A 50127-nucleotide genomic window follows, 5' to 3' on the forward strand; every position below is an offset into this window, starting at 1 on the left:
GGCGTCGTGCCGGTCGCTTCCTTAAACTTATGAATAAACCGGAAGAGGCGGGCAGGGTCATTTACGGCAGCGAGAGCGGCTCCGGCTTGGAAGCTTGGCTCGCCGTCAGGGACAACGACGCGATGAGCGCCCAGTTCATCTGGACCGGCATCGATTATTTAGGCGAGGCGAGGGGATGGCCCGTGCGCGTCGCGCAGGCCGGCTTCCTGGACCTTGCCGGCTTCAAGAAGACGAGCTACCACTACCGCCGGAGCTTATGGAGCGAGGAGCCGGCCGTCTTCCTCGCGGCGATGAAGCAGGACGAACCCGAGCTTGGCGCAAGGGGCAGATGGAGCGGCGGCGTCCCGCATTGGAACTGGGAAGCCGGCGAGCGGCTGAGAGTCGCCTGCCATACCAACTGCGAGGAGGCGGAGCTCTTCCTTAACGGACGATCTTTGGGAACGAGGAAGCTTGCGGACGCGCCGCGGCTGTACCTAACATGGGAAGTCCCATTCGAGGAAGGGACGTTGGAAGCCGCCGCCAAAGGCAAAGACGGCAAGCTGCATTCGTATGCGCTTCATACGGCCTCCAAGCCGACGAAGCTTGCGCTTAGCGTCGATGATGCGGAGCTGAAAGCCGACGGCCAGGATATCGCCCACGTCGAGATCCAGGTGGCTGACCGCGACGGCAATCCCGTCTATCTGGCGGATCATCCGATTACGCTGTCCGTTGAAGGCCCCGGCGAAATCATCGGGATGGAGAACGGGGACGTTCAGGATTTGGAGCCTTACAGCTCCAGGACGAGAAAAGCTTATCGCGGCAGGCTTCTCGCTTATGTCCGCGCGACGACTTCGGCGGGCCGGATCGTCGTGACGGCCGAGTCGCCGGGGCTCGAGCCGGCCCGGGCGGCGATTACGGCCGGATAGCCGTTAACGAAACGAGACCGCTCCATGCGCAAGGCTTGCGCGCGGAGCGGTCTCGTTCTCTTTTTTCAACCTGCTTGACCGAAAAAATAAAAGAAGCCCAGCAATAGCAGCGTCAGGAGTATCCCAAAAAACAGCGTCCTTCCTTTGGGCGCGGGACCCTCTCGAAGAACCTGCACGCCTAAGGGCAGGAACGCGGCGCACAGCCCCGCCGCCGCAAGGAACGAGAACCCATAGCGCCCAGCCCGGCCTTGTCGCGCTTATCTTCTTCGACAGCAGAATAACGGCCGGCAGCAGAAGGATATTCCCCGCCGCGAACGCGCTGTAGGACGCGGTCATTAACGCGGGATGTTCTTGATAGGCCAAAAGCTGGTCGGGGAAGAAAAAATGAAACTTGTACCGGAGCGCTACGCCAATCATAAGCAATAGCGGACCTAGAAGGCATGCCACCCCGCCCAGCCACCGCCCGGGGAAGCCGCGGAACGGATCCGGTTTATCTACTTGAATAGCATTGCGCATGCTTACGACGCCACGTCCCTGCGGGTGAACACGAGCCAGGAGACGAGATTGAACACGATGAAATAGGCGGCCAATACGGCGATCGAGAAGGCGAGCGTCATCCCTTCCTGATAAGGACGGCCGACCAAATACGCCGATAAGTCGATGTTGGCGAACAGGACGTATTTGCTCCATTCGTAGCGCCGGATAAACTCCGTCAGCAGCGTGCCGGCGAATAAGGCGAAGATCGAGAAGCCGATCGCCATGGCGCTGCTGCGGAACGCGGCGGAAATCATGAAGGCCATCGTGACGAACATGATCGTGGACACGCCGTTCAGCAAATACGACTGCCACAGATTGGCGAACATGTTCCGTTCGACGATCTGCCCTTGCCCGTCAACGGTCACGAGCTGCAGGCCCATATGCTGGAACTGATAGAGCAGGCCGTTCACCATGACGGATACGACGAACAGGATGACAAGCAGCAGCAAGCCGAACATGAGCATCGAAATATATTTGGACAACAAAATTTTGAGCCTGCTCGCGGGGCGGATGAGCAGCAGCTTGATCGTGCCGGACGTGAATTCCCCGGCCAGGCTGTCCCCGGCCACGATGACGGTGAACAGCGTGATCAGGACGACCAGCTCGGCCGAGCCGTTAATGCCGTCCCACATCGTGCCGGACTCCGGCCGGATGTCATGCGCGAGCCGGTAGTCGTTGACCGTCATTTGCCTCTGGATGTACGTCTTGTTCTCCTCTTCCGTGTCCGGATCGTTCAGGTTCGCCGCATACTGCCGGTTTTCCTCCGTCAATTGCTCCTGCCACGTGCCTTCCGGCGCTTCCTTCGTGTCGTAATACCATTCCACGATGCTGCCGAGCAGAACGGCCCCGATCATGAGGCCCACCATGATCCAGGTGCGCCAGCGGCGATACAGCTTCATATTTTCGTTCAAAATCAAATTAACCAATTTGCTCGCCTCCCGTCATTTCGAGGAACCGGTCTTCCAGCGACTGCTGCCGCGCGCGGACGCCGTATATGCGTATGTCGTTCCGGACGAGCCGCTCCACGATCTCGGGTATGCGATCCCGCTCGGCCGTCACCTCGAGTCCTTCCGGAGCGCGATGAACCGCCCCCACGCCCTCCATGTCAGACAATGCGGCGAGAGCCCGTTCGGAAGGCAATGCTTCGATCAGGAAGGTTTGCGACGCATCGCCGGCGCCGATGAAATCGCCGATCAGCTTCACGTCGACGAGCTTCCCTTTGTTCAAAATCGCCACCCGGTCGCACATCAGCTCCATCTCGGAGAGCAGGTGGCTCGATACGATGACGGTGATTCCTTCTCTCCGGGTCAGCTGGCGCAAATAGTCGCGCAGCTCGCGAATGCCCGCCGGATCGAGACCGTTCGTCGGCTCGTCGAGAATGAGCAGGGACGGCTTGTGCAGCAGCGCCTGCGCGACGCCGAGCCGCTGGCGCATGCCAAGGGAATATTTGCCCACTTTGTCGTGTATGCGGTTCTCCAGCTTCACGAGCGAGACAACCTCGTCGATTCTTTGCTTCGAGATGCCCGGTATCATCCGCGCGAAATGGATCAGGTTATGATAGCCGCTCAAAAATTTATACATTTCCGGATTTTCCACGATCGCGCCGACGTGGCGGATCGCCTGCTCGAACTCGCTCTTCACGTTTTTCCCTTTAATCCGGATTTCGCCCTCGCCGATCGACATCAAGCCGACCATCATGCGGATCGTCGTCGTCTTGCCGGCTCCGTTCGGGCCGAGAAAGCCGAAAATTTCCCCCTGCGGCACGTCGAACGACAAGTTGTCGATGATCGTGGCCCGCCCGATTTTTTTGGTCACGCCTCGCAAGCTTACGATTGGTTCTTGGCTCATATGGGAACCTCCTTATTTATGATCTGCCTGTTGTAAAGACGGCTTGGCATGAAGGATGATATCGGCCGAAACCGCCTGCACGTCGATGCTCCACCGTCCCGTTCCGATTACGCCTTCCAGCAACGATTTGCCGCTGTCGTCTGCGGCCGGCTCGACCGGGAACGGAAGCGACGTGCGGATCGCGCCGTTTTGCGCGGACGCGCTTAAAGCATAGCCTTCGGCTTCGGGTAAAATGAACGTCGCGTCGCCCGAATCGGTCGATACGTCGATGTCGCCTTGGATTTGCTCCAGTTGGAGCGCCGTTCCCCTCCCAACGATGCGTACCGGTCCGGTCGTATCGCGCAGATGCAGGGAACCCGACTCCGCGTCCGCCGCGATGCTGCCGGCAATGCCGGTCAGATGGGTATAGCCGGTTCTGCTCATGAGCGCGATCGCGCCCTCGACATCCTCGATCGTCGCTTCGCCGTATCGGTTCTTATAGTCAAGGCCTCCCTTGATGCCCGACAAATAAAGACTTCCGTACGAGGCATCGACCGCGACATAGCCCGAAACGCCGGTGAGCTCCAGAATGTCGCTGTAAGAAGCGATTTCGACATCCCCCTGAACGCCGTCCACCGTGACGAACCCGTTCTCGCTCTCGAGCGACAGCTTCATGCCGCCGGGGATATGAAGCACATAGCCAAGCTTGACGGAACCGTCGTCGACCGGCTTGCCATTCGCCGTTGCGGCCAGCGACAGCCGCCCGTCGGCCGTCCGCTCCTCCACCTTGACGGCTTCCAGCTTGCGTTCCGCCGTCTCCTTATCCTTCGCCGAAGCCGCGACCGTATAGTGCAGGCGGATCGTATCGTCCGGCGAGCGCTTTACGGCGATCCTCCCTCTCGCGCTTGTCAGCTTCACATCGCCGAGGTCCTGCCGCTTCCACTCGAGCTGCCGCTCGGCCGTCGCTTCCGCCTCTTGATGCGCTTTGACGTACGCCTCCGTCCGCGGATTGTTTAAAAATTGATCGCCGAACGCTTCGAACAGCTCTTCTTTCCTGAACGCGACGTCGAGAATCGAGAGCAGGAGCAGGACGGCGACCGATGCGAGAAGAATCGTTCTTTTTTTCCTGAAAACCATCGCTACACCTCCACCTCCTTCTCGAAAATATAGCCGCTCAGCCAAATGAATCCGATGCTGATCAGAAACAGGACGACAAACGGGCCCGCATGTAAAAACTCGGCATCGGCGTCGCTCGCGCCCCCGTAAAAAATATCCGGCATCCACCCCAGCAGCTGGGACAGCAAAGGGGTCACGCGAAGAACGAGCCACAGCGCGCCGAGAAAAGCGGCAAGCACGACGACGCCCTTGAACCTCGCGACGAGCTGCCCGCACAAGAACGCGAACTGGACGACCGCCAGGAGAAACAGAACGGCAAGGGCGTACATCCAGAAGGTGTGCAGCGCCAAATTGAGCATGGCGGGCACCAGCTCCGTCATATCCTCGGCGGCGCTCACCTCGTCCCATTTTGACCGCAGCAAAATAAGGGCGAAGCTGATCGCGATCCACAGCACGCTGCAGACGAACATCGTAAGAACGGCCGCCAGCTTGGCGGTCATCACCTTCCAGCCGCGAATCGGCAGGGCGAGCAGGAGGTAGATCGAGTTCGTCTTCCACTCGATATGGAGCTGGTAGTAGCCGGCGCCGACCGCGAGAACCGCCGTGAGCAAGAAAGGCAGGAACAGCGACATGACCATAATGAAATCGTCATCCCAGACCGGGCTTTTGTACAAAACAAAAAAATGCAGCAGAACGATGGCGACCGCAAAAACGACCGCCAGCGGGAGAACGCTCCTCAATTCCTTCGCGAATAATTTCCGGAAGCCCATCTACGCGTACACCTTCTCCCATAGGTTCTCGAGCGAGCAGCCGTAGGCCGCGCGCAAGTTCTCCGCCGAATCGAACTTCTTGATCCAGCCGTTCTGCAGGAAGACGACGTCGTCGAACATCGGCTCCGACTCCTTGACGGAATGCGTCGACAGCACGATCGTCTGCTCGTCGGATTGAAATTCGGAAAGGATCGAACGGATGATTTTGGCCCGCGAAGACGGGTCAATGCCCGAGAAGGGCTCGTCGAGCAGCACGAGCGGCACTTTGCGGGACAGCGCCGCGATCAATTTCAGCCGCGCCCGCATCCCTTTCGATAAGCTCCGAACCTTCTGCTTCCCTTCCAATTCCATCGTCTGCAGCATCTCGGCCGCTTTGTCCGCTTGCCAGTCGGCATAGAAGCCGGATATAAAATTTAGCGTTTCCGTCACCGTCATCCAACCGTACAAGTTGTCGATCTCGGGCAAATAGGCGATTTGACTCTTATTGCGTACGTCGGGCTCCCTCCCGTTCACGCGAATACTGCCCGACGTGGGATAGATCATCCCCGCGATCAGCTTCAGCAGCGTCGACTTGCCGCTGCCGTTCGGCCCCAGCAGGCCGACGATGCTGCCTCTTCTGATCCTAAGATCGATTCCGGTCAAGGCCTGCTTCAGCAAATACCGTTTATGAATACCCTTCAGTTCAATGATAATGTCTTGATCCTCCGTGGACACGGGCTACTCCCCCTCCATCCCTTTATGTAGTTCGTTGCGCAGCATGCGCTCGGTTTCCTCCGGCTCGATGCCGAGTCCGCGCATCTCTTCGATAAATTGCCGCACCGCCGCTTGCGCCATCTCCGAACGAATGCGCTGCAGCAGGCTCGGATCGTTCCGGATGAACGTGCCCTGCCCCCGCAGCGTCTCCGTCAGCCCTTCCCGCTCCATCTCCTGGTACGCCCGCTGCACCGTATTCGGATTGACTTGCGACATTTGCGCCCTCTCCTTGTGCGAAGGTATTTTATCGCCCGGCGAGAGCTCTCCTCTGGCCAGCGCCTTTTTCACTTCGTTCACCATCTGCAAATAAATCGGCATGGAACTGTTAAAATCCAGCTGCAATGTCCGGCACCCCCTTGCATCAATAAACCAGTGCACTATTTGACTAGTGCACCTAAAACAATAGAAGCTTCGGGCGCTTTTGTCAATTGCTTTTTTTGTCGCAGACAAAAAGCCGCCTTCCGTCGGTCGGAAGGCGGCTTCGCAACGATTCGTACGCTTTGCCTCTTTATGTCGCGCAGCTCTTCATGAGCGCTTTGGCCGATTTCGCTACGGCCGTTTTTGCATCGGCCGCATAGGCTGCCGCGATGTTACTTATTTCGGGCCTTAGCCCGGGGGCGGAAGCCGATACGTGGACGAGCCCCTTCAGCACCAAGCCGCGATGCCGACCCTCCCACACCGTTAACGCTTCTTGCAGCAAGGGGAACACGGTCCGCGCTTCATCCTCCCCCGCCTTCGCGGCGCATGCGATCATCTCGATCGTATAATCGCGGACGACGATGCTGGCATCGGAGCTCAGCATTTGCCGAAGGACTGGCAGCGCGCCGATGACGGCCGCCGGTACGAGAGGCGCGATCAGCGCGAGCGCGTGCGCCGCTTCCCAGCGGACCTTCGCCGCTCGATGATTCAGCTTCGCCAGCAGCTCATCCGCATACGGTACGACCAGCTGCGGTTGACGCTCCGCCACCTTGGTCATCACCTCCGCGCAGTCGCCCGCCAGCTTCGGCTTCTTCGCCTGCTTCAACCCTTCCGCGATTTCCGTCAGCGCGCCGGGGTTCTCCAGGCACATCGCCGCAACCCGCTCGTTCGACTCCTGCGTCCTGTCTCCCGCCTCAGACGACAACAGAGATAAAAGTTTCAATGCTTCTCCAGCCTCCCGCCGATTCGTTTGCGTTCTATGCAAAGGATAACATGTTCCGCTTTGTACATAAAATGGAATGCGATATAATCATCATGACAAGTATGATTCTCAACAGACAGGAGACTTGGACATATCCCGACCGGAGGTTTCTATGAGCTCCATCCTCATTATCGAAGATCAGGAAGACGTCAATCTCATGCTTGCGGAAGCCTTGACCGACGCAGGCTATCGCGTCACCTCGTCCTATAGCGGCGTTGACGGCATGCGCGAAATCAAAAACCGCTCGTACGACTTGATTCTGCTGGACATTATGCTTCCCTACAAAAGCGGGGATGAAATATTGAAAGAAACGCGGGCCTTCTCCGATACCCCGGTCATCGTCATTTCCGCCAAGGACATGGTCGGCACGAAGATCGACCTTCTGAAGCTCGGCGCGGACGACTATATCACAAAACCCTTTGATCTTGGCGAGGTGACGGCGCGGGTCGAATCCAATCTCCGGCGGTTCCGCAAGCAGGCGCAGCCAAGCCGGGTTTACCGCTACAAGGATGTCACGTTGGACGACCGTGCCAAGCGCGTTACCGCAGGCGGCGCGGAGCTCGAGCTGACGGCCAAGGAATATGCCATTCTGGAGCTGCTCCTGAAGCACGAAGGGAAAGTGTTCACGAAGGCGAATCTCTACGAATCGATCTGGAACGAGGAATACTTAGGGGACGATAACGCGGTGAAGACGCATATGAGCAATTTGCGCAATAAGCTTAAGAAAGCAAACCCGGACGAGGAGTACATTGAGACGTTGTGGGGCCTCGGTTATCGGCTGCGCAAGCCGTAACTTATCGAATTCTTAACCTTTCGATCGCTTCCCTTAACCTTTTCTAAACCGGTGGCCGTTACACTAAGCGTTAGAAAGGACAGGTGAGCGATATGACATCCCATGTGTTGAAAACGAACGGCCTGACGAAGCGCTACCGCGGCTTCGTCGCGCTGCGCGACGTATCGATCGCGATGGAGCCCGGCAAAATATACGGCTTGATCGGGCAGAACGGCGCGGGCAAGACGACGCTTATGCGGCTGCTGGCCGGGCTTTCCTTCCCGACGGAGGGCAGCATACTGCTGTTCGGCCACGGCGGCGAACGCGCCTTGCGTGAAGAGAGGAAGCGTCTTGGCTGCATGATCGAACATCCGGGCTTCGTCCCCCATATGACGGCGCAGGAAAATCTTACGCTTTACCGTACGATGAGGGGCATTCCGAATAAAGAAATCGAGCATGAATTGCTCGAATTGGTAGGGCTGGCCGGCACGGGGAACAAGAAAGCCCGCAACTTCTCGCTCGGCATGAAGCAGCGGCTCGGCATCGCGATCGCGCTGCTCGGCAATCCGGAGCTGCTGATCCTGGACGAGCCGATCAACGGGCTCGACCCGCTCGGCGTCATCGAAATCCGCAATCTGCTGAAGAAGCTGTGCGAGGAGCGGCATATGGCGATACTGATCTCCAGCCACAACTTGCCGGAGCTCTACCAGACAGCGACGGATTACATCATCATCCACCAAGGCGAAATCAAGCAGACCCTTACCCAGGAGCAGCTGGACGAGAACTGCAAGCATCATATTCTTATCGGCTGCGACCAGCCTGAGAAGCTGGCGGGCGTGCTCGAGACGCAGCTGAACACGACGAAGTTCCAGGTAATGCCGGACAAGACCGTGAAGCTGTACGATTACTTGAATCGGAAGGATGCCGTAGCCCGGACGTTGTTCGAGAACGGCATCGTCGCGACGAAATTTTCAATCGAAGGCGATACGTTGGAAAATTACTTCATTTCCGTCATAGGGGGCGAGCGACATGCTTAATTTGATCCAGGCCGATTTGTATAAGCTGCGCAAGTCCCGGGCGATCAAAGTACTGCTCGCCATGACGACCGTCAGCGCAACCGTCATGGCCGTCATGGCTTACCTGATCCCGCAGGGCCAAATCGATGCGAGCATGACGGGCATCGGGTTCATGTTCTCCGATATGAACATGATCAGCATTCTCGGAGGCGTCATCGCGGGCATTCTCATTTGCGGGGATTTCGATAACAAAACGATTCAGGACGCCATCGCGAGCGGCTTCGGGAGGGCCGCGATCGTCATCGGCAAAGCGGCCGTGCTCGGCGTCGCCGTGGCGCTCGTCCTGCTGCCGTATGCCGTCGTCACGGCAGTGGCGCTTGGCACTGGCCACCCGTTCGGCATGGAGAACGTCGCTCTGGGCTTCCTTCATCTTCTGACGGCGGAGGGCGGCTCCGCATTTGCCGCGGCGGACATTTGGAAAACCGTATTTATCATACTGACGTTGCTCCTTGTCTATGCGGCGCAGCTCAGTATTTGCGTACCGCTTGCCTTTCTGCTTCGAAAGCCGATCTTCGTGGTCGCGATCTATTACGGCTTCTCCATCCTATGCGCGCAGCTCATGAGGCTCGGCGACGGCTCCCACTGGTTCGGCTCCCTCTTCTCCTCGACGCCGTACGGCGGGCGCCATGCTTTCATGAGTCTGGAGACGGGAGCTGGAGACATGCTCGCAACCGCCGTCGTCAGCTTCATGTTTATGATCGTCACGACGGCTGTCACGTACGCCGCGTTCAGGAGAGCGGAATTGAAGTAACGGAAAGGTGGGGAAGGCGTTGACGATCTTGGCTTGCGCTTTGGCTGCGGTTATTTTTATGCTCCTGCTGTACGTCGCCTTTATTCGCCGGCAGTTGCGCAGCATCAACCGCCAGCTCGATAAGCGGCTGTCCGAGCATACGAGGCAGCCGATTCGGCTGGAGCTGCAGAGCGGGGAGCTCAACGCACTCGCCGTCAATATGAACAAATGCCTGAAGGCGGAGGAGACCCTCCGCCTTAAAGGCATTCGCGAGGAAAAAAGCTTCAAGGAGCTGATCGCGAACATCTCCCACGATTTGCGGACGCCGCTTACGGCCATCAAAGGCTATCAGCAGCTGGCGATGAACGGCGAATTGACCGCCGATCAGCGGAAGAAGCTACTCGTCGCCCAGAAGCACGCCGATGAATTGGAACGGTTGATCGAGCAATTTTTCGAATATTCCTATCTGCTGAACGCAAATGCCGAGCTTCGGACGGAACGGATCAACCTGACCAATCTGGTTGCGGAATGCCTGGCCGCGTCCGTTCCGGCATTGGAAGAGCGGCGTCTGGCCGTGCAGCTCGAGGATGCGCCGCCCGTCTGGATCCATGCCGATAAGGAGATGGCGACGAGGATCGTTCAAAATTTACTTCGCAACTGCTTGCAGCACGCTGCCGGCGATATCGACATACGGCTGCATGCTGCCGGCAAAGCCGTCCTGTCGATCCGGAATCTTGTCGATCCGTCCACCGCCCTTGACGCCGACAGGCTGTTCGATCGTTTCTATACCGGCGACAAAGCCAGGAGCGGAAGCAGCACCGGGCTGGGCTTGTCGATCGTTCGGCTGTTGACGGACAAAATGGGCGGCGCTGCGCGCGCCGCCCTGGATGACGGAATGCTCGAAATTCGCGTTGAGCTTCCGTTAGAACTGCCTTAAGCTTCGCCGAGGAAGCCTTTCTTGAAGATGTCCAGCAAGTAATCGAGCGTGATCGGATCGCTGTAGGTCGACGCCTCCGTGTCGATCTCAATGACTTGGCCCGCCTTGACGGCCGGAACGTTCTTCCAAAGCTCGGTGTCCATGAACGAATTGTCGCCGCCTTTGGCGCGGCTGATCACGATAAAGTCGCCCGAATAGTCGGGAATGACTTCTTGCGACAGCGTGTAGTAACCCGCTTCCAGCGCGTCCGCCGTCACTTTCTCGGGCATGCCGAGTCCCATCGCCTGATACAGAATCTCGGTGCCGCGCGCCCATTTGTCGCCGAACACGTAGAAGTTCTTCGAATCGGTCTCGAATACCGTTACGGTGACGTCTTCGCCGTGCTTCGCCTTGATTTCCTTGCCGACCGCTTCGGCGCGTTGCTTGAAGTCGTCGACCCATGCCTGCGCCTCTTCCTCTTTGTTCAGGAGCTTCCCGATCTCGACCTGCTGCGTCAAGTAGTCCAGCTTGCCCCATGTGTATACGACCGTCGGCGCGATTTTCTTCAGCTCTTCGATGGTCTGCATATGCGAGCCGGCGATGATGAGGTCGGGTTCGAGCGCGGAGATTTTCTCCAGATCCGCTTCCCCTACGATTTCAACCCCCGCCACCTTCTCGGTGAAGAGAGGATTCTTCCCCGTCCATTCGTCTACCCCGATCAGCGATACGCCCAGCGACAGCACGTTCGGCGCATTCGTCAACGCGACGATCCGCGTCGGGTTCGCCGGAATCTCGATCGGGCCGTTCTCGGAATCGTAAGTGACCGTTCCGGAAGGCTCTTCCGACTGCGCCGGCGCGCTCGCCTCCGGCGAAGGCGACGACGCGTTGCCGCCCGCGCTGTTATTGTTCGCGGCGTTGCCGCCGCACGCGCTGACGACGACCATCAGCAGCAAGGAAATGACGACGAATAATTTGTTCTTCATGATAGCTCTCCCTTTTGTATAGACGATAATGATTCTCAATATCATACGACAAATAATATATAGCTTCTGTTGGCGGTTGTCAACTGTAGATTTAAAAGGGGACCGCATTCTTCGAACCGACGGTGCATTTTCGTTGCTCGCTCCTAAGTTTGAGACAGCTACTTATAAATTTCAAAAACTGAAACGAAATGCGAAAGAAGGGAACTTTGTGGGCGTTTAGTTTCAAATTTTGAAACTCAGGCGGTTATTATTGAAAGGTTATGAACGAATGGAACGGTTTAAATTCAAATATTGAAACGAAATAAGGGATGTGCGGGGTTTAGAACGATTCAGTTTCATTTTTTGAAATTAGCATCGCCGTCTCCTGGTCATCGAAGCCAAGCAGGGCTGTCTCTCAGGCCGGTTCATGGCCTATTGAGACAGCCCTATCGCTGCGTATACGTTAAGCCTACTCCTGCAGCTTCCCTTTCCGCTGCGACAGAATTTGCGGAATATGCAGCTCCCGAAGGACGGGCACGATTTCCTGCACGCTGCTCTTGTCGAATTTTTTCAAGATGCTGTTGATTTGCGATTTGAGCGTGGACGGCTCCACATCAGGCTGTCTTCCGTCGTTTTGAATAAATTATCGGCCCGGTTTGGTTGCACAAAAGACAACGCAGGCTCGTGGAGACAAGCCCATAGAGGAGAATAGCGGTACGGGAGCAGCTTCCCGCGCCGCTATTTTTAGTTTGGGACGATGGCGCCGGCGTGCTTGTCCTTTTACGGACGGCCCCATTGCGGCGGTTTCGTCGCTTTGCGGAGTCCCGCCATCGATTTTTGCCGCGTTCAAAATATTCCTTGACAGGAATATTCCTAATGGAGTATATTGAGTTCAAGAGATCGAAATTAACCAAATTGGAGGAATGAATAATGAAAAAAGTAAACGTCTTGTACTGGGTAAGCACGGTTCTGTTGTCGGTATTTCTAGGCATGGGCGCCGTCTCGGATGCGATGAAAGCGCCGGACGCGGTCGCGCTGTTCGGCCAGCTGGGCTATCCGGAATATCTGCTGCCTTTCCTGGGGATCGCGAAATTGCTGGGCGTCGCGGCGATCCTGATTCCCGGCTTCCCGCGGATCAAAGAATGGGCCTACGCCGGCCTGACTTTCGACTTGGCGGGCGCGATGTACTCCACCTTGGCGGCGGGAGGCCCAGTTAGCGGAGCGCTGTTCTTCGTCGCCGTGTTCGCCGTGCTCTTCGGATCTTATGCGCTCTACCACAAGAGACGGAATGCGGCCTCCCGCAGCCTGGCCGATCAATCGGGAGAGCTTGCCGGCAGCAAGGCTCAACCGAGAGCGACCGCTTAGCCGATCAACCGGGAGGACATTTCGGTTCGGGAAGTAAACGGCTGACGCTACGCACGAACCGCTAGCTGCATCTTGCGCAGCTCGGTTCTGTGCCGTCCTTTGGCGGCATAAGCTCGTTTCACGATTTGAACAAAAAGGGGCGTCCCTGAAGTCATCGCCGGATGACGGAAGGACGCCCCTTTCCCATTTGTAAAAACGGCTTGCCAAGCGAAAAGCCTGCGATTGTGCAGCCTTTACACCGTCGATGAAGCGGCCGGACGAAATACCTGCATATGCGCAGGCATTTCGGGACGCGGGTCCCCTTTTGTGCTTACCAAACGACAAAAGATGCACTTTCGCACGCAATTCTTCGCAGCACGCATAAGAGCGAGCAAAAGCCTGCACTTTTGCCACTTTTGCAGGCTTCGGCATAAGACGCGCTGCCTGGAGGCAGGTTATGCAGCGGCTTAGGCACGAGTCGCATCGGCCGCTTAAGAAGGCGGCAGCCAGCCGAAAAATTGGCGGTGCAGGGATAATCCCCTGGCACCGCCAAGTAAGCAAACTTCAATGGCGCCGTTCCTGGCGCCAACGAAGCGGAAACGGGCGAGCCGCGGAACGAGCCGCCTTCTCTAGAAGCGCATCCTCATAAAACCCGAGCAGCTGCTCGGAAGGCTCGTGCCAGCCCACGCGTCCCGCCGCCGCGTAAGCGTTGGCCGAAATCGTCTCCCTCAGGCCGGGTTCGGACAAGGAGGCTATCGCTTCCGTCAGCGCTTCGGGGCGATCCCCGTCGAACAGCACGCCCGTTACGCCGTCCTCGATCTGCTCGCAGGTAGGGCCGCTACGGCCCGCGACGACCGGCAGTCCGGAAGCCATCGCCTCCAGAATGACAAGGCCCAGCGTCTCGGTCGTGGACGGGAACACGAACAGGTCGGCGGAAGCGTATGCCTCGGCCAGCGATTCGCCGTGAAGAAAGCCGGTGAACACCGTGTTCGTGCCGCGGAAATAGCGCTCCAACGAAGGTCTGTGCGGACCGTCGCCGACAAGCGCGAGGCACAGCTCCGGAGAAGCTTCCAGCGCTTCCCGAATTTGCTCGATCCCTTTCTCGGCGGCAAGCCTCCCGACATAGAGCAGCACGGTTCGGTCCGGACGGCCGCCGGACAGCAGGCCGCGCATTTCCGCATGCCGATGCCCCGGTCCGAAGCGCTCTACGTCGACTCCCCGCTTCCACAGATGAACGCTGCGGAACTTGCGGCCCTTCAGTTCGTCCAGCACCGATTGCGACGTGCACAGGTTCACATCCGCCCTGTTGTGCAGCAGCCGGAACCACCACCACAAAATCGGCTTCAGAAACGGAAGACGATAGTAATCGGCGTATTTCGGAATTTGGGTATGGTAGGAAGCGATCATGGGCAGCTTCAGCTTGCGGCCGTAATAGATGCCCGCCACGCCTAGTACCGCAGGGTTGACGACATGAACAAGATCCGGACGAAGCCTCTCCAGCAGGGCGCCGACTTTCGGGCTCGGCAGCGCCAGCCGCTTGCTCGGGTACAGGAAGAACGGGCGCGCAGGTATGCCTTCGATCTTGACGCCGTCGTATTCATAGACGCCGAGGTCGGGCGCGATGACGGTCACGTGATGGCCTTGCTCTCGCAGCCAGCGAACGGTAGCGCACAGCCTGGTGACGATTCCGTCCGTTGAAGGCAGGAACGTTTCGGTTACGATGGCAATCTTCATCCGAGCGGCCCCGTTCTACTTCCAGGTGACTTGCGGCAGGACGTTCTGAAGAATGATGCGGTCCTTATGCCGTCCGGCGGTCAGCAAAATGTCCAGCAGCACTTCGTCCGTCAGAAGATGCGGCTCCAGGCCGAGCGCCTTCAGCTTCGTATTTTTCGCATTATAGTAATGCTGTTCCTTCTCGACGCGCGGATTGTCCAGGCGGGCGATGTCCACTTGCAAGCCTTCCCGCCGCGCGACCGCGCGCACCTTCTCGGCCAGCTCCATCACCGAGAACTCCTCCGTGAATTGGTTGAATACCCGGAACTCCCCGAAATCGGCCGGATGCTCGGCGGCAATCTCGATGCAGCGGATCGTATCGCGAATGTTCAGAAACCCGCGCGTCTGGCCGCCTTCCCCGTATACCGTCAAATCGTGGCCGATCGCGGCTTGGACGAGGAACCGGTTGAGCGCCGTACCGAACACGCCGTCGTAGTCGAGCCGGTTGACGAGCACCGGATCCGTCAGCGTCTCGTCCGTATGCAGGCCGTAGACGACGCCTTGGTTCAAATCGGTCGCGCGCAGCCCCCAAACCTTGCAGGCGAACATCAGGTTATGGCTGTCGTGAACCTTCGAGAGGTGGTACATCGAGCCGGGCTGCTTCGGATAGGGAAGCACGTCCTCCCGGCCGTTATGGACGATTCGGATATACCCCTCTTCGATATCGATATTGGGGGTCCCGTACTCTCCCATCGTGCCGAGCTTGATCAGATGGCAGTCGGGAACGATTTCTTTGATGCCGTATATGACGTTAAGCGTGCCGACGACGTTGTTGACCTGGGTGAACACGGCGTGCTCCCTGTCGATCATCGAATACGGGGCGGAGCGCTGCTCCGCGAAGTGCACGAACGCTTCGGGGCGGGTTTGTTCGAGCGCGGTTCTCAGAAAATCATAATGGTTCAGGTCGCCTTCGTAGAGCCCTATCTCCCGCCCGGTCCTCTCCCGCCAAGCGGCGATCCGATCCTTCAGCGAAGCGATCGGCGTAAGCGAATTCGAGCGCAGCTCCTCATCCCACTTGCGGCGAATCAGATTGTCGATAATGGTGACTTCATGTCCTTTTTTCGATAAATACAAAGCCGTCGGCCAACCGCAAAATCCGTCTCCACCAGCGATCGCGATTCTCATGCTTGAACCTCCTCGAATAGTTCCGTTATCGAAATCCGCCTTGTGCCGTCCATTCGAAAATAAAATAACACAGCTTTGTTAATTTAAAATAAAACCGATCCGCCTTGACTTCGTACTTGCAGCCTTACTCATTCCTATTGCGACGCGCAATTCAATTATTCTCGCGGCGGCATAAAGATAATGTTAAGAGATTGTCGGCCGGGAATGTTTTCCGCTTGACACCTGTCGTTTACAGACGTAAACTTTAATCATCGTTTACATATGTAAACATAAAGAGCGAAGAAGGTGAAGCCATTGAACCCATCCCCCCGCATCACCGAAGCGGAGAGCGAAGTCATGAAGCTGCTCTGGCAGAAGGAGCCGCTGTCCGCGAGCGAGATTATCGAGAAGCTGACCGAGCAGATGAGCTGGTCGGACCAGACGGTCAAGACGTTCCTGAACCGGCTGCACAAGAAGAACGCGATCCGGTTCGAGAAGTCCGGCCGCACCTACCTGTATTACCCGCTCGTGTCGCACGACGACTACTTGAAGGCGGAGAACAAATCGTTCCTGAACCGGTTCTATGACGGGGCCGTCGGCATGCTGTGCGCGAAATTTCTCGAGGAAGAGAAGCTCTCCGATCGCGATATCGAGCAGCTTCAACGGCTGCTGGACCAAAGGAAGAAGGACGGTTCGGGCGCATGAGGCTCCTCGAATCGGCGTTCTCCCTTCTGCTTGCCGCATCTCTTGCCGCGAGCTTCGCCATCCTGCTGCTGCTTCTGATCCGGAAGCCGCTGAACAACCGCTTCGGCCCCGGCATCGTCCCCGTGCTGTGGCTGCTCGTGCTCGTTAAGCTGCTTGTTCCCCTCGCCCCGGAAAGCCCCGTCAGCCTGTATAATCTGCTGCCGCAGGCGGTGCAAGAGAACGGGATCGCTTATTCGGGGTACGGCGGCCGGGATGCTGCACCGGAACCGGTGCGCGGGCCTGCGGCATCGCCGCTGCGGAACGAGGAAGGAAGCGCCGCTGCCACTTCAGCCGGACCGAGTCGGACGGAAGAGGCGCAATCGCCCGTCTCGGATACTTCTCCTCGGCCTGATGCCGGAGACAGCGATCGAGACGGGCAGGGCCGCCTGCTGACAATCGCCTCGCTCGTCTGGCTTGGCGGTCTGCTGGCGCTTAGTGCGGGCTACCTGTTCGCGGCGCTGCGATTCCGCAAGCGGATCATAGCTTCGCGCAAAGCCGTGGACGCGGAAATTCTCGCCATTCTGGAAGCGTGCAAAGCGAGGCTGGGCATCAAGACGGACATTCCCGTCTATGAGACAAGCCTGCTCCGAAGCCCGTGCGCCTACGGCTTGACGAAGCCGGGCATCTACTTGCCGGAGGATATCGTCGCGATCGCGGACAGCGCTCAGCTTGCGCATATCCTGCTGCACGAGCTGACCCATTTGAAACGGAAAGACCTGCTGGCGAACTTCCTGTGGACGCTGGCGGTCATGCTTCACTGGTACAATCCGCTCGCCTGGCTCGCCGTCAAACGAATGAAAGCCGACCAGGAGGTCGCCTGCGACGCGCGTACGCTGGAAGCGCTGGACGAGCGGGAAGCTTCGTCCTACGGCATGACGCTCCTGATGCTGTCGCGCTTATTCGCCGGGAACGCCTCAATTAAGGCCAACCTCGCGCATTTCTTAGCGAACGACAATGATATGAAACGGAGAATCACGATGATCGCCAAATTTAAAAAAGGGTCGTACAAGCTGTCCGCCGTTGCCATCGTTCTGATCGCTTCGTTCGGCGCCGTCATGCTTACGACTGCAACGGTCGCCAAAACGGACGCGAATTCGCACGCTGCGGAAGCCGAGGAGCAGAACGCTTCTTCGTTCCGAATCGTCAGGCTGATCGACTCGTTCAAATGGTTCAACCGCCTGGATCGGGCGCTCGATTTCGCCAATTTCGACTTTAAAGTGCCCGACTACGCGCCCGAAGGCTTCCGGCTTGAAAACGTGGATTTGAACACGTATTTCACTCAAGCCGAACAAGCCGACCTTATCGAGGCGGCCTCCATGACCTTCGTATCCCGATACGGAACCGACGACGAGCAAATTTTCGAGGCGGTCGCAGCCATTGGGAATGGCAGCCTGCAGGAGCATGGCTTGCTGAAGGGAACCCCGAATACCGGGCGGCCCGAGGTGGATGCGCAATCGTTCCGGCAGGAAGCGATGACGATCGGCCCGATTCATGGCACCTTGTTCACCAAAACGAAGACGGATAACGCCAAAAGCTTCGTCTGAGAAGAGGACGGCGTATCGTACGCCGTCAATTACGACGGCAAAAATTATCGGTTGAAAAAAGAGCCCAAGCTGCAAGACGATCTTCCGAGGGAAGAGCTGGAGAAAATCGTGCTTTCCTTTACCGACCCGCGGCAAGTCCGGAACGTCCGCTATGACGGCGAGGGCAATTCGTTCCCGCTGTACGACGAGACGGACTTGCGGGACGCGAAGGCGATTCTGGGCGTCGACGTCAAGTTCCCGCTCGTCCTGCCCGATACCGAGCTGAAGATAAGCAATTCCGTTCTGCTTCGGGAAGGCGACCGGAACACCGGCTTCGCGTTCCGTCACGGCGCGGACGCCCTCTGGAACTCGTACCGCGCGCCTTACGACTCGGCCGTCTATGACATGAACGACGAGCTCTGGCTCTACCAAAGCAAGGAACCGCTGTTCGACGCGGCCAAGCTCTCTTATGTTCGGACGCTGTACGCGGACGGAGTCGAGATCAAAGCTTACGCCGACCCCGATCACGTCTACGTCGGCCCTTCCTACCTCGGCAACGGCCATGACAAGACGAAGATCAGAAGCCAGACGTATTATTTCTGGAAGCAGAACGGTATTTATTACGCAGCCTGCTTCCACGGCCTGGACGCCGATCAGGAAGAGAACGTCAGACGTCTGGCGGCCGTTCCCGCAGAATAAAATCGCTATCGCGCTCATTGGCGGAGGATACGACGGTATCCTCCTTTTTTGCGCTTCCGCGGCCGGCTATCCGTTACCCCCCGCTCCCATCGTCTTCGCCGCCCGGGTTTTCGCATAAACAGGCAAAAATTATACACAATAGTATAAAAACGAAATCGGGAGAATAGAGCGATGTTATATTTGATTAATTTAGGCATTATTACGCTTTGGTTAATCGTCGTGCTATGCAAACGGAAGCTCTCGACGCATGCCGTCGTAACCGCATACGTAATCGGAGTGGGATGCGCGGATCTTTTCGAAGGATTGTTTAACCTCTTTCTTGGGCTTTACAAGTTTCCGACCCAATTAAGAGCGGATCCTTATTACGCCAACGAGCTTGGCGTTATTTTCGCCGACTTTCTCATCCTTCCCTTTACGCTCATTGTTTTTGTGTATTACGCTTCGAGATCGAACCATCCTTGGCGTATATCGCTTCCTTTCGCAATCGCCCATATCGTCATGGAGCTCGTTTACTTGCAATTGGGGTATATGACGTACGTGCATTGGCATATTTGGTTGTCGGCCTTCTTCTACGTCGCCGGTTTTCGCTTCGGGGCCTACCTCGCCCCCCGCATCGCAACCTACGATCCGCCCGTTCCGTACCGCGTCCGGCTGCTCTGTTTCTCGCATATGATCCTCATGTGGACGAGCGCCGTCTTCGCCCTGCCCATACTCAAATTGTATCGATTCAAGCCCGGCCTGTTCCAGGATTTCATGGCCGACTGCCGGTTCGCGGAGCTCGTCTCCGGCGATATTTTGTCCGTGCTTTGCACGATCTTCGTTCCCATGACGCCGCGGAAGCGAAAGCCGCTGGTCTTTGCCGCAATCGCTTTGGTAGGGGCGGCCGTAGCCGTCTTCTCCGACTACATGGGCTGGTTGGTCTACTACCGCTGGAATTTGTTTTTGACCATATTGCGATACGTCGTGCCCGTCGGCATCATTATGCTTTACGATCGCTGGGAAGCGAATTACAAAGCCAGAGCAATCGCCGACGCTGCCTGACGCAACCCTGAGCCTTTGCTGCGCAAAGTCCCAATAGGACCCGTCCCTTGACTTAAGTCAATGAACCGCCGTTGCCTGCCCGTTACAATAAAGGGGATTTCACGGAAAATGGGGAGGGAAAATGGAATGGTTGCCTCGGGGAAGGAACGGAACGAGCTGCGAAACGCCGCCCTGGCTGCCGGCATCGCGCTGATCATTATGACGCTCGCCGCCTTTTTTTCATACGGCTATGTCCATGGAAGTCTTGTAGCGGAAGGGGATGCCGCTGCAACCGTTCGCAACATCGCGTCATCCGGGATGCTGTTCCATGCGGAAATTCTGGGTTGGCTCGTCATCCTGATCTGCGACATCATCGTCGCTTGGGCGTTTTCTATTTATCTGAAGCCGGTTCATCGAAGTCTTTCCCTGCTCTGCGCGTGGCTTCGCCTAATCTACACGGCCATTCTGGCGATCGCCGTCTCGCATTTGCTTCTGGCGTCGCTCCTCGCGAACGGTACGGACGCGTTATCGTTAATGGAGACCGATCGTCTTGCAGCCCAAGTGATGCTGGAACTCGCGGCATTCGATTTGATCTGGTCCGTCGGTTTGATCGTTTTCGGAGCACATCTGCTGCTTGCGGGCTGGCTCGCTCTCCGATCAGGCGAGATTCCGAAGCTCCTCGGCGTCTTATTGTTGATTGCCTCGATCGGCTATATGATCATTCACCTAGGTTCCGCCTTTCTTCCGCAATATGGCAGGTTCGTTACGGTGTTTGAATACGCGCTTGCCGTACCGATGACGGCGGGGGAACTCGGCTTCGGATTGTGGCTGCTGTTCAAGGGAGGGAAAGCGTCCGCGAAGGCGTAGCCTCCGCTTACGCATTCCCTTGCCGAGTCCGCTTCTTGATCCGGCTTAACGACTCGGCGGTAATGCCGAGATAGCTCGCCAGTTGATGCTGGGGCACGCGATCGATTAACTGAGGCCGATTCCGCAGCAGCGCCTTGAACCGCTCCTCCGGCGTAGACGCCATGAACGAAGCGAATTCATCCTGGACCTGGCCGAAGCTTTCTTCGATCATCCTGCGCGTCATCGCTTCCAGCTCCGTATATTTGTGATACATGTCCGCTTCGGCGCTCAGTTCGCCCACGACCAGCACGGAGTCTTCCAGACAGGCAAAGGCGTACTCGGACGACTTATCCGATCGATGGCGATTGAACATCCCGATGGCTTGCTCCTCCGTATAAAAATTGGACGTGCGCTCCCTACCCGATTCATCGACCGAGTACTGCCTCACGCACCCCTTCAGCACGAAATAACATCGGGTAGGCGTATCCCCTTGCCGGAGGAGGACCGTTCCCCTCCCGTATTTCTCAATCTGGATCTCATCGACGATCGCTTGCTGTTCTTCTGCGCTAAGCGACGTAAATTTGGCCATATACTTGAGCAACGCTTCCTTCATCGGATTCTCCTTTCTTGCGGCCTTTGAGTCAAAAATACCACATCCGGCCGACTCGCGGCGAAAAAAATGTCCCCGCACGTCCCCGCCTTGCTCAAAGTTGACAAACTGTTGTCAACAACGCCTCCTTATACTACAACTATGTTCGATCAATTCAAGGAGGCATACCATTATGACGAATACCAATACCCAAGCAGCTGCCGACACGGCGATCAGGCCGTTCCGCATCGACATCCCGCAAGCCGATCTCGACGATTTGAAGGATCGCCTGGCCCGTACCCGCTGGTCCGGCGAGCTGCCCGGCGTCGGCTGGAGCCGGGGCGTTCCCGCCGATTATTTGAAGGAGCTCGCCGAATACTGGCGCAGCGGGTACGACTGGCGCAAGCACGAGGCCAGGATCAACGAATATCCGCAATTTACGACGACGATCGACGGCCAGAACATTCACTTCCTGCATATTCAATCGCCGGAGCCGGACGCGACCCCGCTCATGCTCCTGCACGGCTGGCCCGGGTCGTTCGTCGAGTTCATGGACGTCATCGGACCACTGTCGAACCCGCGCGCCCATGGCGGCGATCCCGCCGAAGCGTTCCATCTGGTCATTCCGTCCATTCCCGGCTTCGGATTCTCGGCCCCGCTTAGCGAGCCGGGCTGGACCGTCGGCCGGATCGCGGGCGCGTTCATTCAGCTGATGGCGAGGCTCGGCTATGACCGGTACGGGGTTCAAGGCGGCGATACGGGCTCGTTCGTGGCGCCGGAGATGGGCCAGCAAGCGCCTGACCGCATCATCGGCATCCACGTGAACGCCATGCTCACCTTCCCGATCGGCGAAGAGGGCGAGATGGACGCCTTGTCCGAGGAGGACCGCGAGCGCTACGCCAGGATGGAGAGCTTCAATGACGGGTACCTGCAGGTCCAGTCGCTCCGCCCGCAGACGCTGGCCTACGGCCTGCACGATTCGCCGGCCGGGCAGCTCGCCTGGATCGTCGAGAAATTCAAGGAATTGACCGAGCCGGAGGAAGGCCTGCCGGAGGATTCGGTCGACCGGGACCGGATGCTGACGAACATCAGCTTGTACTGGTTCGGAGGAACGGCCGGTTCCTCCGCCCAAATCTACTATGAATCGAAGCACGACTACTCGGCTTGGGAGCCGAAGGAGCGCGGCACGGTGCCGACGGGCGTGCTGCTCTCCCTCGCCCATGACGTCACGATCCGCCGTTTCGCCGAGCGGGACCACCATATCGTGCATTGGACGGAGTTCGATCGGGGCGGCCATTTCTTCGCCATGGAGCAGCCCTCGCTTCTCGTACAAGACGTCCGTGAGTTTTTCCGTAAGGTACGGGCATAAGCAACGCCGGTCAGGGATTGCTTTCATGAAATAATCGGACGGCGTGACTCACCTGGCGAAATCGTCTATCATGAGGCTAAGCGGAGGTGATGATCGTGAAGCTCGAGCGTCTGATGGCGATCACTATATTGCTGCTGAACCGCAAGCGGGTGCAGGCCCAGGAGCTGGCGAACCGGCTGGAGGTCTCCTTGCGTACCGTTTACCGCGATTTGGAGACGCTGAGCATGTCCGGCATTCCGATCGTGTCCTATTCGGGCAACGAAGGCGGGTTTGAAATTATGGAAAGCTTCCGGCTCGACCGCCAGATGCTCTCGTTCGACGAGCTGCACGCGCTGTTCACCGCGCTGCGGGGCTTGCAATCGACGCAGGCGATGAAGCGGCATAACATGGACCGGCTGCTGGAGAAGGTCGGGGCCTTGGTTTCGAAGGCGGAACGGGAGCACATGGCGGATACCGATCAAGTCGCGATCGATTTGACGCCATGGACGAGCGGCGCGGCTTCGGGCGCGCTGTACGAGGCGCTGCATAGCGCCGTTCAGGACAAGAAGCTGATCCGGTTCGCGTATACCGACGGCAACGGAGAGGAAACGGAGCGCCGCGTCGAACCGCAAATGCTGGTGCTGAAGGGATATACGTGGTATTTACACGGCTATTGTTTGAAGCGCGACGATTACCGGCTGTTCCGCTTCTCGCGCATACGGGACCTGGCCATATTGCCGGATACCTTCCGTCGCCGTTCCTTGCCGCTCGCGGAAGTGAACGAACGATGGGAGGCGGCTTGGCGGCAGGAATCGGTCGACCTGGTTCTCCGGTTCACGGGCAAGGCCGTCGTCGCCGCGATGGACCAGTTCGATCCGGCCGACATGGAGCGGCAGCCCGACGGGTCGCTTATCGTGCGGACGCGGCATTATTATAAGGATTTCGAGTCGATGATCGGGTTCTTGCTCAGCTTCCAAACGAACCTGACGATCATCGGGCCGGCCCGCATCGCGGAAGCCGTTCGGCAAAGCGCGCTGGATGTGGCCGGTTTGTATGAAGATGAAGAAAGAGGAGGTCGTCCTTAGCGGGACGGCCTCCTTTTGCGGTCCGATCAAAAATCGGTCCGGAGAAGGAGGATGAATTAACTGTATACACAATATACTGTTTATATAATATACAATTTAAAAGAATAGGGTGATGACGAATGAATGCTTGCGCCATTGAAGTAACCGGATTGCGCAAAAGCTTTGGCAAACGCACCGTCCTGAACGGACTAAGCTTGTCGGTGGCGAAAGGAACGATCTTCGCGCTGCTCGGACCGAACGGGGCTGGCAAAACGACGCTGATCCATATTTTGTCCACGCTGTCCGATCCGGACGACGGGGCCGCGCGAATCGAAGGATACGACGTCGTCTCCTCCCGGACCGCGGTCCGCCGGTCGATCAGCCTTACCGGCCAATTCGCAGCGGTCGACGAAGTGCTGACCGGCCGGGAGAACCTCACGATGATGTGCCGGCTATGCGGTCTTTCGCGGGGAGAGGCCCGCATGCGGACGGCGGAGCTGCTGAAGCGGTTCGCGCTCGAGGAAGCCGCGGACAGGCGCGTGAAAGCCTATTCGGGCGGCATGCGCCGCCGGCTCGATCTCGCCGTAAGCCTGGTCGTTAGCCGTCCGGTGCTCTTTCTGGACGAACCGACGACCGGACTCGATACGGTCAGCCGCCGAGCCCTCTGGGATACGATTTTAGGGCTGAAGGAGCAAGGGATCACGATTTTTTTGACGACGCAATATTTGGAAGAAGCCGATCAGCTCGCCGACGAAATCGCGGTTCTGAGCGGCGGACGAATCGTCGCGACGGGGACGGCCGAGACGTTGAAGGCGCAGGTTGGAGGCGAAGTCGTCGAGCTGCGGAATCGGCAGGATGAAGTCATTCGAACGATTCCGACGAGCGGGAGCGTCCACGACATTCGCCAAACGCTGAACGAGATCGCTTCGTCGTGCCCGCCGGATACGCGAATGGTCATTCGCAAGCCCAGCATGGACGACGTCTTCCTGGCCCTCACGACCGTAGAACAAAAGGAGGTTTCCCACGCATGAATAAGCTTCAACCGAATGCAAAGTCCGCTTCCTTCGCGGCAACCAACGCCGTCTTCATCGGCCGCAGCATCCGCCATAGCCTGCGCAACGTCGAATCTCTGCTCATGGCCATCCTGCTTCCCGTCATGCTTATGCTGATGTTCACCTATGTATTCGGCGGAGCGATTGACCCAAGCGGCGATTACGTCAATTACGTCGTTCCGGGCATCATTCTATTATGCGCCGGCTTCGGCTCGTCGAGCACCGCCGTCGACGTCGCGACGGATATGACGAACGGCATCATCGACCGCTTCCGGACGATGCCGATTCGCAGCCTCGGCGTCATCACCGGCCACGTCGCGGCCAGCCTCGCCAGAAATTTGCTCGCGACGGGCATCGTGATCGGCGTAGCCCTGCTTGTCGGGTTCCGTCCCGCTGCAGGGACGCTCGAATGGCTGGGCGCGCTTGGCGTCATCGTCCTGTTCATTCTCACCTTCACCTGGCTGTTCGCCGCGATCGGCCTCGTCACGGGCAGCCCGTCTTCCGCCGGCGGCTACGGCTTCGTCCTGCTGTTCCTCCCCTATCTGTCCAGCGCCTTCGTCCCGACGAGCACGATGCCTGCCTGGCTGCAAGGGGTTGCCAATCACCAGCCGATCACGCCGGTGATCGAGACGATCCGCGGGCTATTGACCGGCACGCCGGTGAAGGAGCACGTCTGGTGGGCCATCGGCTGGTGCGCGGCGATTCTGGTCATCGCGCTGGTCTGGTCGATGCTTGCATTCCGCCGCCGCGGCAGCGGGCGCTAAGTGTAAACGGCTGACGCTACGCACGAACCGCTAGCTGCATCTTGCCCAGCTCGGTTCTGTGCCGTCCTTTGGCGGCATAAGCTCGTTTCGCGATGTATATTTTAATAACAATAAAACAGCGTTTCGGCTTCGCCGAGACGCTGTTTTATGATGAGCCCGATTTCTGCCAAAGGTAGAGCTCGAAGCCGTCCAATATCCGTTCCAGCCCGAAATCCAGATCGTCGCCGATCGGGTTGTCGACTTCTTCCGTGTAAGCGCCGGAGGCCACGACCGGATGCAAATACGGGAACCGGTCCGGCTTGACCAGTTGTCTGAGCGCGTCGCCGTAACGGGAGCCGCTGAACTCCTTCGGGTCCGCTCCTTCGCGAATGGCGCGGTCCATATCCCTCGCAATCAGGCCGCATGCTCTCGAATAGCTGCTCAGGAGCAGCAGAAACGACATTTTCTCGAATTCGTTCAACGGGAAATCCTTCATGATTCGAAGCGCCCAGTCAATCACTTGAAGACTGCCCGGCGTGAGCGGCGTGCCCGTAATCGGGATATCGCCGAACCAGGGATGGTCCCGGAAGACGCCGACGCAAGCCCAGACATACTCCTTCATTTCCTGACGCCACGGCTTCTCCGCATCCTCCGGCGGAATCGGAATGTCGCAGATGGCATTGTGCATCAGAACCAACAGGTCCTCCTTGCTCGTGATGTAACGGTACAGCGACATCGTGGTGAAGCCGAGCGATTGGGCGACTTTGCCCATCGATACGGCCGCCAGCCCGTCCCGATCGGCAATCCCGATCGCGGCGTCGACGATTTTGGGGACCGTAAGCTCGCCTTTCGGCCCCCTGCGCGAACGCTTCACGATGCCCCAACTCAGCTTTACCCCCGCCGGCAGCTTGCTTATTACCTCTTCATCGACGTCATCGCCGCTCGCCATGTTAGCCAAACCTCCATCATCGTTGCTGCTCCGAATTTGTGTATCTCGTATACAGTATATCACAATCGTCCCCTAAAACGCCTTAACTCCGCCGTAGACGCGCACGCGGTTCCTTCCTTCGTGCTTGGCCGCATACAAAGCTTTATCCGCCCGATTCAAAAGCTGATACAGCGTCTCCTCCGTCCCTTTCTCGGCCTCGGCCACGCCAAGACTGATCGTCACGGGAATGACGCCCTCCTCCTTCGCGAGCGGCTGCGCCTCCAGACCGGCACGCATCCGATTCGCCAGCGCCTCCCCTTCCGAGGCCGTATATCCGCTAAGCGCCAGCACGAACTCCTCGCCGCCGTAGCGGGCGAAGAGCGCCCCCTCCTCCAATTGGGACCGGCAGACGTTAACGACGTGCACGAGCAGCTGATCGCCGGCCGCATGACCGTACGTATCGTTGACGCTTTTGAAATGGTCGATATCCATCAGGATGACCGTAAAGGCCGATGCATGCTCTTGCGCCTCCGCATACTCCCGCTTACAGGACTGGAAAAACGCGCGGCGGTTATAAATTTGCGTCAGCTCGTCATAATAGGCCTGGTACTCCAACTTGACCTGCAGCCGCTTGAGCTCCGTAATATCCGTAAAAATAAGCAATAACCCTTTGCTATCGTTGCCATGCCGCAAAGGCGAGGTGCGAACCTGATACGTACGCTCGGACCGGTCGGCGGCCGGGAGCCGTATTTCCCCGTTGTCCGCGGCCGTATCCAGCCCGAACGGAAACGAAGCTCCGGCCAACTCATGCCATACCTTCGCAAAGTCCGTCCCGAACATCGACCTATGCAAGGACGGGAACATGCTTTTGCACGCCTGATTGAACTCGATCAAGCGATTAGTCTCGTCGAGCACCATGACGCCGTCATTGATGCCGTTGAAAATCGCGTCCTTGGCGATCGGCATGATCGTAAACAGGCGCGACGTGCGGATCGACCACAAATACAGCAGCGAAGATAGCCACAGCACCATCGGGACCGGGTCGATGCCCGGAGGCGTGAAGCCGATTAAATAAACAAAAGCCGTCAGCATCGGCACCAGCTGCCCGCACAGCAGCGAGACGATTTGCGGGCGATAAGCCTTGGCCGTCTCTCTCCAGCGCGAGAGGATGAGCAGGAAAGCAACGAACATGCTGGCAAACGTAAATAAACCGTGAATCATATACCATACGCCAATCTCCTGGCGAACGTAAGGCGCGCCGAGAGCCGGGTCGATTTCGAACACGCGGTAATGGAGCTGATGCCAATCGTTCGTCGCCACCATGATCAGGCTGATGGCGGGGATAATAAAGAGAGCGTTCCGCCATTTCGGCGCTATTCGGATGCCCAAATACTGCATGACGAACAGCAGCCCGAGCGGCGGGGAGAACGGCATGCCCGCATATTGCACGACGGTCCAGAACTTGATGGCCTCAAGCGTCGTGGACATTAAGCCGAACGCGGAAGCCATGCAATAAATCGTAACGCACACCGCTTGCAAAATAAATAAACGGGCGATATGGGTATAGTTGTGACGCTTGGCAAAGACGTAGAAGCCTAAGTACAGATTAAGTACGCCGGATGTGCAAACCAACGTGATAGCAGCGGTCAAATCCGAATTCACGGTTGCGTCCCTCTTTTATGTAAGCCTGTTTCCTACAATGTAGCACAGTTGAAAATAAATGTGGACGGTAGAATGAGCCAAACGGGTAAGGAAAAATTTGGGGTGCGCGGAGGGCGTATCGGTTGAAGTCCTATGATAAAATGAAAGCAAGGAGTTGATGAACCGATGGATTTTTTGCGCATGATCGCGGAAGAGCGGATACGCGAGGCCGCCCGCCGAGGAGAATTCGACAATTTGCCCGGCGCGGGCAAGCCGCTTCCCCCCGATGAGATGGACGGCGTCCCGGAGGAGCTTCGGGTAAGCTACAAGCTGCTCAAGAACGCCGGGATGATTCCCGAGGAAATGCAGCTTCGCAAAGAAATGATCACCCTTGGCGATCTGATCTCCGCCTGCCAGGACGACGCCGAGCGCGCGAAGCTTCGGCGCGAGCTGTCGGCCAAGAAGCTTCGCTACCAGTCGCTCATGGCCGACCGCGGCTGGCCGGCGTCCGGCGCGTTCGCCGATTACGAGCGGCAAATTCAGCAGAAGCTGTTCGAGAAGGAATGACTCTGCCGCAGAGATTGACCGCCGGCTATTTGACGTCGTAACCGTTGATTTTCAAATGGGCATGGAAAATATCCATGGAAGAAGGACGCCGATCCTTGGGCAGCCAGCTGTCGTGCTCCCAGATACCGGAATGCTTCAAGGCTCTCGGGCAATGGATAAAGCATTCCTCCACGTCGACGACGATGCCGAGCGCGGGCGCCTTGTCCTTGAACTTCAGGTTCTCCAATACCGGATGCTCTTTGATGACGACGGCTCGCCCGTTCACGCGCAGCACTTCCTCCATGCCCGGGATGATGAATAACAGCCCCACATGCGGATTGTTCAAAATATTGCTTAACGTATCCACGCGCTTATTGCCCGGACGATCCGGAATGACGAGCTGCTTAGCGTTCGCAACATACACGAAGCCGGGCGCGTCGCCCCGCGGCGACACGTCGCACTGCCCTCGTTCGTTGGAGGAGGCGACAAACATCATCGAGGACTTCTCGATGTAAGACTTGGCCTGCTCGTCGATCATCGCGATGCTTTTCTTCACGACCGCTTCATGCGGCGATCCTACCAGCTCTCTGATCTCTTCCAACGACTTGACGAGGTGGTTCTGAACGTCTAGATTTTCCATTCGGGTCTCCTTCACTATAAAGTACGCTGCGAGACTACTCAGTTTTTAGGAAGTTTATCCACTTGCTGGGAGTACTCCTTGTACCATTTTTCCCATTCGTTCTTGCGCGAGTCGATCGTACGATCATCCAGCAGAACTTCGATGACATCCAGGCATACATGCCAGCCAGCCAAATCTCTAGGCGTATGATCGGTCATTCGATTGATCTTCTCGATCAGCACCAGCCGGCAGCCGTCCGATTCCGGATACAGCTCGAACCGGACTTGATCTTCTCCCCACGTGTACTCCAATACGGCGTGCATTTTGAGCTCGATAATCTCCAGCTCCTCGAATGTGCCGTCCTGCATGTCGAACTTAATGATCCCTCCTTCTCGGAGGTCATCCACTTGCAGCTCGGAGAACCATTTCTTCAGCTTGTCGTTCTCCGTCAAGGACGACCACACTTTCTCAACGGGGTGCTTAAGATGACGTTCGAAGCGAGCAACGTATCCATCCTTGGTTTGTTTCAGAACGGCTAACATGTTTTCCTCCTCTTACTAGGCGCTATCGCTCTTATTCCTCTTCATCAAGTTGTTTCTCCAGGGCATCCAATTTATCCAACCAATATTGCCGATACGGCTCGAACCAATGATAGACCTCCTGCAAAGGGGCAGGATTGAGGCCGTACATATGGTGCTTGGCATCCTTGCGAAGACGAACGAGACCCGCTTCCCTCAAGATGCGCAAATGCTTGGATACGCCAGGTTGGCTAAGCGACATCAATTCGACCAATTCGCTGACGGAACGTTCCCGAACGAGAATCAGGTCTAATATCTTCCTCCGATTGGGCTCGGCCAGCGCTTCAAATAGGGCATTCTTGTTCATGCCTGCATATTACCATAAAGTTATATTTCCGTAAAGTTATATGATTTTTAAAAAAAATAAAGTCTTAGACTGCTGCTGTTATTGAACTAGCGTCTTCGTTAGTTGAATATTATCAATCCCTACCCTCTGGTAAGCTCCAAACTTCAATGAAATTACCATCCGGGTCGTAATTTTGCCGGAACAGGATTTTTATGCCTGACTCTTACGTGATCCTTCCCGTTACTTCAATGGCTCAGACCGCTGTCTTTATTGCTTACAAGTCAGTATCAAATCATTCAAATCTATTATTCCTTTTGCTCTTAATAGAAAGTCCATTCCAATTATTCCATCGATATTGATTCCATAATTCATAGTTCCGATGTCAACTTGGAAGTTCTGAATCCGAAATCCATTTACTTCAATAGCATCAATAGTTTTGAAAAATACAAATTCGCTTCCGCCAACTCCGCTTATTGTACCTAATATATCATTGAGTTCTACAGTCAGTCCGATTTCTTCAACAAGATCGAGCTTTAAAATCGTGCTTGAAGATCCTGTATCAACAAGGACATGAGCTAGCTTTAAACTTTGATTATTATAATAAACCGTTATCTCGATGAATGGTAAGTCGCTGTTAGAGAGATGAATTTCTGTTTTCATACCCTGACTCCCAACCACTTTCGCTCAATAATTTCCAAATCCACTTTACTGGTATGGGCTACATATAGCTCTCTGTTCGGTTCTTTCTTATGAATCACTTTATATTCATCAAGAGCGTCTTTACCTTGATCATACTTGTTAATTACAGATATACGTTCAATAATTCTTCTTCCGTTATCTGAATAAGCAGTAATCGCTTCAAATAATACCCATTGATCCGGAAAGTGGTCCCTTACTGTTTTCCAGTTCATAAAGATCCTCCCTCGAGATTTTAGTAAACCATTATGAAACGTTAATTTCATCATACCATATTTAGCTAGAACTGAAGGCATGACAGCGGGAATTTCCTACAAGCTCCATTACGCTATCCTGCAATTTAGCGTGATAATGTCCACATTTAGCATTAACGGCGAGCGATGAAGACGAATTCGAGTCCTGGCCGGTCAACCGCATCTCGAATATCATCGACATGGAAGTTAGCGGATCGTAAGGAGTCTATGATCTCGAACTTATTCCGGAACCTCAATGTCGAATCCGAAGTCAGTACCGTCCCGTCCTTCTGAAATACAAAGGTTTGACGGAACGAAACTAGCGGTAGTTGTACATCGATGAGATCCACCCACTTTTCTATTCTTCCAATGTCCGGCACATTAACCACTTGATACGTCTGCTCACGATTCCAGTCCTTCCAAGCTTCCTTCGAAGGGTTCCGAACCTCGAATACGAGCCGTCCACCAGGTTGAATGACATCGCGACATTTACGAAGTGTTGCGATCCACTCTTCGTCAGTGACAAAGACTTGGGCGACGTTTCCAGTCATCGTGATTAGATCCGATTGAACTCCAGAGAGTATCTCAGTTGTTCCATGAATCCATCTGACCCGATCTGCAAAAGCCTTTCGTCTTGCTACATCAAGAGAGGCAGCGGCTGGATCGACGCCAGTGACATCTTTACCAAGTGCCGCAAGTCGACAAGCAAGGATACCGGTACCACAACCAATATCTATCACGGATTGAGCGCCGAATTCGTGCGTCATCTCGATATACGGGGCAAGATCCGGACGTTCTGCCGAATCAAATAAATCGTAAACATCTGCAAGCCTTGACTCTTCGAATATTCTGTCAGCCATATCCATGTATCCTCCCCGACAACTTTGTTATTTCGTATTTATCAGTTATAGTTAAACATTACAGTCAGTAAGTTCAATGAACAGGGGCAGTTTCACCTTATTTTCTTGCTATGATCATGAAGCGTTTTGAATTGGTCATGATCCCCTTTTTCGTTTTATGCTCTCCAATGAACTTATCAAGTATAGCAAAGTCGTTTTCGCTTTGGCCAAAGTTCGGAATGATCGGAGTGTGCTTCAGTAAGAATATTAAATCTTCGTAGGATTGGTACCATTCCGTTGCGTCACAATCAAACGCTTGAATATTATGGAACCCTGCTTCACGCAATTCTGTAATATAATTATTTTTTAACGTTCCGTCCTGAATACCAAATGATTGACCTCTTCCAAAAGCATTTTTGATGTTAATTTTATCATCTTCGCTTACTTGCTGCGTTAGAAATATTCCGTCATCTACTAAAACTCTTGCCACTTCTTCCGAATTAATTGGTGCATGACGAGAAGATACCACGTTAAAAAACTCATGAGGGAAATCTAGTTTGTCAGCATCCATTTGCAAAATACGAACATTGGAAATCCTCGAGGATTTCAAGTTAGCATTTGCGGCTTCAAGCATTCCGACCGAACTGTCTATTCCCACTAATAGTAAGGCTGCCTCAGTGATTGACAATAAAGCTTCTCCGCCACCAGTACCTATGTCCAACAAAATGTCCGATTTCTTGCATCTTTGGGAAACTTCATGATAAAAATCCCATTTTGCTCCCTCGGATGCAGACCTGACTTTGCTAAAGTCCCATCCGTTTAAGCTTCCACAGCGTTCGTAAAAGTTCCTGTATACTAATTCGTTCATTTATTCTCAATCCTCCAATGAGATAATAAAAAGCCTCAACATAAGAAAAGTCCCTTCGGAAACGAAGGGATTTTCTTATGCCAAAATAGATCGAGTATTGCGAAGAACGGCTTTCATACATTCTGATTCAACGTCGACGTTACCCGCGATTTTAATTCTGCTCTTATTCACGTCCAAGCTTTTCAATTGATCCGTAAGGACGACACCGGTAAATACGAGTCCGTCCGGAAGAGCCACCTCAAAAGGGTACTCCTTTACTTGATTCGTGATCGGACATACGAGAGCAAAACCAGTTAAATCATTAAAATCTGCTTCAGATAATACGATTGCGGGACGTCGGCCTGCTTGTTCATGTCCGGCTTGCGGATCAAAGTCAAGCCACACTAGATCGCCGCGTGCTGGAATGGTCAAATCAGTTCGTCTCCTTCAATTCCGAAGTCAATCTCTTCATGACGCTGCGAAGCCGGCTTCATTTTCGAGAGCAGCAGTTTCAAGTGAGCCCGCAGTTCCTCGTTCGATTCTAGCGGTTTTATCGTAGGGCGAAGTAGAAGATCGTTATCCGGTGTGACGATGATCTGAAGTTCCGCACCTTCTTCCAGGTTAAGGCGCTTTAGTAATTGATTCGGAATCCGGATTGCGCAACTGTTACCCCATTTACTGAGCGTTGCAGTTGTCATTAGAATCATGTCCTTTCCTTTGTTATGATCCAATTATACCCCACCTCCTTCAAACCGTATATACATATGATATACAAAAACCATTCGTTCGATACCGAAGGACGACTATATTATGAATACTTGAGATGAATTTCATTCGTTCTTCAGAGGAAAGAAGATGTTGCATTCTTCCTCACCACCCTAACAGATTTTATTAATTTTACTATAAAAATCGTCTGCAATTCATTACGCTAAACTCCCATTACTTCAACGATCAGGAGCAGGCACCGCGGTGCCTGCTCCTGACATAGTCACTTCGCTATCGTACCCGTAGCACGACCGCTACTTTTTCTTTACTGGTATCCAGATCTCAACCTGTGTATGCCCGGGCATTCCATAGTACATTTCGAATTGAGGACCCTCAACCTGTTCGTATCCAGATATCGGAAACCACTCGGAATATATTCGTTCCCATAGTTTTTGCAAATCACATTGCGGCTCCGGGAAAATAGCCCATGTTAATGCCGGGACAGAAAGCTTTGTAAATCTCTCTGGAATTTCAAGCCCCTTCGGCAAATGATAACCTATCATGTACTTGAATGATTCTCCCGTGTGATCAAATAAGGCAGCGTGCAACACGGTATTGCCAAACCGCCCCAGTAGCTCGTTCATTAGATCCACACTGCCGTCTTCATCACATTGTTTACGGAACCGAGGAACCTCAATAAATGCCGTTTGCAAATCCTGACTAACGAGACCATAAACGCCGAACATCTCAAAAGATTCTCTATGTTCAATCCGGTAATTCATCTCGACATCTCCTTTTATTGAGATATGAAAGGACATTCGAGGATAGGCCTTTAAAGACATGCCTTTATCGCGCGCAGATATCGGCATGATCCCATGGAGATTCTTGAACGCCCGTGCGAACGCTTCCGGTGACTGGTATCCATATTTCATGGCTACATCGATCACCCTTGCATCGGTTGTCTGCAGTTCAAAAGCCGCCAATGTCAATCGTCGACGCCGGATGTACTCGGATAACGAGATTCCGGTAATGAACGGAAACATTCTTTGAAAATGATACGTAGAGCAACAGGCGATTTGCGCTATGTCATCATATGAGATATTGTCCGCCAAATTCGTTTCGATATAATCCATGGCGCTATTCATCCTCTCCAACCAATCCATCGTTCTCCCTCCCTTCGAGTTAAATACTATCGCAAATAAATATGACTTGCCTTGCATTTCCTGCACGAAATAGTCAGCATCGTTCACATCCCCCTTAGGATCGATCCCAACTAATCCGATGTATTCTTGTCACCCGCCGTACCGGTCCAGCCAGTCGCGCTGCCACTCCTCGAATGACTTGCCACTTATACTCCGCAGCGGCTTGCCGCTAGGGAGCGAGAACATGCCATCCTCCGTGAACATGCCATCCCCATTTATGTCTACAACCGTTTCGGTGCCGCCGATCGGCTTGCCGTCAGTAAGAAACACCGAGGCGATAAATTCTCCCTCAATCGCTAGGCTTCCAATCGCCTTAAATCGCTCTACCTCTATGGTTTTGCCGATATAATCGGCTGGATCAATGCCTTCCATTAGTCCCCATTCGACCATATCCGGCATACGGGTCAGCATTTCCTCGTTCAATACATATTGCACGCCATCGCCATGCCACTTTACATTTTGGTACCCTTTGTTTTTTAAATAACTATAGGCTTCGGATGATTCAGCCTTCCCGTCTCCGCCGCAGCCGGCAAGCATAATCATAATGACAAGCGACAGCAGCATATTTACTTGTCTCATTCGTTGCGACTCCTCTCGCGCCTTGAAGATGTCCTGTTGCATTAAACTGCCCAATCACTTAACGAGGCCACCGGATATTCCGGCAGCCTCTTAAGCTGTAAAATTACGTCCCCTTATATTAACCCCCGACCCTTATAAAGCAATTTGAGTGTTTTCTATTTATGATCCCCTTGAGCTTGAACCGCATAGTCCTTCCACTTCTCTCCCCAGCCATGCATCGCGGAGTACACCCGAAGGAAATCCATTCCCTTGTCCGTTAAGGAATATTCGACGGTTACGGGGACGGTCGCGAACACCTCGCGCTGAACGATATGGGTCTGCTCCAACGTCCGCAATACGTCGGTTAACGATTTGGTGCTGATTTGGCCCAGGCTCCTCCTCAGTTCATTGAATCGACGAGGAGAAGCGGCCAGCTCGCCGATGACCCAGAAGATCCATTTGCTCCCCATCATCTGCATCGCTTCCCCCATGGAAGCCGAGCATTCTTCCCTCTGGCTGTCCGTATACATTCGATTCACCTCGCGATTACTTATCGTAAGCAGCTTCATTGAAGCAAACTAAATAAGAAAAAAGTGCCTTCTTTCGCCTATCTGCTGCTTTCATTATACTTGGTATCAATTCGAACATGGAACAAAATATACCGCCAGGAGGAAATCGCAATGCGTACGATCGTCATAACCGGAGGAACCGACGGGATTGGAAGACAGCTTGCCCTGCATTATATTCGTAACGGGGATCAGGTCATCGTTATCGGCCGAAGTGCCGAGAAGGGCGAAGCGTTGCGTCTGGAGGCAGCCAAGTCGAACCGGGAGAACGCCTTCCTCTTCCTCCAAGCCGATTTAAGCCTGGTCTCAGAAAATATTCGGATCGTCGATGAACTAAGCGCAAAAGAAAGCCGAATCGATCTACTGCTGCTCTGCGCGCAATCGCAAAAATTCAGCAGCGTGTACCGGGAGACGGAGGAAGGATTCGAGCATCATTTCGCTTTGTATTACTTAAGCCGATTTATTCTGAGCTTCCAGCTTCGAGGACTGCTTCGCGGCAGCGCGGCCCCGCTTATTATTAACGTCTGCGCTCCCGGCGTCAAAGGGGGCGTTCATTGGGAGGATTTGCAGCTGCGGACGCTGCGGCCCTTCAACAGCATAAAAGCCATTATGCACGGCAGCAGGCTCAACAACCTGCTGGGCGCGGCATTTGCCCAAAGCGCGGCGGATATGAATATCAAATATCTTCTGTTCAATCCCGGAGCCGTTCAAACCAAAGGGGCGACGGAAGCGTTCGACCACAAGCTCCTTCAACGGCTGGTCAAGCTGATGTACAACATAATCGGACTGCCTGCCGAAAAGGCCATAGAACCGATTCTTCGATTCGTACATTCGCCGCCTGAAGAGTCGCTGACGGCTTATAAACGAAACAAAAAACTCGATGCGGCTCAAATGATCCCCTATCTCGAGCAATCCGACAGGCTTGTTCGCCTCACGTTGGAGCTCATTAAGCGGCAATACGGGAATTTCAACATAACGTAAAAGAACCGGGCCTATGCATTTCGCCCGGTCCGGTCCTGATTCAACAGCTCTTCGATTGCGGCGGCAAGCTTCTCTTTGCTCCGAAGACCCGACCAATAGAGCTTGCACTCCGACAGCATGTCCTCCAGCTGCTTCAGCGTCAGCCCCGTGTCGGTATACGTGCTGAAGCTTGGAATAATCTCCTTGTACATCTGATAGCGGGTCGGATAGACCGGCTGCCCGGTCCGCTGCGCCGCTTGCTTATGGGCCGGGATGCTGAACGTTTCCTTCCGGATAACGCGCTGCGCATCGTCCGATACGAGGAAATCGACGAGCTGTTTGGCCGCGGCTTTCACCTTTGACCGTTTGTGAATCGCAAGGCCGATCGTCAGATTGATCGTGTTCAAGCTGTTCAAATGAGGAAGCGGCGCCACGTCGAATTCGAAATCCGCTTCCTTCAGGCTGTTAATGGAAAAGTACGTCGTCATGATGATCGATACTTGACGCTCCTTGAACAGCCTCTCCGCCTCCCTGCTGCTTGCGGACAACAGAAGCGGATACACGCCGGGCTCATACAGAATGTCCCGCACCTTCTCGATGCCGTCCAGCAGCCGCGTCTCATGAACGCGGTATCGTCCGTCCTCGTCTCTCCGGAACGCTTCCCCGCTCTGTAGCAGGAACAGGATCCACCGGTTCGGACTGAGCAGGTGATAATAAAAGCCGAACCGCTCGTTCCGGATCGCCAGCTTGGACGCGCTTGCGATCAGATCGTCCCATGTCCAGCCGCTGTCCGGCTCCGGGAGCTGGAGTTCGGCGAAGTGCTCCCGGTTATAACAAAGAATAACCGGAGAGAAGACGAACGGCTGGGCATGCAGCTCGTCTTTATATTGAAATGCTTTTTTCAGAAAAGGGTACAGCTCTTCGAACGGTTCTTGCGGCTCCAGCATGTCTACCGCCTGTTCCTCCACAAGGTCCTGATACAAATACGTGTTCATCATGACCATGTCGATCATGTCGTGGGCCAGCAAATCCCGCACATACCCCCGGTCGTCGCTGATCTGAATCGGTTGAACCCGAATATGAGGATGCCGCTTCTGAAATTGCTCCAGTAAAGAAGAAAGCTCCGCCTGCGTATCCATAATCGGATAATAGCCGAGCCGGATGACGATTTGATCCTCGCTGGAAGGAGGCTTGATCCGGTTGCCGACTCTCGGAATTTTCTCTACCCATCCTTCCTCTACCAATACGTCGAGGCCTTTGCGGACGGAATTGTTGCTGAGCTGGAACTTCAGGCTCAAATCCAGCTCCGAAGGCAAATACTCGCCCACCGCGTAATGCCCGGCCATAATCTGCTCCCTCAGCGTCCGTATCATCTCTTCGAGCCGCGTCCTGAACGTTTTTCTGCTTGGCTTGTCCGACATTCGCCCGACCTCCGATCCCTATTTTCATCCGCATCATACACAAACCGGAGCCCGCTTGCAAGAGCGCCGATGGCAGGGCGCAGGCGGCCGCCGCATCATGGAGAGACGCCAATCGCAAAAAAGGCGCCCGCGAACGGACGCCTGCGCTGCGCTGCATGAAGCTCAGTACGAGATGATCGCTCCGAGAATCCGGTCCGGCCTGGACGTAAAATCCCGGTAAATATCCGCCGCGTGAGGCAGAGACACTTGCGTCGTAATGAGCGAGCCCGCCGCTATACGCCCTTCCGACAAGAGGCGGATATATTCCCTCATATTGCGGCCTTCCGTCCATCTGACGAATCCGATCGGATAGTCGCGCCCCTCCCTTTCGTATTCCGCGTCGTACCTCCCCGGCCCACCAGCCCGGGAAATGACGACGTCCGCTTCCTTCTTGAACATTTGGCCGCGGCTGAAATCCATCGCCATATCCCCGACGATGACGATCTTCCCGCGATCGCGGATCCAATCGAAGCTGCGATCCAGCAGCTCCTTCTGCGGGCCGGAGGCGCAATGAAGGACGGCGTCCGCGCCGATAGGATTCGTCACGCCGCCAATGGCCTCCTCCACCTCCTGGAAGCTCGCGCATACCGTAATGCCTGCCAACTCCCGAAGCGTCTTCCGCCGCTCCTCGTACAAATCGATGGCGATCACCTTAACGGCGGCGGCATGGGCGATTCGGGCGATCAGCTGGCCGATGACGCCGAGACCGACGACGATCGCGCATTCGCCGAATACGAGACCCGACTGGCGCAAGCCGTGGATGGCAATCGCGCCAAGACCGGCGGCCGAAGCCTCCTTCAGGCAGACATGGTCGGGAACGGGGGCGATCAACTGCTTGGGCACCAGCAAATATTCCGAATGGTTCACGTACGGCGCGCCGTAGCAAGCGACCTGCTGGCCGACGCGAATATCCGTCACCCCGTCGCCGACCTCCGCCGCAATGCCGGACGCGCTGTACCCGAGCTTGCTTTGCGCCGCTCCGCTCCGATTGATGATCGTTAATTCCGTGCCGGGGCTTACCATGGAATAGCTGGTTTTCATGAGCACGTGATTCGGCTTGATGAGCGGCTTCTCGCTCTCGATAATTTGCACCTGTCGTTCGTAGGCTACGACGCTTTTCATCCTGCACCTCCATTTTCTTTTTGACAGACCTTTACGTTATGCACAACATCTAGTTGATAATTACATTCTAATAAACAAGAAAAACGCTGTTAACAATTAAGATTACCATATGACTGCATTATATCTAATTCATAACGGATGTTCAAGACATCGAAGGAATGAAGTCCGCGATAACAAAATACACCCCTTCGCTTGCCAAGTATAACGGCCGGCGAAAGGGCGTATTTCATTTGCATACCTCCAACAAATACCACTCATACTAAGGATAACTTATTTTGCCAAAAGGGGTTGTGCCTTTGTATCCTCGGATGCTTCAGCTCAAGGTGCCCATGGCGCAAGGCGTACTGATACGGTTATCCATGCTGTCTGCAACGGCAAATGCCGGAGGGGTACCAGGCGGTACTCCTCCGGCATCGTCATCGCTATGCCTCTTGCTCGAGCGATTTGCCCAGCGCATCCAGCATAGCATTCGTTCCATGCTCGCGGATCTCCGGCGTATCAAGCCCGTCGAAGAAGGCTCCTTGCTCGGTGAAGACCAGCTTCGTGCCGCCGTCGACCTTGATGAGCTCGACCGTCGTGATCGATACGGACATGCGCGTGTCGCCCGAATCCAGCGTGTAGCTGTAGACGATGCGCTGCTCCGGGACAATCTCCTGGTAGCACACGTCAAACGTGAAGACGGGCCCCTCCGGCGGACCTCCGCGGCTGTATTCGCGTCCTCCGACGCGGAATTCGAAAATTTCGGGCTTCGAGAACCATTTTTCTTTGGCAGCTTGATCGGCCCATGCTTGGTAGACCTTCGCAGGCGTTGCGGCGTAAGTCCGCTCTACAACGAAGGTGGCGTGTTTAACGAATCGTTCGGTCATTTGTTAGTCCTCCTTAAATTTCGATTATTCCTCTTCCCCGGCAAGAAAAGCGCCCAGTCCATCCAGACGGTGCTCCCAGCTTGTCCGACGCTCGACGACCAGCTTCTCGTGGCTCTTCTTCATCGCTTGCAAAAGCTCGGTGAAGTCTTCGACCGCCGGCGGCTCCTTCCCCTGCATCGACTTGGATACATGCTGAAGCTGGTCAAGGAGCGATTGCTGCAGCTTGATTTGTTCCTTGATCCGGGCGATTTGCAGGTTGACGATCTCCAGCGGGCTGAACTGTCCGTCGTTAAGAGCCGACTTGATCTCCTCCAGCGATAAGCCGAGTTCCTTCAGCGACAAAATCTGCTGCAGTCGCGACAGGTCGGCTTCATCGTACAGCCTGTGACCGGACTCCGTCTGGCCCGATGGCGCGAACAAGCCGATCTGATCGTAGAATCGCAACGTTCGCACGGTCAGCCCTGTCAGTCTGGCAAGGTCTCCCACCTTCCAATATCGTTTCATATGAAACTCCTTCGTTAGCGCTAACTGGTTACCGGTAGATAGCTTTATTATAAAAGATGACGTTACGTAAGGTGCAACCCAAAAAATTGATTTCCCTATAAAAAAATCAGATCCAGAAACGAATCGATCGGATCGGCCGGATCTCGCTTTCGAGATGCGTTTTACTGCAGGTTAGGATCGATTGAGGTCGGATGGTGATTTTCGCTAACTTCCTTGAAAAGCGTGCTTTCTTTTATAGTTGCTTCCGGTTTCAAGCCAAGTATACGTTCTAATTCTCCGATTGTAACCGGTTTGGCATGTCTCATTAATTCATATCCTACTTGACCATTAGGTTCTATTGTAGCGGTTTTAACATCGCTAATATTTTCAACACCTTTTTGTCTTAGGCGCATTTCAAGCTGGTCGACAGTCATACGAATGCCCCGAAGGTTCTTTTGCATGATTTGCCCGTTTTCAATAACGACCTTGGAGCTCCCACTCATAAGTTTTTCGAACCAATCGAATTTTTGTTGAAAATATTCAATTATGATTAATGAAATAATGAATACCGCCGCAGAGCCGATTGCTTTCCAAAGGTGATTATTGGCAATCGGCTGAACAATGGTCGTGCCAATCGAAATCATGATAACGGTCGTCGCTACACTCATCTGGGAGATCGATTTTCTTCCTGCTATACGCAAAAGGATCATTCCCGCTATGATCAGGACGGCGGATTTCCAAATCCAAGCTAAATCCATAGGTACTTACTCCTTTCATTAACCCCAATGCGGAGGAAAAAAAGCCATTAACCCCATTGCGGCAAAAACGCTTAGAACCAATGCTAAAAGCGGTCTCCTGTGGTGCAGTATAAGCATCGGAAACATGATCATGTCAAAAACAAGCGACCACCATAAATTCCATCCGCTATTATAGGTAATCTCATGAAAGAGGTATCCAATCCATTCGACCAAGATGTAAATAAGAATCCATTTTGAAATATGGATGAGCTTGCTTTTCAGCTTGGCTGGAAAATTTGAAAGGTAAAGCAAAGCAGAGCAAGGCATAATTACGAATAAATACAAAAGCTCATTTTGCTTGTCAAGCAGCAAAGAGGGTCTTGGATTCCAGAGAGCATCTTGTCCGTATAAAAATAAATACACGCAAGCACCTAAGGACATATAGAGCATGGTTGGGTAGTACTTTTTCCAATTTCTCCAATCTCCCCAACGCCATACAGCCAATATCGTCCAGAGACCTATTGCAACATGCAACTTATCCATCCACCTTTTTTCATAATTGAAGTCCTTTAGCTTCCGTAAAGGATTTTGCAGGGAAGTTTACCCAATTGTATTATCCGCCTTTATATGCGCCAGTATGCAACGACGTCGTACAAGTCCGGTGCCGCGACTAAATGACAAGAACCCGTTTGCCCGGCGCTGCTAGTTTTGTCCATAATAGCTTGACTCTTTTTCCAACATAATGCTACAACACATTATTACATGAAGATCTCGATTTTTGTTTTAAAGGCTTCCAATCCTTTTAAGCTATCATCGCCATGAACGTAATCGTTGATCGATCGCAAATCATTTGAAAGTCAACCAAATCAAGCGGTTTCCTCCTATCCTCTTTACCTTTTGAAGCAAATCAAGCTTACTGCAGGGGCCGACGTTCGGACAAAGATTTTTGTCTAAATATTTTTTTAGATCCGGTTTATAACTCGACAGAAATTCCGTAGCGAGCCTGATACAATCTAGTTAACTCTTAAAACAGTTTGGAGGGAATAGAATGGAAACTATTTTATTCTTTATCTTAAAACTTATGATGGTAGTCAAACGAGATATGGCCAAACAATCGGATACAAGTAAAACTGACTGTCTTGGAAGAGTCTATTCGTTCGAAGCGTACTTGGTTCAGAAGCAACCGACAACCGTCTTACCCGATAGGCAACAGAATACTATGATACCGCCGTCAGTTATCCCCATACAGAAAAGCACGCAGCGCAGCCCGCGTTCCGAATGGCAGATTTGGTGCGAGAATAATCGAATGTTATTCCAGAACTCCGCTTAACCGAACACGACACAATTAGTCGTTGGTGTAATGAAGTTAACCAGATCATTTGGGAGGGATAATAACCATGAAAACAATTCTTTTCTTATTATGGAATATTATGATAAGCATTAAACAAGTCGGTATTAAACTGTTTGATACGGTTACGGCATGTCTTGTTCTTATTTCTTCTTTTGAAGGGCATATGAGGATGAAACAAACGGCAGCCGCCTTGCCGAATAGGCAGATGCAAATTTACGATAAGCCGCTGCCATTCCTCTCTTTGCAGAAAGACTCGCAAAATCGCCCGCATACGAAATGGCAGATTCGATACGAGCACCATAAATTTTTGTTCCGGAGTTCCGCTTGAACGAGCGATAGTCATCTAAAATTCACTCTCCGTCTTCATGCGCCCCGATATCCTTCCCTTTCTCTATTCCGCTGAAATAACGCAGCCCTCGGGCTGTGTTATTTCGTCTCCTTTTATCCTTACGGATCGTATAGATGTATTCTCTGTTGCAATCCTTCTCCCATTTCTTTCGGCAGCTCCCTGACCTTGATATCCCTACCCAGGAAAAGCAGCCAATTGGTTATTTCGTCCAGCTCTTCCGAATGGCTAACTTTGATGTGCATTTTGAGAAGGGCTCTGGTTTGGAAAGGATCGATAAAGAAGATAGAAGCTTGTAAAGGATGGTACTTTTTGAACTGGGCAATCGCTTGGGGACCAAGCTCCAGGACAAGATTGATCGCTTCCTCCTGCTTGCTTAGCTTCTCCATTATCTTTTTTCGACTTAACCTCTTATTCGTGGAGTACGGTTCTACATCGGCGAGGTGATCGACGGAAAAAATTTGTCTTTTTTCCTCGTTTAAGTCAAAGCCTTCAATCAGCCAAAAGCTTTTTTCACGATAAAGGTGCAAGAGATAAATGGGATACGACTTTATTGCGTTCCCTTCTTTGACCGTGATCAATAAGCAGCTGTCCAATAGAAGGATTTGGATAAGCTTCTCTAGTATAGGATGGGGAAGGTCCGACAGCTCCAGCAGGTCCGGATTATTCGGGTTGGTCCCTTCAAACAGCAACATTTGATTTAAGAGAACTAAGTCATCTTGCTGGTTCTGCGAAATAAGTCCTAATAATTTCTCCGCCAACGACTGACGGCTCTTCAGATAAGGGAGCTGTTGATTTCTTGTGGCCATAAAGGCAATAAAGAGAGCCTTAATCTCATTATCGGTAAAACGAACGGTCGGCAGGACCGAATTATTCATGACAAAATAGCCCCCATCCCTGCCAACCTCGGCGACAAGCGGCATCCCCATGGCTTCGATTTCTCTGATATCCCTGATAGCGGTCGAACGGGAGATGTTAAATTCCCGCATGATTTCCGAAATGGTGAAGGATGCGCGGTTGTTGATATACCGCATGATGATATTGATCCGCTCCACTTTTTTCATCGCGGCCTCCTAAACAGTATCATTTTCTGACATGATTAAAGGCTATTATAAACTCAGCAAGCGAAAAGGAAAATCACTTTTAAAAAATTTTAGAAAAAGGATGGATGAAAAAATGGCAAACTATACCCTTGAAGAAAAAGAAAGCTTTACCGTTGTAGGAATGGGAACGGATCTGAAGAGCGATTATAACGACTACGCCGGCATCAACAAGGAGAAGCTGGACTTCTGGCAAGCGGTCAAACAAGATGGACGACTTGACGCTTTAAAGGCGGTAGCCGCAAATGACTACATTTTCGCCGTCAACGAAGCGGTGAATCAAAAGTTGATGCATTATGCCGGCGTCATGACGGATGCAACGTTGCCAGAAGCAACACGTGTCATTCAATTTCCTAAGGGAGAGTACCTCGTTGTCAAAGGGGAAGCCGCGTCGGCCGATGCGCTCAGCAATACGCTGACCGGAATCGCCTTCGGTCAAGTTCTGCCGGAAGCCAAAGACTTCGCCTATGTCGGCGGACCGAACGCGACGGTCGAGATGGGGCAGCGTGACGGTCAAGTATTCGGTGAAGTGTGGATTCCCGTTGTCAGGAAATAAACAGGATACTGGAGGAATGGTCATGTCCTACGCTGTAGATTTTAAGCAGATGTCCACGAGCGGTTTCGAATCTTCGCCTGTACAAGAAGCGCTGGCCGGATTACGCGCCAATGAAGCCCGCTACTTCATGAACAAATACAAACATGAATTTACGGTTACACCCGCTGCCGAAAGTCAGGAGACTCTTGCATACGTAAACCGGATTTTGAAGGAAGAACGGGGCATCGCATTGCGGCCAAACCTTTGGAAACGTCACGTTTTCAAGTGGAAAATATCCAGTGGGCCTTCGTCTTCTATGAAGATGGCCTAGCGGTCAACGTCATGTATACGGTGGATGACCCCAAGAAGCGCGCGGTTGGGTTTAAGCTCTCCGAGGGAATGGAAGTTCCCTTGGAGTTAGAAGGGAAGTTTAAGTTCGCCAGACAGAAGTCCAAGCTGGCTGGCACCATTCGCGGATCGTTTTTTGTGATTAAAGGGGAATATTAAGGAAGAGCAAAAACAGCACTTCTCTATAAAAATAGAGGGTGCTGTTCTTTTTTACTTAGGGTACGGTTCTCCGCACTGTCTGTATCGCTGTTATGCCAATATCCCCGCTTCAACCAGCTTCCAGACCCCTTCAAACTCTCTTTTCCTATCAATCAGTAACCACTTTTCAGCAAAGGCAGGCGAGGAAAACCAGGAGAATGCCAACAGAAGGGCATGTATAAGCCCGGTTGCGCATTCTCACGGTACCATTTTCGCAGCAGATTAATATGAGCCTGATGATAACGGCTATGGTCCGCCATATGCCACAATCCCCAGCGAATGGTCGCCCGCTTCTCATTGTCATGACCGAAGGTGACGACTTTATCGAGATCGGCATCCTTTAATTGCGTACAGGTCTCCTTCAGCATGGTTAACACGTCTTCATAATCAGACATCAGCGTGTTCAAGGATTGGCCCTGTACCATCGGAAGCCTGTTACTGGCATCGATCATGGGGCCGTGTCGTTCCTTTAGCGCCTGCGGAAGCGGCTCCCCTTTCATTCGATAGATCCAATTCAGATCCACATACAGGATATGCTTGATTAATTGTGCGGTACTATTCGAGTTATTCCGGGGACCCCTGTAATCCACTTCATCCTGCGACATGCCGGACGTGATTGCTTGCAGTCGCTGACTGTTTTCTTTCACCGCGGAATATAACATGCCGGCAATGGGCGACATACTGGCTTCTCCTTGTAGGTCGAACACCTTAGCGCTTCCTCCTTCCGCACCTTATCATTCAATCGGTGCCCTCATGCTTCAATGATTCCATTGATGCCTGATAGGTTTTTAATTTATTTTGAGCCCGCCGATACATCATATAATCAAATAAATTTGCTATACAGATCATACCGAGCACGATCAGTAAGATGGGCATGAACTCCCGCTTGCTCTCCATTTCGCTGCTTGTGATCATGTATAAGGCTGCCATTATAATCGTTGCAACGACCAATGCAATCAAGTTGTTCATAAAGAAGTACGTTCGGGCGTTGGCCATACGAATCGGGAGGATGGAGGTTAGCCATTCCGTAACGAGTCCGATAAGGAAGCCTACGCTTCCGCTCGCTAATACCGTCAAAACTTGATATTCGAACAGCATATCCGAATGGTCAAACAACTGTAGGATCACGCCGATGAAGAGACCTAGAAAAAACGATTTTACGCAATTTTCGAAATGAATTTTCTCCATGCCGGTTCTCCTATATGTTGAGTGTGTTCCTAAGCTTTTTTGAGAACATTTTTGATACTTCCAATTCTGCGTGATTATCCATTCGAAGGACGTATCGGGAGTTAAACCAAGGCACGATTTCTTTGACATGCAGCAAGTTAACGATCTGCGATTTATTGATTCGAATAAATCCTCTGGCTGCCCATAGGCTCTCGTAATATTGCAAGGTTTCTTTGATACTGTAAGGCTTGGACTTGGTGTGCGCCAGAAGACCGTCCGAACCCGCTTCTATATATATAACATCCCTTGGTTCAATAACCGCAAATTTATTATCGCTTAAGCCGGTAACCGTATTCGTAAAATGGAGGTCTCCCCGAGCGCCGGAAACGAGGAGCTTAATCACATCCATGTAATCGATCGCTTCAAATACAACGCAAAGCTTTTCTCTTGGGAGGTCAAATCCGCTCTCCACGAGCACCAAATCACTGTCCTGCTTGATATCGATTTGGTATTTCGATAATTCCTGCTTCAACTTCTCATATACTCTATTCGAACACAATAGTTGAACCATCAGGTGTCTCCCAATAACCGCATCGGAATGATTTATTCAACCTTCATTCTATCATAGATCATTCTTATTTTTACCAATTCTTCGATGCCCTTCTCCGCAAAATCAAGCGATCCGAAGTTAGCGACAAATAAGGTGTCCTTTTCTTCATCATATAAGACATAGGTGCCCGTAGCGCCGACGCCGCCATACACATCCGTCATGGAGCTTAACAGGAATGACAGCTCGCTGAAGTCGAAATACATCATGCCCATGCCGTAATAGATCCCTTTGTCATAGCGGTGATGAAAGGTCTTCATCTGTCCATACCCTTCATCGGAAAGCAAAGTCCCGTCTTCCAAAGCTTTCATGAACGCAAGCAAATCATCCATCGTGGTCACAACACCGCCGCCCGACCAGTCAACCGATAAAGCGTTCCTGCCGCTAAGATCAATGCCGTTCAGATAGATCCCGAGAATATCCGCCGGTTCATCCTGGTAGAACATTAAATAACTGTCGTCCATGTCCAGGGGCTCGAATATTCGTTCTTCCAGAATAGCCGAATACGGTTTCCCCTCGATCGCTTCCAGAATAAGGCCAAGCAAAATATATCCCGTATCCGAATAATAATATTGTTGCCCGGGACGCCCGACAGGATGCTGATTTTCTCGAGTAAATGCAATCAGCTCTTCCGGGGTGAAGGATAGCTCCGGGTTAGCCGCGATCATCTCTAATAAAGGCTTCCCGCTTGTTACCGGACCTTCAAAATAGTCGCCGATTCCCGATGTATGAGTCAGCAAGTGCCTCAACGTTACCTGATCGCTGTAATCCGTGCCGTCTATCACGAATAAACCCTCAAGAACGTCCGCATCCAGCCAGGAGTTTATTTTGTCGTCAAAGCTGATCCTACCTTCGTCAACTAACATGCCGTAGACAGCGGCACACATCGTCTTGCCGACGCTGGCTGCGTGATATTGACTGTCGGTTCGAGCCGGCTCATTCGAGGCGTGATTTTTCGTACCTACCGCAAATTGTTCGAAGTAACCGGTCTGGTCAGAAGAAATGGTCAATAACGCGCTGGATAGCGACTCGTTTTTTTCAAGTACATTTGTTAAATGCTGTTCGATTTTTTCCGTAACCTCTTCTTTCGAGATCGGCCTGTTGAGGTAGGCGAATACGCCAAATCCGATTCCAGCTAAAATGATGACGCCAACCGCGATTCGCATTCCTTTTTTCATATGAACCACCTTTCGCTTCATGCACATTTCATACATTAATCTAATCGGTGGTTTGAAATTAAGGAACGCTTTACAGCCATGTGGTCAATATTCGAGGGTATGACGACTTTTTTGGGGTTTATCGGTGTGCAACGGGCTTTACTCCATTTTACAAAATGACGCGACATCAATTTCAAGCGCTTTCCCTTCATCCGCTGCCCATATGCACGAGCTGCCAATCGTCATTCTGCTCCGCAATAATCTGGAATCCATGGCGCTGCCAGAACGAAACCGCTCCAGGCAAAAACCGGTGTGTATGCAAATAAGCCGCAAGATAGCCTGTTTCCTCGATGTATTGCAACGCTTTGCCGACAAGCTTCGTTCCTACTCCTTGCCTTCTATACCGATTATCGACATAACATTTGACGACCTCGGCAGCAGTGCCTGATGCATATAATCCTTGAATAGCCTGGAAGCGATCATCGAAAGGCACGATACCGATCGAACCTACGATGCCTGTTTGTTCGTACACCGCAATAAAAAATGCTCCGCCTGACGACGGCTCCATATAATTCGCCTCAAAGTTCATCAAATCCATAGGTATCACGTTAGGATCGAGCATCGGGAATACTTCTTTTCGCATGTTCATAACAAACTTCACAGTTTCCTCTTTTTCCTGTATGCCTACCCTGACAATTTCCAATCATCATTCTCCTTTTGTATGAACACAATGGCTATTAGACCCATCATCGAACAAATGAAAAACATCGATGAAAAGGAACTTGATTGTATCACAAATCCCATCACTAAACCGCCAAGAGCAAAGCCTAGATCATAGGAAGCAAGAAAAATACCAAGCAAGATATGCTTAGATTCTTTGGGAATAGCAAAGGACAAATACGTAACAATCGTTGGGTAAAGCAAGGCTGTAGCCAACCCGTTAAAGATGGCCGACACATAGATGAAGCCGCCGATCAGCGGCAGCAATCCCAATAAGATTGTTCCAATAATCAAGCTCATGAATACGAGTGACATAAATGTCGGATACCACTTCCCGTCAGAAGGGATCGATCGTCGAAGCAAGAACCGGCTCAGCACCACAACAAGAGCCTGAACAAATAAATACAGTGCCGCATTCCCATCGCCTGTCGTCACCATATACAGCGGCAAAAAGGTTGAAATCGCACCAAAAATACATGCGCCGATGAGCATGACAATAACAGAAACCAGTAAACTTCGTTGTCGACAAGCAACCATAAAAGCGGCAATCATCTCGCGGAAAGTAAATGTACCTTTATCCACTGTCGTTGCTGGCAGTGGAGCGCCATATAACAAGAAAAGCGGCAACACAGCCAAAACTCCGATCAGAAGCAGGATATAGGAATAGTCATAGGGGTTCCAAAGCAGGAGAGCCAACGCAGGTCCATACAAGCTCGGCAGCACAGAAGATAAAGAATACATAGACAAGCCTTGTCCTCGATCTTCCTCTCTCAATATATCAGCCACACCGATTTGCATACACATCGAGAAGAATGCCGTCACGATCCCTTGAAGTGCACGGACGATATATAAGCTCTCCACACCTAACCAAACGTATATAAGCAAGGCTAGCGCATGACCTGCTAAGAGCCATTTCATGATCGTTAAGACGCTATACTTGGCAATCATTTGACCTGCCCAGGGACGCAGGATCATACAGAATAACATGTACAGTCCCATCATGATGCCAATTTCACCTTCCCTGAGGCCATGCTCCGCTGCCTGTAAAGGGAAAATGACAGTCAAGACTGAATTGGCTGTAAAAAATAGAAGCGCTAGTGCATACATCTGAAGCATTTCTCTAGAGAGCGGACCTGTTTTTATGATACATACAACCTTTCCTTTACCAAGACTGGATCGATACAACGATGAATTCTATCATAGGCTCCCTCCATCTTACAATGGGCTATCTGCATTCCTATTTAGATACTTGAGTCTTGCAAAAATATTGCCGTCAAATCGTGTTACTTAAACTCAGAAGCTTAGAACCTTTGTCGGAGAGAGGAACAGAAGA

At 53.3% G+C, this 50127-nt stretch carries 58 protein-coding genes and 1 pseudogene; 20 read left to right on the forward strand and 39 right to left on the reverse strand.

Going from position 1 to position 50127, the window contains the following annotated elements; all coding sequences use genetic code 11:
* The first annotated feature begins 29 nt into the window (after positions 1 to 29).
* Positions 30 to 905, forward strand: coding sequence for a DUF4982 domain-containing protein (locus IDH41_RS17240; RefSeq protein ID WP_190863163.1), 876 nt, complete (start codon positions 30 to 32; stop codon positions 903 to 905).
* Between the two features lie 518 nt (positions 906 to 1423).
* On the opposite strand, the gene IDH41_RS17245 is transcribed toward IDH41_RS17240, so the two are convergent.
* From IDH41_RS17245 to IDH41_RS17275, 7 genes are all read right to left on the reverse strand, one after another.
* On the reverse strand, positions 1424 to 2368 hold the full coding sequence (locus IDH41_RS17245) for an ABC transporter permease (protein WP_190863165.1): 945 nt from the start codon (positions 2366 to 2368) through the stop codon (positions 1424 to 1426).
* Positions 2361 to 3290, reverse strand: a complete 930-nt coding sequence (locus tag IDH41_RS17250) for an ABC transporter ATP-binding protein (RefSeq protein WP_190863167.1) — start codon at positions 3288 to 3290, stop codon at positions 2361 to 2363. Before IDH41_RS17250 ends, IDH41_RS17245 begins: the two co-directional genes overlap by 8 nt.
* A gap of 12 nt (positions 3291 to 3302) precedes the next feature.
* The gene (locus IDH41_RS17255) at positions 3303 to 4406 is read right to left on the reverse strand and encodes a DUF4097 family beta strand repeat-containing protein (protein ID WP_190863169.1); all 1104 of its coding nucleotides are present in this window, start codon (positions 4404 to 4406) and stop codon (positions 3303 to 3305) included.
* Between the two features lie 2 nt (positions 4407 to 4408).
* The gene (locus tag IDH41_RS17260) at positions 4409 to 5155 is read right to left on the reverse strand and encodes a hypothetical protein (protein ID WP_190863171.1); all 747 of its coding nucleotides are present in this window, start codon (positions 5153 to 5155) and stop codon (positions 4409 to 4411) included.
* A complete protein-coding gene (locus tag IDH41_RS17265; RefSeq protein ID WP_190863173.1) occupies positions 5156 to 5869 on the reverse strand; it encodes an ABC transporter ATP-binding protein in 714 nt (237 codons plus the stop codon).
* Between the two features lie 3 nt (positions 5870 to 5872).
* Positions 5873 to 6250: a GntR family transcriptional regulator gene (locus IDH41_RS17270; RefSeq protein WP_223829803.1), complete on the reverse strand. Its 378-nt coding sequence runs from the start codon at positions 6248 to 6250 to the stop codon at positions 5873 to 5875.
* Positions 6251 to 6416: 166 nt separating this feature from the next.
* Positions 6417 to 7049, reverse strand: coding sequence for a hypothetical protein (locus IDH41_RS17275; protein WP_190863175.1), 633 nt, complete (start codon positions 7047 to 7049; stop codon positions 6417 to 6419).
* Positions 7050 to 7200: 151 nt separating this feature from the next.
* Here IDH41_RS17275 and IDH41_RS17280 point away from each other — a divergent pair, with 151 nt between their 5' ends.
* The 4 genes from IDH41_RS17280 (at position 7201) to IDH41_RS17295 (ending at position 10603) form a co-directional block, all read left to right on the forward strand.
* The gene (locus tag IDH41_RS17280) at positions 7201 to 7881 is read left to right on the forward strand and encodes a response regulator transcription factor (protein ID WP_190863177.1); all 681 of its coding nucleotides are present in this window, start codon (positions 7201 to 7203) and stop codon (positions 7879 to 7881) included.
* A 92-nt stretch (positions 7882 to 7973) separates the two neighbouring features.
* Positions 7974 to 8897, forward strand: coding sequence for an ABC transporter ATP-binding protein (locus IDH41_RS17285; RefSeq protein ID WP_190863179.1), 924 nt, complete (start codon positions 7974 to 7976; stop codon positions 8895 to 8897).
* Complete coding sequence (locus tag IDH41_RS17290) at positions 8890 to 9687, forward strand: ABC transporter permease (RefSeq protein ID WP_190863181.1); 798 nt, start codon at positions 8890 to 8892, stop codon at positions 9685 to 9687. The genes IDH41_RS17285 and IDH41_RS17290 overlap by 8 nt, the downstream gene beginning before the upstream one ends.
* A 19-nt stretch (positions 9688 to 9706) precedes the next feature.
* On the forward strand, positions 9707 to 10603 hold the full coding sequence (locus tag IDH41_RS17295; protein ID WP_223829804.1) for a sensor histidine kinase: 897 nt from the start codon (positions 9707 to 9709) through the stop codon (positions 10601 to 10603).
* Here the strand turns inward: IDH41_RS17295 and IDH41_RS17300 are convergent.
* Together IDH41_RS17300 and IDH41_RS17305 are read right to left on the reverse strand one after the other, a co-directional pair.
* Entirely contained in the window at positions 10600 to 11565 is a 966-nt protein-coding gene (locus tag IDH41_RS17300; protein ID WP_190863183.1) for an iron-hydroxamate ABC transporter substrate-binding protein, read from the reverse strand. The genes IDH41_RS17295 and IDH41_RS17300 overlap by 4 nt on opposite strands.
* A 448-nt stretch (positions 11566 to 12013) precedes the next feature.
* Positions 12014 to 12157, reverse strand: coding sequence for a hypothetical protein (locus IDH41_RS17305; protein ID WP_190863185.1), 144 nt, complete (start codon positions 12155 to 12157; stop codon positions 12014 to 12016).
* Between the two features lie 317 nt (positions 12158 to 12474).
* Between IDH41_RS17305 and IDH41_RS17310 the strand changes: the two genes are divergently transcribed.
* Positions 12475 to 12909 (forward strand): DoxX family protein, encoded by a 435-nt coding sequence (locus IDH41_RS17310; protein ID WP_190863187.1) that lies wholly within the window; start codon positions 12475 to 12477, stop codon positions 12907 to 12909.
* A 543-nt stretch (positions 12910 to 13452) separates the two neighbouring features.
* Here IDH41_RS17310 and IDH41_RS17315 read toward each other — a convergent pair.
* A complete protein-coding gene (locus IDH41_RS17315) occupies positions 13453 to 14622 on the reverse strand; it encodes a glycosyltransferase family 4 protein (protein WP_190863189.1) in 1170 nt (389 codons plus the stop codon).
* Between the two features lie 15 nt (positions 14623 to 14637).
* A complete protein-coding gene (locus IDH41_RS17320) occupies positions 14638 to 15786 on the reverse strand; it encodes an NAD-dependent epimerase/dehydratase family protein (RefSeq protein ID WP_190863191.1) in 1149 nt (382 codons plus the stop codon).
* A 285-nt stretch (positions 15787 to 16071) separates the two neighbouring features.
* Here IDH41_RS17320 and IDH41_RS17325 point away from each other — a divergent pair, with 285 nt between their 5' ends.
* The 5 genes from IDH41_RS17325 to IDH41_RS17345 all read left to right on the forward strand — a co-directional run bounded on the left by IDH41_RS17325 (position 16072) and on the right by IDH41_RS17345 (position 20618).
* Positions 16072 to 16470 (forward strand): BlaI/MecI/CopY family transcriptional regulator, encoded by a 399-nt coding sequence (locus IDH41_RS17325; protein WP_317890767.1) that lies wholly within the window; start codon positions 16072 to 16074, stop codon positions 16468 to 16470.
* The gene (locus IDH41_RS17330; RefSeq protein ID WP_190863192.1) at positions 16467 to 18053 is read left to right on the forward strand and encodes a M56 family metallopeptidase; all 1587 of its coding nucleotides are present in this window, start codon (positions 16467 to 16469) and stop codon (positions 18051 to 18053) included. The genes IDH41_RS17325 and IDH41_RS17330 overlap by 4 nt, the downstream gene beginning before the upstream one ends.
* 51 nt (positions 18054 to 18104) lie before the next feature.
* A complete protein-coding gene (locus IDH41_RS17335; protein WP_190863194.1) occupies positions 18105 to 18731 on the forward strand; it encodes a hypothetical protein in 627 nt (208 codons plus the stop codon).
* Positions 18732 to 18902: 171 nt separating this feature from the next.
* Complete coding sequence (locus IDH41_RS17340; RefSeq protein ID WP_190863196.1) at positions 18903 to 19772, forward strand: hypothetical protein; 870 nt, start codon at positions 18903 to 18905, stop codon at positions 19770 to 19772.
* A gap of 126 nt (positions 19773 to 19898) precedes the next feature.
* Positions 19899 to 20618 carry a DUF4386 domain-containing protein gene (locus IDH41_RS17345; protein WP_190863198.1) on the forward strand — a complete coding sequence of 240 codons (720 nt, stop codon included), beginning with the start codon at positions 19899 to 19901 and terminating at the stop codon, positions 20616 to 20618.
* Between the two features lie 7 nt (positions 20619 to 20625).
* On the opposite strand, the gene IDH41_RS17350 is transcribed toward IDH41_RS17345, so the two are convergent.
* On the reverse strand, positions 20626 to 21210 hold the full coding sequence (locus tag IDH41_RS17350) for a Crp/Fnr family transcriptional regulator (protein ID WP_190863200.1): 585 nt from the start codon (positions 21208 to 21210) through the stop codon (positions 20626 to 20628).
* A 169-nt stretch (positions 21211 to 21379) separates the two neighbouring features.
* On the opposite strand from IDH41_RS17350, the gene IDH41_RS17355 reads away from it, so the two are divergent.
* From IDH41_RS17355 to IDH41_RS17370, 4 genes are all read left to right on the forward strand, one after another.
* Entirely contained in the window at positions 21380 to 22555 is a 1176-nt protein-coding gene (locus IDH41_RS17355; RefSeq protein ID WP_190863202.1) for an epoxide hydrolase family protein, read from the forward strand.
* A 95-nt stretch (positions 22556 to 22650) separates the two neighbouring features.
* Positions 22651 to 23619 (forward strand): helix-turn-helix transcriptional regulator, encoded by a 969-nt coding sequence (locus tag IDH41_RS17360; RefSeq protein ID WP_190863204.1) that lies wholly within the window; start codon positions 22651 to 22653, stop codon positions 23617 to 23619.
* A gap of 119 nt (positions 23620 to 23738) precedes the next feature.
* Positions 23739 to 24629 carry an ATP-binding cassette domain-containing protein gene (locus tag IDH41_RS17365; protein ID WP_190863206.1) on the forward strand — a complete coding sequence of 297 codons (891 nt, stop codon included), beginning with the start codon at positions 23739 to 23741 and terminating at the stop codon, positions 24627 to 24629.
* Positions 24626 to 25414 carry an ABC transporter permease gene (locus tag IDH41_RS17370; protein WP_190863208.1) on the forward strand — a complete coding sequence of 263 codons (789 nt, stop codon included), beginning with the start codon at positions 24626 to 24628 and terminating at the stop codon, positions 25412 to 25414. The genes IDH41_RS17365 and IDH41_RS17370 overlap by 4 nt, the downstream gene beginning before the upstream one ends.
* 145 nt (positions 25415 to 25559) lie before the next feature.
* Here IDH41_RS17370 and IDH41_RS17375 read toward each other — a convergent pair whose 3' ends face one another.
* A complete protein-coding gene (locus tag IDH41_RS17375; RefSeq protein WP_190863209.1) occupies positions 25560 to 26342 on the reverse strand; it encodes a TetR/AcrR family transcriptional regulator in 783 nt (260 codons plus the stop codon).
* A gap of 72 nt (positions 26343 to 26414) precedes the next feature.
* Positions 26415 to 27983 (reverse strand): sensor domain-containing diguanylate cyclase, encoded by a 1569-nt coding sequence (locus tag IDH41_RS17380; protein WP_190863211.1) that lies wholly within the window; start codon positions 27981 to 27983, stop codon positions 26415 to 26417.
* Positions 27984 to 28148: 165 nt separating this feature from the next.
* Here IDH41_RS17380 and IDH41_RS17385 point away from each other — a divergent pair, with 165 nt between their 5' ends.
* Positions 28149 to 28529 (forward strand): DnaJ family domain-containing protein, encoded by a 381-nt coding sequence (locus IDH41_RS17385; RefSeq protein ID WP_190863214.1) that lies wholly within the window; start codon positions 28149 to 28151, stop codon positions 28527 to 28529.
* Positions 28530 to 28554: 25 nt separating this feature from the next.
* On the opposite strand, the gene IDH41_RS17390 is transcribed toward IDH41_RS17385, so the two are convergent.
* The 12 genes from IDH41_RS17390 to IDH41_RS17445 form a co-directional block, all read right to left on the reverse strand.
* Positions 28555 to 29148, reverse strand: coding sequence for an MSMEG_1061 family FMN-dependent PPOX-type flavoprotein (locus IDH41_RS17390; RefSeq protein WP_190863216.1), 594 nt, complete (start codon positions 29146 to 29148; stop codon positions 28555 to 28557).
* Positions 29149 to 29186: 38 nt separating this feature from the next.
* Positions 29187 to 29669: an SRPBCC family protein gene (locus tag IDH41_RS17395; RefSeq protein ID WP_190863218.1), complete on the reverse strand. Its 483-nt coding sequence runs from the start codon at positions 29667 to 29669 to the stop codon at positions 29187 to 29189.
* Between the two features lie 31 nt (positions 29670 to 29700).
* The gene (locus IDH41_RS17400; protein ID WP_190863219.1) at positions 29701 to 30012 is read right to left on the reverse strand and encodes an ArsR/SmtB family transcription factor; all 312 of its coding nucleotides are present in this window, start codon (positions 30010 to 30012) and stop codon (positions 29701 to 29703) included.
* Positions 30013 to 30258: 246 nt separating this feature from the next.
* Positions 30259 to 30651 (reverse strand): retropepsin-like aspartic protease, encoded by a 393-nt coding sequence (locus IDH41_RS17405; RefSeq protein ID WP_190863220.1) that lies wholly within the window; start codon positions 30649 to 30651, stop codon positions 30259 to 30261.
* Entirely contained in the window at positions 30648 to 30902 is a 255-nt protein-coding gene (locus IDH41_RS17410; protein ID WP_190863221.1) for a hypothetical protein, read from the reverse strand. Before IDH41_RS17410 ends, IDH41_RS17405 begins: the two co-directional genes overlap by 4 nt.
* Positions 30903 to 31054: 152 nt before the next feature.
* A complete protein-coding gene (locus IDH41_RS17415) occupies positions 31055 to 31780 on the reverse strand; it encodes a class I SAM-dependent methyltransferase (protein ID WP_190863222.1) in 726 nt (241 codons plus the stop codon).
* A 97-nt stretch (positions 31781 to 31877) separates the two neighbouring features.
* Complete coding sequence (locus tag IDH41_RS17420) at positions 31878 to 32627, reverse strand: class I SAM-dependent methyltransferase (RefSeq protein ID WP_190863223.1); 750 nt, start codon at positions 32625 to 32627, stop codon at positions 31878 to 31880.
* A gap of 75 nt (positions 32628 to 32702) precedes the next feature.
* The gene (locus IDH41_RS17425) at positions 32703 to 33038 is read right to left on the reverse strand and encodes a type II toxin-antitoxin system PemK/MazF family toxin (RefSeq protein ID WP_190863224.1); all 336 of its coding nucleotides are present in this window, start codon (positions 33036 to 33038) and stop codon (positions 32703 to 32705) included.
* Positions 33035 to 33337, reverse strand: a complete 303-nt coding sequence (locus IDH41_RS17430) for an AbrB/MazE/SpoVT family DNA-binding domain-containing protein (RefSeq protein WP_190863225.1) — start codon at positions 33335 to 33337, stop codon at positions 33035 to 33037. The genes IDH41_RS17425 and IDH41_RS17430 overlap by 4 nt, the downstream gene beginning before the upstream one ends.
* Positions 33338 to 33625: 288 nt before the next feature.
* On the reverse strand, positions 33626 to 34474 hold the full coding sequence (locus IDH41_RS17435) for an AraC family transcriptional regulator (RefSeq protein WP_190863227.1): 849 nt from the start codon (positions 34472 to 34474) through the stop codon (positions 33626 to 33628).
* A 129-nt stretch (positions 34475 to 34603) separates the two neighbouring features.
* Positions 34604 to 35092 (reverse strand): hypothetical protein, encoded by a 489-nt coding sequence (locus IDH41_RS17440; protein WP_190863229.1) that lies wholly within the window; start codon positions 35090 to 35092, stop codon positions 34604 to 34606.
* A gap of 155 nt (positions 35093 to 35247) precedes the next feature.
* Positions 35248 to 35601 carry a winged helix-turn-helix transcriptional regulator gene (locus tag IDH41_RS17445; protein ID WP_223829805.1) on the reverse strand — a complete coding sequence of 118 codons (354 nt, stop codon included), beginning with the start codon at positions 35599 to 35601 and terminating at the stop codon, positions 35248 to 35250.
* Between the two features lie 150 nt (positions 35602 to 35751).
* Here IDH41_RS17445 and IDH41_RS17450 point away from each other — a divergent pair, with 150 nt between their 5' ends.
* Positions 35752 to 36618 (forward strand): SDR family NAD(P)-dependent oxidoreductase, encoded by an 867-nt coding sequence (locus IDH41_RS17450; RefSeq protein WP_190863233.1) that lies wholly within the window; start codon positions 35752 to 35754, stop codon positions 36616 to 36618.
* A gap of 11 nt (positions 36619 to 36629) precedes the next feature.
* Here IDH41_RS17450 and IDH41_RS17455 read toward each other — a convergent pair whose 3' ends face one another.
* From IDH41_RS17455 to IDH41_RS17480, 6 genes are all read right to left on the reverse strand, one after another.
* Positions 36630 to 38018, reverse strand: a complete 1389-nt coding sequence (locus tag IDH41_RS17455; RefSeq protein ID WP_190863234.1) for an extracellular solute-binding protein — start codon at positions 38016 to 38018, stop codon at positions 36630 to 36632.
* Positions 38019 to 38180: 162 nt separating this feature from the next.
* Positions 38181 to 39179 carry a zinc-dependent alcohol dehydrogenase gene (locus tag IDH41_RS17460; RefSeq protein WP_190863236.1) on the reverse strand — a complete coding sequence of 333 codons (999 nt, stop codon included), beginning with the start codon at positions 39177 to 39179 and terminating at the stop codon, positions 38181 to 38183.
* Positions 39180 to 39601: 422 nt separating this feature from the next.
* Complete coding sequence (locus IDH41_RS17465) at positions 39602 to 40045, reverse strand: SRPBCC family protein (protein WP_190863238.1); 444 nt, start codon at positions 40043 to 40045, stop codon at positions 39602 to 39604.
* A gap of 24 nt (positions 40046 to 40069) precedes the next feature.
* Positions 40070 to 40549 carry a MerR family transcriptional regulator gene (locus tag IDH41_RS17470; protein WP_190863239.1) on the reverse strand — a complete coding sequence of 160 codons (480 nt, stop codon included), beginning with the start codon at positions 40547 to 40549 and terminating at the stop codon, positions 40070 to 40072.
* A gap of 161 nt (positions 40550 to 40710) precedes the next feature.
* The gene (locus IDH41_RS17475; protein ID WP_190863241.1) at positions 40711 to 41286 is read right to left on the reverse strand and encodes a DUF421 domain-containing protein; all 576 of its coding nucleotides are present in this window, start codon (positions 41284 to 41286) and stop codon (positions 40711 to 40713) included.
* Positions 41287 to 41304: 18 nt separating this feature from the next.
* Positions 41305 to 41808 (reverse strand): CBO0543 family protein, encoded by a 504-nt coding sequence (locus IDH41_RS17480; RefSeq protein WP_190863243.1) that lies wholly within the window; start codon positions 41806 to 41808, stop codon positions 41305 to 41307.
* A gap of 854 nt (positions 41809 to 42662) precedes the next feature.
* Between IDH41_RS17480 and IDH41_RS17485 the strand changes: the two genes are divergently transcribed.
* A complete protein-coding gene (locus IDH41_RS17485) occupies positions 42663 to 42944 on the forward strand; it encodes a hypothetical protein (protein ID WP_190863245.1) in 282 nt (93 codons plus the stop codon).
* Between the two features lie 119 nt (positions 42945 to 43063).
* Here IDH41_RS17485 and IDH41_RS17490 read toward each other — a convergent pair whose 3' ends face one another.
* Positions 43064 to 44026, reverse strand: a complete 963-nt coding sequence (locus tag IDH41_RS17490) for a helix-turn-helix transcriptional regulator (RefSeq protein ID WP_190863247.1) — start codon at positions 44024 to 44026, stop codon at positions 43064 to 43066.
* A gap of 112 nt (positions 44027 to 44138) precedes the next feature.
* On the opposite strand from IDH41_RS17490, the gene IDH41_RS17495 reads away from it, so the two are divergent.
* Together IDH41_RS17495 and IDH41_RS17500 are read left to right on the forward strand one after the other, a co-directional pair.
* Complete coding sequence (locus IDH41_RS17495; RefSeq protein ID WP_190863248.1) at positions 44139 to 44618, forward strand: GyrI-like domain-containing protein; 480 nt, start codon at positions 44139 to 44141, stop codon at positions 44616 to 44618.
* A 22-nt stretch (positions 44619 to 44640) separates the two neighbouring features.
* Positions 44641 to 45104, forward strand: a pseudogene (locus IDH41_RS17500) (phage tail protein).
* Between the two features lie 152 nt (positions 45105 to 45256).
* On the opposite strand, the gene IDH41_RS17505 reads toward IDH41_RS17500, so the two are convergent.
* The 6 genes from IDH41_RS17505 to cntE form a co-directional block, all read right to left on the reverse strand.
* Positions 45257 to 45823, reverse strand: coding sequence for a DinB family protein (locus IDH41_RS17505; protein ID WP_190863270.1), 567 nt, complete (start codon positions 45821 to 45823; stop codon positions 45257 to 45259).
* 58 nt (positions 45824 to 45881) lie between these two features.
* Entirely contained in the window at positions 45882 to 46331 is a 450-nt protein-coding gene (locus IDH41_RS17510; protein ID WP_190863250.1) for a hypothetical protein, read from the reverse strand.
* A 10-nt stretch (positions 46332 to 46341) separates the two neighbouring features.
* Entirely contained in the window at positions 46342 to 46881 is a 540-nt protein-coding gene (locus tag IDH41_RS17515; protein ID WP_190863252.1) for a LytTR family DNA-binding domain-containing protein, read from the reverse strand.
* 32 nt (positions 46882 to 46913) lie between these two features.
* Complete coding sequence (locus IDH41_RS17520) at positions 46914 to 48095, reverse strand: serine hydrolase domain-containing protein (RefSeq protein WP_190863253.1); 1182 nt, start codon at positions 48093 to 48095, stop codon at positions 46914 to 46916.
* Between the two features lie 187 nt (positions 48096 to 48282).
* On the reverse strand, positions 48283 to 48777 hold the full coding sequence (locus IDH41_RS17525; RefSeq protein ID WP_223829806.1) for a GNAT family N-acetyltransferase: 495 nt from the start codon (positions 48775 to 48777) through the stop codon (positions 48283 to 48285).
* Positions 48759 to 49979: a staphylopine family metallophore export MFS transporter CntE gene (gene cntE, locus IDH41_RS17530; RefSeq protein WP_397328129.1), complete on the reverse strand. Its 1221-nt coding sequence runs from the start codon at positions 49977 to 49979 to the stop codon at positions 48759 to 48761. Before cntE ends, IDH41_RS17525 begins: the two co-directional genes overlap by 19 nt.
* Positions 49980 to 50127 lie beyond the last annotated feature (148 nt).

The organism is Paenibacillus arenilitoris (genome assembly GCF_014705655.1).
In the GTDB taxonomy this organism is placed as follows: Bacteria; Bacillota; Bacilli; order Paenibacillales; family Paenibacillaceae; genus Pristimantibacillus; species Pristimantibacillus arenilitoris.

Excerpts from the sequence above, each read along its gene's own strand:
- IDH41_RS17240 (WP_190863163.1), top strand. The coding sequence starts at position 30 with ATGAATAAACCGGAAGAGGCGGGCAGGGTCATTTACGGCAGCGAGAGC.
- IDH41_RS17250 (WP_190863167.1), bottom strand. The coding sequence starts at position 3,290 with ATGAGCCAAGAACCAATCGTAAGCTTGCGAGGCGTGACCAAAAAAATC.
- IDH41_RS17255 (WP_190863169.1), bottom strand. The coding sequence starts at position 4,406 with ATGGTTTTCAGGAAAAAAAGAACGATTCTTCTCGCATCGGTCGCCGTC.
- IDH41_RS17260 (WP_190863171.1), bottom strand. The coding sequence starts at position 5,155 with ATGGGCTTCCGGAAATTATTCGCGAAGGAATTGAGGAGCGTTCTCCCG.
- IDH41_RS17280 (WP_190863177.1), top strand. The coding sequence starts at position 7,201 with ATGAGCTCCATCCTCATTATCGAAGATCAGGAAGACGTCAATCTCATG.
- IDH41_RS17285 (WP_190863179.1), top strand. The coding sequence starts at position 7,974 with ATGACATCCCATGTGTTGAAAACGAACGGCCTGACGAAGCGCTACCGC.
- IDH41_RS17290 (WP_190863181.1), top strand. The coding sequence starts at position 8,890 with ATGCTTAATTTGATCCAGGCCGATTTGTATAAGCTGCGCAAGTCCCGG.
- IDH41_RS17300 (WP_190863183.1), bottom strand. The coding sequence starts at position 11,565 with ATGAAGAACAAATTATTCGTCGTCATTTCCTTGCTGCTGATGGTCGTC.
- IDH41_RS17310 (WP_190863187.1), top strand. The coding sequence starts at position 12,475 with ATGAAAAAAGTAAACGTCTTGTACTGGGTAAGCACGGTTCTGTTGTCG.
- IDH41_RS17315 (WP_190863189.1), bottom strand. The coding sequence starts at position 14,622 with ATGAAGATTGCCATCGTAACCGAAACGTTCCTGCCTTCAACGGACGGA.
- IDH41_RS17320 (WP_190863191.1), bottom strand. The coding sequence starts at position 15,786 with ATGAGAATCGCGATCGCTGGTGGAGACGGATTTTGCGGTTGGCCGACG.
- IDH41_RS17330 (WP_190863192.1), top strand. The coding sequence starts at position 16,467 with ATGAGGCTCCTCGAATCGGCGTTCTCCCTTCTGCTTGCCGCATCTCTT.
- IDH41_RS17340 (WP_190863196.1), top strand. The coding sequence starts at position 18,903 with ATGTTATATTTGATTAATTTAGGCATTATTACGCTTTGGTTAATCGTC.
- IDH41_RS17345 (WP_190863198.1), top strand. The coding sequence starts at position 19,899 with ATGGTTGCCTCGGGGAAGGAACGGAACGAGCTGCGAAACGCCGCCCTG.
- IDH41_RS17350 (WP_190863200.1), bottom strand. The coding sequence starts at position 21,210 with ATGAAGGAAGCGTTGCTCAAGTATATGGCCAAATTTACGTCGCTTAGC.
- IDH41_RS17355 (WP_190863202.1), top strand. The coding sequence starts at position 21,380 with ATGACGAATACCAATACCCAAGCAGCTGCCGACACGGCGATCAGGCCG.
- IDH41_RS17365 (WP_190863206.1), top strand. The coding sequence starts at position 23,739 with ATGAATGCTTGCGCCATTGAAGTAACCGGATTGCGCAAAAGCTTTGGC.
- IDH41_RS17370 (WP_190863208.1), top strand. The coding sequence starts at position 24,626 with ATGAATAAGCTTCAACCGAATGCAAAGTCCGCTTCCTTCGCGGCAACC.
- IDH41_RS17375 (WP_190863209.1), bottom strand. The coding sequence starts at position 26,342 with ATGGCGAGCGGCGATGACGTCGATGAAGAGGTAATAAGCAAGCTGCCG.
- IDH41_RS17385 (WP_190863214.1), top strand. The coding sequence starts at position 28,149 with ATGGATTTTTTGCGCATGATCGCGGAAGAGCGGATACGCGAGGCCGCC.
- IDH41_RS17390 (WP_190863216.1), bottom strand. The coding sequence starts at position 29,148 with ATGGAAAATCTAGACGTTCAGAACCACCTCGTCAAGTCGTTGGAAGAG.
- IDH41_RS17395 (WP_190863218.1), bottom strand. The coding sequence starts at position 29,669 with ATGTTAGCCGTTCTGAAACAAACCAAGGATGGATACGTTGCTCGCTTC.
- IDH41_RS17400 (WP_190863219.1), bottom strand. The coding sequence starts at position 30,012 with ATGAACAAGAATGCCCTATTTGAAGCGCTGGCCGAGCCCAATCGGAGG.
- IDH41_RS17405 (WP_190863220.1), bottom strand. The coding sequence starts at position 30,651 with ATGAAAACAGAAATTCATCTCTCTAACAGCGACTTACCATTCATCGAG.
- IDH41_RS17410 (WP_190863221.1), bottom strand. The coding sequence starts at position 30,902 with ATGAACTGGAAAACAGTAAGGGACCACTTTCCGGATCAATGGGTATTA.
- IDH41_RS17415 (WP_190863222.1), bottom strand. The coding sequence starts at position 31,780 with ATGGCTGACAGAATATTCGAAGAGTCAAGGCTTGCAGATGTTTACGAT.
- IDH41_RS17420 (WP_190863223.1), bottom strand. The coding sequence starts at position 32,627 with ATGAACGAATTAGTATACAGGAACTTTTACGAACGCTGTGGAAGCTTA.
- IDH41_RS17435 (WP_190863227.1), bottom strand. The coding sequence starts at position 34,474 with ATGGATTGGTTGGAGAGGATGAATAGCGCCATGGATTATATCGAAACG.
- IDH41_RS17440 (WP_190863229.1), bottom strand. The coding sequence starts at position 35,092 with ATGAGACAAGTAAATATGCTGCTGTCGCTTGTCATTATGATTATGCTT.
- IDH41_RS17445 (WP_223829805.1), bottom strand. The coding sequence starts at position 35,601 with ATGTATACGGACAGCCAGAGGGAAGAATGCTCGGCTTCCATGGGGGAA.
- IDH41_RS17450 (WP_190863233.1), top strand. The coding sequence starts at position 35,752 with ATGCGTACGATCGTCATAACCGGAGGAACCGACGGGATTGGAAGACAG.
- IDH41_RS17455 (WP_190863234.1), bottom strand. The coding sequence starts at position 38,018 with ATGTCGGACAAGCCAAGCAGAAAAACGTTCAGGACGCGGCTCGAAGAG.
- IDH41_RS17460 (WP_190863236.1), bottom strand. The coding sequence starts at position 39,179 with ATGAAAAGCGTCGTAGCCTACGAACGACAGGTGCAAATTATCGAGAGC.
- IDH41_RS17465 (WP_190863238.1), bottom strand. The coding sequence starts at position 40,045 with ATGACCGAACGATTCGTTAAACACGCCACCTTCGTTGTAGAGCGGACT.
- IDH41_RS17470 (WP_190863239.1), bottom strand. The coding sequence starts at position 40,549 with ATGAAACGATATTGGAAGGTGGGAGACCTTGCCAGACTGACAGGGCTG.
- IDH41_RS17475 (WP_190863241.1), bottom strand. The coding sequence starts at position 41,286 with ATGGATTTAGCTTGGATTTGGAAATCCGCCGTCCTGATCATAGCGGGA.
- IDH41_RS17480 (WP_190863243.1), bottom strand. The coding sequence starts at position 41,808 with ATGGATAAGTTGCATGTTGCAATAGGTCTCTGGACGATATTGGCTGTA.
- IDH41_RS17485 (WP_190863245.1), top strand. The coding sequence starts at position 42,663 with ATGAAAACAATTCTTTTCTTATTATGGAATATTATGATAAGCATTAAA.
- IDH41_RS17490 (WP_190863247.1), bottom strand. The coding sequence starts at position 44,026 with ATGAAAAAAGTGGAGCGGATCAATATCATCATGCGGTATATCAACAAC.
- IDH41_RS17495 (WP_190863248.1), top strand. The coding sequence starts at position 44,139 with ATGGCAAACTATACCCTTGAAGAAAAAGAAAGCTTTACCGTTGTAGGA.
- IDH41_RS17505 (WP_190863270.1), bottom strand. The coding sequence starts at position 45,823 with ATGTCGCCCATTGCCGGCATGTTATATTCCGCGGTGAAAGAAAACAGT.
- IDH41_RS17510 (WP_190863250.1), bottom strand. The coding sequence starts at position 46,331 with ATGGAGAAAATTCATTTCGAAAATTGCGTAAAATCGTTTTTTCTAGGT.
- IDH41_RS17515 (WP_190863252.1), bottom strand. The coding sequence starts at position 46,881 with ATGGTTCAACTATTGTGTTCGAATAGAGTATATGAGAAGTTGAAGCAG.
- IDH41_RS17520 (WP_190863253.1), bottom strand. The coding sequence starts at position 48,095 with ATGAAAAAAGGAATGCGAATCGCGGTTGGCGTCATCATTTTAGCTGGA.